At 70.7% G+C, this 56272-nt stretch carries 52 protein-coding genes and 1 riboswitch (1 of these 53 cut by a window edge); of the genes, 21 read left to right on the plus strand and 31 right to left on the minus strand.

Going from position 1 to position 56272, the window contains the following annotated elements:
• The 5 genes from ADK36_RS31135 to ADK36_RS31155 all read right to left on the minus strand — a co-directional run.
• Nucleotides 1-1092: lipoprotein (locus ADK36_RS31135; protein WP_048585178.1), on the minus strand; the 1092-nt coding region annotated here is incomplete at its 3' end.
• Between the two features lie 54 nt (nt 1093-1146).
• Nucleotides 1147-2160: an NlpC/P60 family protein gene (locus ADK36_RS31140; protein ID WP_048585177.1), complete on the minus strand. Its 1014-nt coding sequence runs from the start codon at nt 2158-2160 to the stop codon at nt 1147-1149.
• A 227-nt stretch (nt 2161-2387) separates the two neighbouring features.
• Nucleotides 2388-3419 (minus strand): NlpC/P60 family protein, encoded by a 1032-nt coding sequence (locus ADK36_RS31145; protein ID WP_048585185.1) that lies wholly within the window; start codon nt 3417-3419, stop codon nt 2388-2390.
• 211 nt (nt 3420-3630) lie between these two features.
• Nucleotides 3631-4974 (minus strand): NYN domain-containing protein, encoded by a 1344-nt coding sequence (locus ADK36_RS31150; RefSeq protein ID WP_048585176.1) that lies wholly within the window; start codon nt 4972-4974, stop codon nt 3631-3633.
• A 36-nt stretch (nt 4975-5010) separates the two neighbouring features.
• Nucleotides 5011-5250: a hypothetical protein gene (locus ADK36_RS31155; RefSeq protein ID WP_030047674.1), complete on the minus strand. Its 240-nt coding sequence runs from the start codon at nt 5248-5250 to the stop codon at nt 5011-5013.
• Between the two features lie 166 nt (nt 5251-5416).
• Here ADK36_RS31155 and ADK36_RS31160 point away from each other — a divergent pair, with 166 nt between their 5' ends.
• The 7 genes from ADK36_RS31160 (at nt 5417) to ADK36_RS31190 (ending at nt 11806) form a co-directional block, all read left to right on the plus strand.
• Complete coding sequence (locus tag ADK36_RS31160; protein ID WP_199830285.1) at nt 5417-6175, plus strand: rhomboid family intramembrane serine protease; 759 nt, start codon at nt 5417-5419, stop codon at nt 6173-6175.
• On the plus strand, nt 6172-6453 hold the full coding sequence (locus ADK36_RS31165) for an Lrp/AsnC family transcriptional regulator (protein ID WP_048585175.1): 282 nt from the start codon (nt 6172-6174) through the stop codon (nt 6451-6453). Before ADK36_RS31160 ends, ADK36_RS31165 begins: the two co-directional genes overlap by 4 nt.
• A 77-nt stretch (nt 6454-6530) precedes the next feature.
• Nucleotides 6531-6824 carry a hypothetical protein gene (locus ADK36_RS31170; RefSeq protein ID WP_048585174.1) on the plus strand — a complete coding sequence of 98 codons (294 nt, stop codon included), beginning with the start codon at nt 6531-6533 and terminating at the stop codon, nt 6822-6824.
• Nucleotides 6825-6871: 47 nt separating this feature from the next.
• Nucleotides 6872-8311 (plus strand): sensor histidine kinase, encoded by a 1440-nt coding sequence (locus ADK36_RS31175; protein ID WP_234329944.1) that lies wholly within the window; start codon nt 6872-6874, stop codon nt 8309-8311.
• Nucleotides 8308-8970 carry a response regulator transcription factor gene (locus ADK36_RS31180; RefSeq protein WP_030047679.1) on the plus strand — a complete coding sequence of 221 codons (663 nt, stop codon included), beginning with the start codon at nt 8308-8310 and terminating at the stop codon, nt 8968-8970. The genes ADK36_RS31175 and ADK36_RS31180 overlap by 4 nt, the downstream gene beginning before the upstream one ends.
• Before the next feature lie 81 nt (nt 8971-9051).
• Nucleotides 9052-10461 carry an SLC13 family permease gene (locus tag ADK36_RS31185; protein ID WP_053199896.1) on the plus strand — a complete coding sequence of 470 codons (1410 nt, stop codon included), beginning with the start codon at nt 9052-9054 and terminating at the stop codon, nt 10459-10461.
• 145 nt (nt 10462-10606) lie between these two features.
• Nucleotides 10607-11806, plus strand: a complete 1200-nt coding sequence (locus tag ADK36_RS31190; RefSeq protein WP_053199897.1) for a glycerate kinase — start codon at nt 10607-10609, stop codon at nt 11804-11806.
• Here the strand turns inward: ADK36_RS31190 and ADK36_RS31195 are convergent.
• From ADK36_RS31195 to ADK36_RS31220, 6 genes are all read right to left on the minus strand, one after another.
• Nucleotides 11761-13143 carry an aminotransferase class V-fold PLP-dependent enzyme gene (locus ADK36_RS31195; protein ID WP_053199899.1) on the minus strand — a complete coding sequence of 461 codons (1383 nt, stop codon included), beginning with the start codon at nt 13141-13143 and terminating at the stop codon, nt 11761-11763. The two genes, ADK36_RS31190 and ADK36_RS31195, sit on opposite strands and share 46 nt — an antisense overlap.
• 144 nt (nt 13144-13287) lie before the next feature.
• Nucleotides 13288-13404: riboswitch (SAM riboswitch) on the minus strand.
• A gap of 85 nt (nt 13405-13489) precedes the next feature.
• The gene (gene trpD, locus ADK36_RS31200) at nt 13490-14554 is read right to left on the minus strand and encodes an anthranilate phosphoribosyltransferase (protein ID WP_053199902.1); all 1065 of its coding nucleotides are present in this window, start codon (nt 14552-14554) and stop codon (nt 13490-13492) included.
• Nucleotides 14555-14740: 186 nt separating this feature from the next.
• Complete coding sequence (locus ADK36_RS31205; protein ID WP_048585169.1) at nt 14741-16378, minus strand: cytochrome b; 1638 nt, start codon at nt 16376-16378, stop codon at nt 14741-14743.
• The gene (locus ADK36_RS31210; RefSeq protein ID WP_048585168.1) at nt 16375-17424 is read right to left on the minus strand and encodes a ubiquinol-cytochrome c reductase iron-sulfur subunit; all 1050 of its coding nucleotides are present in this window, start codon (nt 17422-17424) and stop codon (nt 16375-16377) included. The genes ADK36_RS31205 and ADK36_RS31210 overlap by 4 nt, the downstream gene beginning before the upstream one ends.
• Nucleotides 17421-18233, minus strand: a complete 813-nt coding sequence (locus ADK36_RS31215) for a c-type cytochrome (protein WP_048585167.1) — start codon at nt 18231-18233, stop codon at nt 17421-17423. Before ADK36_RS31215 ends, ADK36_RS31210 begins: the two co-directional genes overlap by 4 nt.
• Nucleotides 18234-18312: 79 nt before the next feature.
• A complete protein-coding gene (locus ADK36_RS31220; protein ID WP_048585166.1) occupies nt 18313-18933 on the minus strand; it encodes a cytochrome c oxidase subunit 3 in 621 nt (206 codons plus the stop codon).
• A gap of 145 nt (nt 18934-19078) precedes the next feature.
• Here ADK36_RS31220 and ADK36_RS31225 point away from each other — a divergent pair, with 145 nt between their 5' ends.
• The gene (locus ADK36_RS31225; RefSeq protein WP_048585165.1) at nt 19079-19480 is read left to right on the plus strand and encodes a response regulator transcription factor; all 402 of its coding nucleotides are present in this window, start codon (nt 19079-19081) and stop codon (nt 19478-19480) included.
• A gap of 52 nt (nt 19481-19532) precedes the next feature.
• On the opposite strand, the gene ADK36_RS31230 is transcribed toward ADK36_RS31225, so the two are convergent.
• The 4 genes from ADK36_RS31230 to coxB form a co-directional block, all read right to left on the minus strand.
• On the minus strand, nt 19533-20795 hold the full coding sequence (locus ADK36_RS31230; RefSeq protein WP_048585164.1) for a L,D-transpeptidase: 1263 nt from the start codon (nt 20793-20795) through the stop codon (nt 19533-19535).
• A gap of 130 nt (nt 20796-20925) precedes the next feature.
• Nucleotides 20926-21324, minus strand: a complete 399-nt coding sequence (locus ADK36_RS31235) for a cytochrome c oxidase subunit 4 (protein ID WP_048585163.1) — start codon at nt 21322-21324, stop codon at nt 20926-20928.
• On the minus strand, nt 21321-23057 hold the full coding sequence (ctaD, locus tag ADK36_RS31240; protein WP_048585162.1) for a cytochrome c oxidase subunit I: 1737 nt from the start codon (nt 23055-23057) through the stop codon (nt 21321-21323). Before ctaD ends, ADK36_RS31235 begins: the two co-directional genes overlap by 4 nt.
• A complete protein-coding gene (gene coxB / locus ADK36_RS31245; protein WP_030047698.1) occupies nt 23054-24019 on the minus strand; it encodes a cytochrome c oxidase subunit II in 966 nt (321 codons plus the stop codon). Before coxB ends, ctaD begins: the two co-directional genes overlap by 4 nt.
• 286 nt (nt 24020-24305) lie before the next feature.
• On the opposite strand from coxB, the gene ADK36_RS31250 reads away from it, so the two are divergent.
• Nucleotides 24306-25682 carry a cysteine desulfurase/sulfurtransferase TusA family protein gene (locus tag ADK36_RS31250; protein ID WP_078916562.1) on the plus strand — a complete coding sequence of 459 codons (1377 nt, stop codon included), beginning with the start codon at nt 24306-24308 and terminating at the stop codon, nt 25680-25682.
• A gap of 97 nt (nt 25683-25779) precedes the next feature.
• Here ADK36_RS31250 and ADK36_RS31255 read toward each other — a convergent pair whose 3' ends face one another.
• Nucleotides 25780-26754 (minus strand): carbohydrate kinase family protein, encoded by a 975-nt coding sequence (locus tag ADK36_RS31255; RefSeq protein WP_048585161.1) that lies wholly within the window; start codon nt 26752-26754, stop codon nt 25780-25782.
• Nucleotides 26755-26886: 132 nt separating this feature from the next.
• Here ADK36_RS31255 and ADK36_RS31260 point away from each other — a divergent pair, with 132 nt between their 5' ends.
• Nucleotides 26887-27096, plus strand: coding sequence for a hypothetical protein (locus ADK36_RS31260; RefSeq protein WP_030047701.1), 210 nt, complete (start codon nt 26887-26889; stop codon nt 27094-27096).
• A 154-nt stretch (nt 27097-27250) separates the two neighbouring features.
• On the plus strand, nt 27251-29017 hold the full coding sequence (locus ADK36_RS31265) for a membrane protein (RefSeq protein ID WP_048585160.1): 1767 nt from the start codon (nt 27251-27253) through the stop codon (nt 29015-29017).
• A gap of 106 nt (nt 29018-29123) precedes the next feature.
• On the opposite strand, the gene ADK36_RS31270 is transcribed toward ADK36_RS31265, so the two are convergent.
• Nucleotides 29124-29480, minus strand: a complete 357-nt coding sequence (locus tag ADK36_RS31270) for an iron-sulfur cluster assembly accessory protein (RefSeq protein WP_031487357.1) — start codon at nt 29478-29480, stop codon at nt 29124-29126.
• A 336-nt stretch (nt 29481-29816) separates the two neighbouring features.
• Between ADK36_RS31270 and nadA the strand changes: the two genes are divergently transcribed.
• Nucleotides 29817-31001 carry a quinolinate synthase NadA gene (gene nadA, locus ADK36_RS31275; RefSeq protein ID WP_048585181.1) on the plus strand — a complete coding sequence of 395 codons (1185 nt, stop codon included), beginning with the start codon at nt 29817-29819 and terminating at the stop codon, nt 30999-31001.
• An 81-nt stretch (nt 31002-31082) separates the two neighbouring features.
• Here nadA and ADK36_RS31280 read toward each other — a convergent pair whose 3' ends face one another.
• A complete protein-coding gene (locus tag ADK36_RS31280) occupies nt 31083-31823 on the minus strand; it encodes a class I SAM-dependent methyltransferase (protein WP_048585159.1) in 741 nt (246 codons plus the stop codon).
• Between the two features lie 263 nt (nt 31824-32086).
• On the opposite strand from ADK36_RS31280, the gene ADK36_RS31285 reads away from it, so the two are divergent.
• Both ADK36_RS31285 and ADK36_RS31290 read left to right on the plus strand, forming a co-directional pair.
• Nucleotides 32087-32500, plus strand: coding sequence for a YciI family protein (locus ADK36_RS31285; RefSeq protein WP_048585158.1), 414 nt, complete (start codon nt 32087-32089; stop codon nt 32498-32500).
• A complete protein-coding gene (locus tag ADK36_RS31290; RefSeq protein WP_048585157.1) occupies nt 32500-33645 on the plus strand; it encodes an RNA polymerase sigma factor in 1146 nt (381 codons plus the stop codon). Before ADK36_RS31285 ends, ADK36_RS31290 begins: the two co-directional genes overlap by 1 nt.
• 103 nt (nt 33646-33748) lie before the next feature.
• On the opposite strand, the gene ADK36_RS31295 is transcribed toward ADK36_RS31290, so the two are convergent.
• The 5 genes from ADK36_RS31295 to ADK36_RS31315 form a co-directional block, all read right to left on the minus strand.
• On the minus strand, nt 33749-36913 hold the full coding sequence (locus ADK36_RS31295; protein ID WP_053199904.1) for an efflux RND transporter permease subunit: 3165 nt from the start codon (nt 36911-36913) through the stop codon (nt 33749-33751).
• Nucleotides 36914-37056: 143 nt separating this feature from the next.
• Complete coding sequence (locus tag ADK36_RS31300; RefSeq protein WP_048585155.1) at nt 37057-37740, minus strand: response regulator; 684 nt, start codon at nt 37738-37740, stop codon at nt 37057-37059.
• A gap of 115 nt (nt 37741-37855) precedes the next feature.
• On the minus strand, nt 37856-39028 hold the full coding sequence (locus ADK36_RS31305) for a sensor histidine kinase (protein WP_053199907.1): 1173 nt from the start codon (nt 39026-39028) through the stop codon (nt 37856-37858).
• A 183-nt stretch (nt 39029-39211) separates the two neighbouring features.
• Nucleotides 39212-39490, minus strand: coding sequence for a PspA-associated protein PspAA (pspAA, locus tag ADK36_RS31310; protein WP_048585180.1), 279 nt, complete (start codon nt 39488-39490; stop codon nt 39212-39214).
• A 42-nt stretch (nt 39491-39532) separates the two neighbouring features.
• The gene (locus ADK36_RS31315; RefSeq protein ID WP_053199922.1) at nt 39533-40303 is read right to left on the minus strand and encodes a PspA/IM30 family protein; all 771 of its coding nucleotides are present in this window, start codon (nt 40301-40303) and stop codon (nt 39533-39535) included.
• Between the two features lie 345 nt (nt 40304-40648).
• Here ADK36_RS31315 and ADK36_RS31320 point away from each other — a divergent pair, with 345 nt between their 5' ends.
• From ADK36_RS31320 to ADK36_RS31330, 3 genes are all read left to right on the plus strand, one after another.
• Nucleotides 40649-41278, plus strand: coding sequence for a DUF3043 domain-containing protein (locus tag ADK36_RS31320; protein WP_078916560.1), 630 nt, complete (start codon nt 40649-40651; stop codon nt 41276-41278).
• A gap of 83 nt (nt 41279-41361) precedes the next feature.
• A complete protein-coding gene (locus tag ADK36_RS31325; RefSeq protein WP_048585152.1) occupies nt 41362-42063 on the plus strand; it encodes a class I SAM-dependent methyltransferase in 702 nt (233 codons plus the stop codon).
• Between the two features lie 823 nt (nt 42064-42886).
• Nucleotides 42887-43966, plus strand: a complete 1080-nt coding sequence (locus ADK36_RS31330; protein ID WP_053199909.1) for a S1C family serine protease — start codon at nt 42887-42889, stop codon at nt 43964-43966.
• A 52-nt stretch (nt 43967-44018) separates the two neighbouring features.
• Here ADK36_RS31330 and ADK36_RS31335 read toward each other — a convergent pair whose 3' ends face one another.
• Nucleotides 44019-44228 carry a hypothetical protein gene (locus ADK36_RS31335; protein ID WP_030047716.1) on the minus strand — a complete coding sequence of 70 codons (210 nt, stop codon included), beginning with the start codon at nt 44226-44228 and terminating at the stop codon, nt 44019-44021.
• 112 nt (nt 44229-44340) lie between these two features.
• On the opposite strand from ADK36_RS31335, the gene ADK36_RS31340 reads away from it, so the two are divergent.
• Nucleotides 44341-45543: a bifunctional adenosylcobinamide kinase/adenosylcobinamide-phosphate guanylyltransferase gene (locus tag ADK36_RS31340; RefSeq protein ID WP_053199911.1), complete on the plus strand. Its 1203-nt coding sequence runs from the start codon at nt 44341-44343 to the stop codon at nt 45541-45543.
• A 142-nt stretch (nt 45544-45685) separates the two neighbouring features.
• Here the strand turns inward: ADK36_RS31340 and ADK36_RS31345 are convergent, their stop codons facing one another.
• Entirely contained in the window at nt 45686-46492 is an 807-nt protein-coding gene (locus ADK36_RS31345; protein ID WP_048585149.1) for a class I SAM-dependent methyltransferase, read from the minus strand.
• 227 nt (nt 46493-46719) lie between these two features.
• Between ADK36_RS31345 and cobT the strand changes: the two genes are divergently transcribed.
• Both cobT and ADK36_RS49120 read left to right on the plus strand, forming a co-directional pair.
• Nucleotides 46720-47853, plus strand: coding sequence for a nicotinate-nucleotide--dimethylbenzimidazole phosphoribosyltransferase (gene cobT / locus ADK36_RS31350; protein ID WP_048585148.1), 1134 nt, complete (start codon nt 46720-46722; stop codon nt 47851-47853).
• A gap of 115 nt (nt 47854-47968) precedes the next feature.
• Nucleotides 47969-48676, plus strand: coding sequence for a hypothetical protein (locus ADK36_RS49120; RefSeq protein WP_053199913.1), 708 nt, complete (start codon nt 47969-47971; stop codon nt 48674-48676).
• Here the strand turns inward: ADK36_RS49120 and ADK36_RS31360 are convergent.
• Nucleotides 48616-49380, minus strand: coding sequence for a hypothetical protein (locus tag ADK36_RS31360; RefSeq protein ID WP_048585146.1), 765 nt, complete (start codon nt 49378-49380; stop codon nt 48616-48618). The genes ADK36_RS49120 and ADK36_RS31360 overlap by 61 nt on opposite strands.
• A 73-nt stretch (nt 49381-49453) precedes the next feature.
• Between ADK36_RS31360 and ADK36_RS31365 the strand changes: the two genes are divergently transcribed.
• The gene (locus ADK36_RS31365) at nt 49454-50263 is read left to right on the plus strand and encodes an adenosylcobinamide-GDP ribazoletransferase (RefSeq protein WP_048585145.1); all 810 of its coding nucleotides are present in this window, start codon (nt 49454-49456) and stop codon (nt 50261-50263) included.
• A 13-nt stretch (nt 50264-50276) separates the two neighbouring features.
• Here ADK36_RS31365 and ADK36_RS31370 read toward each other — a convergent pair whose 3' ends face one another.
• The 5 genes from ADK36_RS31370 to ADK36_RS31390 form a co-directional block, all read right to left on the minus strand.
• A complete protein-coding gene (locus ADK36_RS31370) occupies nt 50277-51074 on the minus strand; it encodes an endo alpha-1,4 polygalactosaminidase (protein ID WP_048585144.1) in 798 nt (265 codons plus the stop codon).
• On the minus strand, nt 51071-51748 hold the full coding sequence (locus ADK36_RS31375; RefSeq protein WP_048585143.1) for a spherulation-specific family 4 protein: 678 nt from the start codon (nt 51746-51748) through the stop codon (nt 51071-51073). Before ADK36_RS31375 ends, ADK36_RS31370 begins: the two co-directional genes overlap by 4 nt.
• Nucleotides 51745-53265 carry a hypothetical protein gene (locus ADK36_RS31380; protein WP_048585142.1) on the minus strand — a complete coding sequence of 507 codons (1521 nt, stop codon included), beginning with the start codon at nt 53263-53265 and terminating at the stop codon, nt 51745-51747. Before ADK36_RS31380 ends, ADK36_RS31375 begins: the two co-directional genes overlap by 4 nt.
• Complete coding sequence (gene pelF, locus ADK36_RS31385) at nt 53262-54785, minus strand: GT4 family glycosyltransferase PelF (protein WP_048585141.1); 1524 nt, start codon at nt 54783-54785, stop codon at nt 53262-53264. The genes ADK36_RS31380 and pelF overlap by 4 nt, the downstream gene beginning before the upstream one ends.
• Nucleotides 54786-54893: 108 nt before the next feature.
• Nucleotides 54894-56272, minus strand: partial view of a hypothetical protein gene (locus ADK36_RS31390; protein ID WP_048585140.1) — the 3' portion only. It continues 658 nt past the right edge of the window; 1379 of the gene's 2037 nt are visible here — the last part of the coding sequence; its start codon lies beyond the right edge, outside the window; the stop codon is at nt 54894-54896.

The raw sequence follows: 56272 nt of genomic DNA on the forward strand, positions 1-56272 counted from the left end.
CCCCTCATGCGCCCCCACGGCCCGATAGAACTCGGCGAGTCTCACCTCACCCCACCGGTCCGCGATCATCCGGCACGCCATCCACCCGCTCTCGTAGGCCCGCGCCAGATCACCCCCGTCCCCGGTGAAACCGAACTCCGCGTCGCCCGGAAGCTCCTCGGGCACCCGCCCCTCGGCCACCGCGCGATACAGCTCGGGCGCGGCCTGGGACGGGGAGCGGCCGGTGCCGAGGTAGCCGATCCAGTCGGCGTAGCCCTCGGAGAGCCACAGCGGGGTGGCGGCGCCGGTGTGGGCGCGGGTGGCGACATGGGTGGTCTCGTGGGTGAGGACGACCTGCTTGCCGGTGCCCCCGAGGACGCCGTACGCGTCGGGATTGACGATGATCCGGTCCGCGGGCGCGCTCGCCGGCGCACCGGTCTCCCCGGTGGTGACCGCGGCGATCCCCCGGTAGGAGGACGCGGGCGCGCCCAGCAGCCCGGCCATCCCGGTCAGCGACTTCGGTACGAGGACGACGACGCGCCGCGGCCAGTCCGTGCCCCACGCCCGGGACACGGCCGGCACCGCGTGGTCCGCCAGCTCGGCGTACGAGCGCAGCCTCGCGTCGGACTGCCCGACGCCCAGGACGAGGCTGTCCTCACCCCGTACCACGCTGACCTCGCCCTGGTCCCACAGCTGCTGGGCGGAGCCCTTCGCGGGCCGCTCGGCCTCGACGTACCACCGGCCCTCCAGGTCCAGGCTCAGACTCAGGGTGCGGCCGACGCTGACGGGGGCCCGGTCGTAGCCCTGGACGCGATAGCGGAGCTCGGCCTCGGCGAGCGCGGTGTCGCCGGTGCGCCGCACGCTGGTCAGGCGGTACGACCAGGCAGCGAGGGGCATCGCGCGCAGGTTGCCGTACCGGTCCCGCGCGCCCGTGCGCAGATACGCCGCCTCGTCCCGGTCGAGGATCGCGCCCGCCCGCCGGTCGAGGACGCGCTGCACCTCGGCCTTGGTGCTGTCGGTGGCGGGCCGCCCGCCGCAGCCCACCAGCGAGACGAGCAGCAGACAGAGCGCGATGACGACTCGCGTTCCCGACGCCCGCCTTCGACCAGCCATTTCCCGATCGTACGGCGGGGTGGGCGCGGAGGTCAGACCCGCGTCCGACCCGGCTCAGACCCTCGTGACCGTCGCGCCCGGCATCATGCCCACCGGGTCGTAGCGCACCGGGGCGCCCGGGTAGGGCGCGTGGATCACCTGGCCGTTGCCGGCGTACATCCCGACATGGCTGGCGTCGGAGCGGTAGGTGACGACGTCGCCGGGCTGGGCCTCGGAGAGCGGGACCTGTCGGCCGGCGTACCGCTGGCCCTGCGAGGTGCGCGGCAGGGCGACGCCGGCCTGGGCGTACGACCACTGGATCAGGCCCGAACAGTCGAACCCGGAGGGGCCGTTGGCGCCCCAGACGTACGGCTTGCCCAGGGCGGAGTGGGCGGCGGCGATGGCGGCCCCCGCACGGCCCGAGGGCGCGGGGAGGTCGCCGAAGTCGGGCATGACGTCACGGCCGGAGCGGGAGGCGCGGTCGTAGGCGGCGCGGTCGGCCGCCGTGAGGGAGTTGAGAAGCCTGCGGGCCTGGGCGAGCTTGCGCTCGACGGTCCGCTTGTGGGCGGCGACGGTCTTGCGGCTCTTCTCCAGTTGAACGAGCTTTCCGGCCGCCTCGGCGCGCTCCTGGGCGAGTTCGCGCATGGCGTCCTGGAGGTCCTTGAGCTCGTCGGCCTGGTGGGCGCTGATCCGGGCGATCCGGGCGGCCCGGTCGAGGTAGTCCTCCGGGTCGTCGGAGAGCAGCAGGGCGAGGGAAGGGTCGAGGCCGCCGGAGCGGTACTGGGCGCCCGCCAGCGAACCGAGGGTGTCCCGCATGGAGTTGATGTGCTCCTGCTGGCGGGCGATCCGGTCCTGGGCGTCGCTCACCTGCTCCCGGAGCTTGTCGGCGCGCTCGTCGGCCTTGTTGTAGAGCTCGGTGGCCTTCTCAGCCTCCTCGTAGAGGTGGTCCACCTTGGCCCGGGTGTCGTCGTGCGGCGCGGCCGTGGCCGGTACGACCCCGAGGGCCGCGGCGGCGGCCGACATGACGCAGAGGGCTGCGTTTGCGCCCCGGTCGAACCCGGGCGATACAAGGCGGCGATGGGACCCCACGGGAAGCCGCTCTCCTTCCGCTGACGACAAGGACCTTCCCCGGCGAGGGGGAAACGCGGCAGACAGTAGCTCCGTGCCGGGGTGTCGACCAACGACCGCGGCGGGCACACAAAGTGACGCCCCGCCTATGACGCAGGTCATGGGCGGGGCGCGGGGTCAGCGAGAGTTGTCGTGATTCGCCCGTTCGGGCGGCACGCCGTGTTGATCTTGCGGAAGTTCGGCCGGGATCAGATCCGGACGCCGAACATGAACGGCATGTTGTTGATCGACTCGTAGCGGACGACCGTGCCGCTGCGCGGGGCGTGCAGCACCTGGCCGTTGCCCGCGTAGAGGCCGACGTGGTGCAGGTCGTCGTAGAAGATGACGAGGTCGCCGACCTTGAGCTCACCCATGGACAGGTGCCTGCCGTAACTGGCCTGGGCCTGCGAGGTGCGCGGGATGGAGACGCCGGCCTGGGCGTAGGCCCAGGAGGTCAGGCCCGAGCAGTCGTAGGAGGCGGTGCCGGTGGCGCCGTAGACGTACGGCTTGCCGATCTGGGTCTGGGCGGCCTGGAAGGCGGCCTGGGCCCGGCCGGAGGCGGAGCCGACGTTGCCCAGGTCCACGCGGTCGGCGGCGGAGCGGCTGGCGCGCTGCTCCTCGGCGGCGAGGGCGGCCTTCTCCGCGGCCGTCAGGGTGTTGAGCAGCTTCTGGGCCTCGGCGAGCTTGGCCTGGACCTGCTTCTTCTTCTTGCCCAGTTCGGTGCGGGTGGAGGCGAGGTCCTTGAGCTTGTCGGACGCCTCGGCGCGCTGCTGGGAGAGCTCGCGCTGCTTGCCCTGGATCTTCTTCAGCGAGTCGACCTGCTGGGCGCTCAGCTGGTCCATCGTGGACGCCTTGTCCAGGTAGTCGTCCGGGTCGGACGACAGGAACAGCTGGACGGAGGAGTCGATGCTGCCCGTGCGGTACTGGGCGGCGGCCGCGAGGCCCATCGAGTCGCGCAGCTCGTTGAGCTCTTCCTGGCCGCGCGCCACGTTGTCCTGGATCGTGGAGATCTCCTTCTGGAGCTTCTCCTGCTTCTCCTTGGCCCCGTTGTACTTCTCGGTGGCCTGCTCGGCCTCCTCGTAGAGCTTGTCGACCTTGGCCTTTACCTCGTCCTTGCTCGGCTTCTCGCTGGGCGCCGCGTTGGCGGCCTGCGAACTGATGGCCACGGCAGCAGCGGCGGCGGTGGTCAGCACGGTCACACGTGCTCGGCTCGGCTGCTTGGGTCGACGGTGGGACGCCACGGAGGTGAACTCCTTCTTCTGAGTGATCACCCGCTCGGAGGTTCGAGGCCAGACCCTAGTGACCTAGTTGTGATCAGATCAAATCCTCACACGAATTTTCTCGCCACACCCGTCATTCTTTACACACAACTCACATCGTGTGACACGGGCTTGACACTACGTTGTCCATGGTTGACGCCAATTCGGGCATTGCGCCGGTACATTGGCGTTTTCAGGACAGGCGCTTGAGAAGCACCGCAGAAGCCACCGGGCGGGCTCCGGCCCGGGCGACCCCGTCCGCGACCTCGCGGTCGGTCGAGGCGACGATGACCGGACGGCCCGGCGGCTCGGCGCGCACCAGCTGGCGGATCAGCTCGTCGGCGGTCACGCCCGGCTTGGAGAACAGCACCCGCACCCCGCGCGGCGGCGCGAGCAGGACGGGCGCGGCCAGTTCGGCCCCGTCGAAGACACAGGTCACCTCGGCGCCGGTCTGCGCGGCGAGCTGCGAGAGCTGGCCGAGCAGCCGCAGGCGCTGTTTCTCCAGCGGCATCTGGGGATAGCCGGTCTTGGTGACGTTGTAGCCGTCGACCACCAGATGCGCCTGCGGCAGCGCGAGGAGTTGGTCGAGGATCGCGGGGTCGTTCTCGGACAACGCCCGTGCGGCGATGTCCTTCGGGGTCATTCGTCCCGGTTCGACCGCGTCCACGGTCTCGGCGGGCCGTACGGAGACCGGCGGCAACGCCAGCTCCCGGCGCAGCCCTTGGGCGGCGTCCAGCATGGTGTCCAGGAGCAGCCGGACGCGCATGTCCTCGACGCTGCGCCCCTCGCGTGCCGCCTTGCGTGTGGCCTCCAGGGCGGCCTCGGCCTCCCCGAGCCGCGCCCTGAGCCGCCGGGTCTCGCTCTCGGCCGCGGAGACCTGGGCGTGGCCCTCGGCGCGTACGGTCTCCATCTCGCCCTGGACCTTGCGCAGGGCGGCCTCGCCGCGCTTGACGTCACTGACCGCCGACCGCAGCTTCCGGTGCAGCGACTCGGCTTCCTTCTTCGCCGCGTCCAGCTCGGTGCGCAGCCGCTCGGTCTCGTGCCGGGTGTGCTCACGGGCGTGCGCGAGCTCCTCGCGCAGCCGCTCCAGCTCGGCCCGGTTCTCCTCGTCGGCGCGCTCGGCGTCGGCCCGCTGGGCCTCCTCGCCGGCCGCGGTGACCAGCTTGACCCACCCGGTGGGCCGCAGAACATAGGCCGCGGCCGCCACGTCGAGCGGGTCCGCGGCCGGGGGCGCCGAGCCGGAGTCGAGGGCGCCGGAGAGTTCCGGCTGGGCCTCTCTGAACTTCTCCCCGATGCGCTGGCGGAACAGCGGATCGGTCTCCAGCGCGGCCGCCATCGCGTTGCCGGCGAACTTGGCCCGGCGGTTCGGGGCGAACCGGGCGTACTGCCGAAGTTGTGCGGGCAGTTCGCCGACGGTCAGCCCGCCGAACCCGTCGGACACGATCTGTACGACCCTGCGCCGTACCCCGTCGGGCAGCGGACGGTCGAGCACCTCGGCGGCGCCGTCGCCCGGCCCCCCGCCTTGTGTCTCCACCATCCGTCACACCCCAATGCTGTGCGGGGCCGGCTCCTGTCAGGAGCCGGCGCCCGGCCTGTCCACGAGTTCCACCTTGTCCACGGCGTTGCACCAGCGGCAGCGCACCGACTCGATGGTCTCACTGAGCACCTCGCGCTCCTCGACCTTGGGCTCGCCGGCCAGATCGAGGTGCATGTACTCCACGACCTTGGACGAGCGCGTCACGTCGAAGCGCGTGAGGTTGCCGCAGAGGGTGCAGCGCCACCGCGTCGTGTCGGTCGGCAGGGGAACCGTCATCGTGACTGTGCTCTTTCCTTCTAGGCCTTCTATTGTCCGCGACGCCCCGGGCTCCCCGGTGCGTGTGGCTCGTTACCCTACGGCCTGGCGGGTACCCGCCGCCCGTCCGTCCACGGCGGCGAGGCGGTCTGCGCGGGTGCGTCCGGTTACGTCATGCTCTGTGTTCATGATCGGCAACTGGCGCGTGGCGCGTTTCGGTGCTCGGTTCGCCAAGGCGGGCCGATCGGCCTTCCGGGCGCCGGCTCCGGTGACGTACGCCCTGATCGCCCTGTGCTGCCTGCTCTTCCTGATCGGTCCGGCGGCGGGGCTGAATCCGGCGTACGGCTCCGGCGACGGGCTGCTCGCCGCGCAACGGGCCTACTTCCACCGCTGGGGTGTGGTGCCCGCGGAGCTGTTCGAGGGCGCGCCCCGGGCCGCCCTCACGCCCGCCACGGCCCTCTTCGTGCACGGCAGCTGGGTGCACCTGCTCGGCAACATGCTCTTCCTCTACGTCTTCGGCGTGATGACCGAGGAACGGATGGGTCACGTCCAGTTCACGCTCTTCTATCTGGGCTGCGGCTATCTGGCCCTGCTGGGCTACGCCGCCGCCAACGACGACTCCACCCAGTCCCTGGTCGGCGCGTCCGGGGCGATCTCGGCGATCCTCGGCGCGTTCCTGTTCCTCTTCCCCGGGGCGCGCGTGACAAGCCTGCTGCCGTTCCTGCTCTTCCTGCCGCTGCGCTTCCCGGCGTGGGTCGTGCTGCCCTTCTGGGCGGGCCTGCAGTGGGTGGCGGCGGGGCGGGCCGCCCAGGGGCCGGGGGTGGCGTATCTGGCGCACCTGGTGGGCTTCGGGCTGGGCTTCGGCTACGCGTCGGCGCGATTCGGGCGGGCGACTAGAGTGAAGGCCGCCCCAGCTCCGGCCTCCGAGGGAGAGAACCAGCCGTGATCACCGCGATCGTCCTCATCAAGACCAGCGTGGACCGGATTCCCGAGATCGCGGAGCGCATCGCTTCGCTGGAGAGCGTCACCGAGGTCTTCTCGGTCACCGGGACGTACGACCTGATCGCCATGGTGCGGGTGAAGCAGCACGAGGATCTCGCCGAGGTCATCCCGGGCCGGATCAGCAAGATCCCCGGTGTCGAGGGGACGGACACGCACGTGGCGTTCCGTACGTACTCGCAGCACGACATCGAGGCCGCGTTCGCCATCGGCCTGGACAGCTGACCCGCGCGGCCCGAGATGAAGAGTTCTTCATCCTGGACTCATCCTCTCCGCCGGGTGCCGGGGGCAGGCTCGGTCGCATGGTCTTCTCGCACCGGATCGCGGCCCTGGCCGCCGTAGTGGCTATTCCGCTCGGTATCGCCGCGACCAGCTTCGCGCTCACCGACGCCCCGGAGTCCCCCAAGGTCCCGGCCAAGGTGGAGCTGGACAGCAGCTCTCCCACCCCGACGCCCACCCGGCCCACGCCGACACCGAGCGACGAGGTCGTCTCCCGGCCCCCGGTGACCGACAGCCCCACGAGCGACGACGATGACGACGCCCCCGACCGGGAGACCGGGGACGACGACCGGGGTGAGCCCGGGGACGACGGCTGAGCGCTCCGCCGGCTGTGTCGGTACGCGGCGGTGAGGAAGGGTGCCTTATGGCGACACCCCCCAGTCCGGTGCGCCGCAGGATCTCCGCCCGGGTCCGGATCCTGCTCTGGCTGCTGTTCGTCATGGCCGTGGGACTCGTGTCCGTGGCGACGACCACGCGGTCCATCCTGTTGCGGGACGTCGACCACCGGGCGAACGGGCTGCTCGCCCAGGAGGCCGGTGAGTTCGCCAACTTCGAGGAGCGGGGTGTCGACCCGGAGACCGGGCGTCCGTTCACCGACCCGTCACGGCTGCTGGTCGAGTTCCTGGTACGGCAGTACGCCGACCCGGACGAGGAACTGATAGGTCTGGTGGGCCGGCCGGGCACGACCCCGGCGCAGTACCGCCAGCCGCGTGACATCCCCGTCGCCGTTCCCCTGTACAAGGACGCCGACGCCCGCCGCCGCATCTTCGACTCGCCCGACGCCACGGGCACGCTGCACCGGGCGTCCGGCGAGATCCGCTGGGCCAAGGTCACGGTCGCCCGGGCGGGAGGCGAGGCGGAGGCCGCGTTCGTCGTCGCCTTCCACCCCGGGCGCGAACAGGCCGCGGTGAACGACCAGTTCCGCATCCTGCTCGCCATCTCCGGTGTCGCCCTGCTGATGACGACCGGCATCGGCTGGGCGGTCGCGGGGCGGATCCTCAAACCCGTACGGCTGGTGCGCACGGCGGCGGCGCAGCTCACCGAGCAGGACCTCACCCGCCGTATCCCGGTGCACGGGCGGGACGACATCGCCGCGCTCGCGGAGACCTTCAACGACATGCTCGACCGCCTTGAGCGCGCCTTCGCCGCCCAGCGGGAGTTCGTCGACGACGCCGGTCACGAGCTGCGCACACCGATCACCATCGTGCGCGGTCATCTGGAGCTGATGGGCGACGACCCGGCCGAGCGCGAGGAGACGATCCGGCTGGTCACCGACGAGCTGGACCGGATGAGCCGCATCGTCGAGGACCTGCTGCTGCTCGCCAAGGCCGAGCGCCCCGACTTCGTCACCCCCGAGCCGGTCCAGCTCGCCGAGCTCACCGCCGACGTCTACGTCAAGGCCCGCACCCTGGGCGAGCGGGACTGGCAGCTCGCCGAGGTGGCCGACGTCGAGGCCGAGCTGGACCCGCAGCGCATCACCCAGGCGATGGTCCAGCTCGCCCAGAACGCCGTACAGCACACCGCGACCGGCCAGGCCGTGCGGATCGGCTCCCGCGTCGACGGTCCGGGCGTCGAGCTGTACGTCGCCGACTCGGGGTGCGGTGTGCAGCCGCAGGACGGCGAGGTGATCTTCGAACGGTTCCGGCGCGGTACGTCCCGGCGCGGCGCCCGGGGCTCCGGAGCCGGGCTCGGCCTCTCGATCGTCCGGGCGATCGCGGAGGCACACGGCGGCCGGGTACGGCTGCGCGACACAGAGGGCGGCGGCGCCACCTTCGTCCTGCTCCTGGGAGAGGCACACACGTGAACCGCATTCTCATCGTCGAGGACGAGGACAGGATCGCCTCCTTCGTCGAGAAGGGCCTGCGCTCCAACGGCTTCACCACGACCGTCGTCGGCGACGGCGACGCCGCCTACGAGTACGCGCTGACCGGCGGCTTCGACCTGGTCGTCCTGGACATCGGCCTGCCCGGCCGGGACGGCTTCACGGTGCTGCGCGAACTGCGCGAGGCCCGGGTGACGGTCCCGGTGATCGTGTTGACCGCGCGGGACTCCGTACGGGACACGGTGGCCGGTCTGGAGGGCGGCGCCGACGACTGGATGACCAAGCCGTTCCGCTTCGAGGAACTGCTCGCCCGGGTGCGCCTGCGGCTGCGTACGGCGGCCAGGGCGCCCGAGGTGACGGTGCTGCGGTCGGGCTCGCTGACGCTGGACCTGCGCACCCGGCGGGCGCGGGCCGACGAGCGCACCGTGGATCTGACGGCCCGTGAATTCGTGCTCCTGGAGCTGTTCCTGAGGCATCCGGGGCAGGTACTGTCCCGCGAGCAGATCCTGTCGCACGTGTGGGGCTACGACTTCGACCCCGGCTCCAACATCGTGGACGTGTACGTTCGGGCGCTGCGCAAGAAGCTCGGGGCCGAGCGGGTCGAGACGGTGCGCGGCGTGGGGTACCGCCTGTCAGCGTGACGTGTCCCCGCCGCGTGAAGTCTCCTTCATGTGCGGCTCATCGAGGGCTCACGGCCGAGGTGAACCCTCGATGACGTGACCATGAACCTCCGACTGGGCGCGGCCCTGTGCGTGGCACTCTCCCTGTGCGCGCTGCTCGCCGTGCCCGGCAACTTCCCGGGGCTCGGCGCCGACGCCCGCCTCACCCTCGCCGTGTTCGCCCTGGCCACCTGCGCCTGGATCGCCACCCCGGTCGACGACACCTACATCGCGCTGGGCGCCGGACTCGCCCTGACGGTGACCGGGGTGATCAGCAGCGACACGCTCTTCGGCACCCTCGGCGACTCGACGGTGTGGCTGCTGATCTGCGCCTTCGTGCTGGCGGCGGCGGTGACCCGGACCGGGCTCGCGGGACGGGCGGCGGCGTTTCTGGTCGGCGGGGCGCGGACCGTACGGCAGCTCGTGCACCTCAGCACAGCCGCCCTGGTCGTGACGGCGTTCGCGGTGCCGGCCACGTCGGGGCGGGCCGCCCTCGCGCTGCCGGTGTTCCTGGCGCTCGCCAAGGTGCTGGCCGACCGGAGGCGACTGGTGGTGATGCTGGCACTGCTGTTCCCGACCGTGATCCTGCTGTCGGCGGTGGCGACGCTGATCGGGGCGGGCGCCCATCTGATCACCGTGTCGGTGCTGTGGCAGGCGACGGGTGACCGGATCGGCTTCACGGAATGGCTGCTGCTGGGCCTGCCCCTCGCCGTGGCCTCGTCCCACCTGGCCGCCGAGGCCGTACTCCTGACGACGACCCGGCGCGCGGACCGCAAGGGCGCCGTGCACATCACGCCCGAACAGATCCAGGAGCACAGCGACGCCCCGGTCACCGGCCCCTGGTCGCAGGCCGAGAAGCGGTGCGCGCTGCTGCTCGGCACGGTCGTCGTGCTGTGGTGCAGCGAGCCGCTGCACCGGGTGCCCCCGGCGGTCGTCGCGCTGATCGGCGCGGTGGTGGCGGCCTCGCCGGCCCTCGGCACCGTACATCTCAAGGACGCGCTGAAGACGGTGCCCTGGGCGTTGCTGCTGTTCATGGCCGCGACGATGGCGATGGGTGTGGCGCTCGCCGACTCCGGGGCGGCGAAGTGGCTTGTGGACGGGCTTCCCGGTGGAGTCGGCCCGGTGTTGTTCCTGATCGTGGTGATCGCGATCAGTACGGCGGCCCATCTGGTCCTGCAGTCCCGGTCGGCCCGTTCGTCGGTGCTGGTGCCGCTGGTGGTCGCGGCGGCGGTGGGGGCGGGGGTGAATCCGGTCGCGGCGGCGCTTGCGTCCACTGCGGCGGCTGGGTTCTGTCATACGTTGCCGGCTTCTGCCAAGCCGGTGACTCTCTTTTCCGACCTTCCCGGGACCCCTACCTACACGCCGCGCGACCTGTTGCGCCTGTCCGCCGTCCTGGCTCCGCTGACTGCCGTGCTCGTTCTGCTGTTTGCCGTGGCGGTGTGGCCGGCGCTCGGTGTGCCGGTGACGCGATGACGGTGCCGCGCATGTGTCGTCCTTCATCTGCCGCGCCGTCGTGGCTGGTCGCGCCCGCGCGGCGGAGCCGCACATGTCACAGCCCCGCGCCCCTGAGGGCGTTGCCGCAGCGCAGTGAGTTCACCCGACCTGCTGAGGAGATCTGATGCTGACCCGAGTCGTCGTAGCCCCCAGCGGCTTCAAGGAGTCCCTGTCCGCCCAGGCCGCCGCCGAGGCCATCGCGGACGGTGTCCGGCGGGTCTTGCCGGAAGCCGTGCTCGACCTGATCCCCCTGGTGGACGGCGGTGAGGGGACCGCCGCCACCCTGGCCGCCGCGACCGGCGGCCGACTCGTCGCGCTGCCCGCGACCGGCCCCGTCGGTGAGCCGGTCGGCACGCACTTCGCGCTGCTCGGCCCCGGCGAGCGGGACACGGCGGTGGTGGAGATGGCCGCGGTGGCCGGGCTGTCCCTCGTCCCCCGCGCCCTGCGCGACCCGGGCGCCACGACGACGTACGGCGTCGGCGAGCTGATCCGGGCCGCGCTCGACACCGGCGTACGGCGGATCCTGGTCGGCTGCGGCGACTCGGGTACGTCCGACGGAGGCGCCGGTGCGCTCCGGGCGCTCGGCGCCCGGCTACTGGACGCCGACGGCTTCGAACTCACGCCTGGCGGACGGGAGTTGAGGCGACTGGCGCGGATCGACCCGTCCGGCCTGGACCCGAGGCTGCGGGACGTCGAGCTGCTCGTCGCCTGCAACCCGTACAACGTGCTGTGCGGCGAGCGCGGCGTGGCCCGTGTCTTCGGCCCGCAGAAGGGGGCGACGCCCGCCCAAGTGGAGGAGTTGTCGGCGGGGCTGGAGAACTGGGCGGACGTCCTCACCCGTGACCTGGGGGCCGTGGGCACCGACCTGCGTCTCGGCCCCGGCACCGGCGCGTCCGGCGGTCTGGGCGCCGGCCTCGCCGCGCTGGGCGCCCGCCTCCTCCCCCGCTTCGACGTGCTCCTGGACCACCTGGACCTGGACGCCCGCCTCGCCCGCGCCGGCCTCGTCGTCACCGCCGAGGGCGCCCTGGACCACCAGACGCCCCGGGGCAAGGTCCCGGCCGAGGTGGCCCGCCGGGCCAAGCTGTACGGCCGCCCGGTGCTCGTGCTGGCGGGCACGCTCGGCGAGGGCGCGCGCGAAGTGCCGGGCGTGGACGCGTTCAGCGGGATCCTGCCGGGGCCGATGGCCCTGGCGGAGGCCCTCGTCCGGGCCTCCGAGCTCCTCACGGACGCCACCGAACGCGCCCTGCGGATGATCCTGCTGGGCGCCCGGCTACCGGCTCACGCGGAGGTGTCCGGCACGCAACGCCCGTCCTCGGTGCGGTAGTTCCACCGGGCGCCGTCCGTCACGAGTTCCTTCACGGCGTTCACGAACCGCTCGACGTGCTCGTCCGGCGTACCGGCCCCGAAGCTCACCCGGATCGCGTTGAGGGACTTCTCGCCGGGCGCCGCCTCCGGGGCACCGCACTCGCCCTGAGTCTGCGGGTCGCTGCCCAACAGCGTCCGGACCAGCGGGTGGGCGCAGAACAGGCCGTCGCGCACGCCGATGCCGTACTCGGCGGAGAGCGCGGCGGCGAAGTGGGAGCTGTTCCAGCCGTCGACGACGAAGGAGATGACCCCGACGCGCGGGGCGTCGTCACCGAAGAGGGAGAGGATCCGGACCTCGGGGACCTCGGCGAGGCCCTCCCGCACCTTCTCGATCAGGTACTGCTCGCGTGCGACCAGGTTGTCGAACCCGGCCTCGGTGAGGGCCTTGCAGGCCGAGGCGATGGAGTAGGCGCCGATGACGTTCGGGGAGCCGGCCTCGTGGCGGGCGGCGTTCTCGTGCCACTCGACGTCCACTCCCCCGTCCTCGCGCCGGGAGACCTTGCGGCTGGCGCCGCCGCCCGCGAGGTAGGGCTCGGCCTCGCGCAGCCAGTCGGCGCGGCCGGCCAGGACGCCGGAGCCGAAGGGGGCGTACAGCTTGTGTCCGGAGAAGGCGACCCAGTCGACATCGAGGTCCTGGACGCTCACCGGGTGGTGCGGGGCCAGTTGGGCGGCGTCGAGCACGATCCGGGCGCCGTGAGCGTGGGCGGCGGCCGCGAGCTCCCGTACGGGCCACAGTTCACCGGTGACGTTCGAGGCACCGGTGACGCAGACCAGGGCCGGGCCGTAGCCCCCTTCATTCGACACAGTACGGTCGGCGAGGGCGCGCTCCAGGGTCTCGACGGCCTGACGCGGGGTGCGGGGGGCGTTGAGGTAGGTGACGCGGGCGTCACGCCAGGGCAGCAGGGAGGCGTGGTGCTCGGTCTCGAAGACGAAGACCTGGCAGTCGGCCGGGAGGGCGGCGGCGAGCAGGTTGAGGGAGTCGGTGGTGGACCGGGTGAACACGACCTGGTCGCCGTCCCGGCAGTCCAGGAACTCGGCGACCGTCCTGCGGGCGTTCTCGAACAGGTCGGTGGACAGCTGCGAGAGGTACCCGGCACCGCGGTGGACGCTGCCGTAGTACGGCGCGTAGGCGGCGACGTCGTCCCAGACCCGCTGGAGGGCCGGGGCGCTGGCGGCGTAGTCGAGCGCGGCGTAGGTGACCTCGCCACCGGTGACGAGCGGGACGGTGACATCACTACCCAGAACGGGCAGCTGGGCACAAAGGGTCTGGGCGGTGGCAGCGGTGAAGACGGACATGGCGAACTCCCGTGAGGGGCATGCGAGTTGAAGGCATGCGGAGAAGAGAAAAAGGGTGCGCGGAGGCGGGGCTCGGCAGCCCTATCGCATTCGCTTGCTCACGGAAGACTCCCTCGAACGACCAGGACCCCTGGTTTCGAGAGGGGCCCGCGCTTGCCGTAGACCTCGCTGCCTACGGCCTGGTCTTCACCCGGGGCACCCCGCCACGGACGGAGGGTTGCCGGACAGTCGGCCGGGGCCTCATGACTGTCACTCATGACCTGGTCCAACATCCTGCCATACGATCTTCGATGCGCAAGGGCGCAGTCCGGATGCTGGACTGCGCCCTGCGTCACATGCTGCCGGATCAGGCGTTGCTGGCAGCCACCCACCGGTCGAGGGTCCGCTTCGCCGCGCCCGAGTCGATCGACTCCGCCGCCCTCGCCATGCCGAGCCGGATCTGCTCCGTGAGCGGGGCGTCCGTCGGCTCCAACGCCACCAGCGCCGCCGCCGAGTTGAGCAGTACGGCGTCCCGCACCGGCCCCGGGGCGCCGTCCAGCAGGCGCCGGGCGACCTCCGCGTTGTACGACGCGTCCGCACCGCGCAGCGCCTCCACGGGCACCAGCTCAATGCCGACTTCGCGCGGGTCGAAGGACTCCTCGGTCACCTTGCCGTCGCGGACCACCCACACCCGGGAGGTGGCCGTCGTCGTCAGCTCGTCGAGGCCGTCGTCGCCGCGGAACACCAGCGCGGACGAGCCGCGCTCGGCCAGTACGCCGGCGATGAGCCCCGCCATCCGGGTGTCGAAGCAGCCGACGGCCGAGGCGGTGACGCGGGCGGGGTTGGTCAGCGGGCCGAGGAGGTTGAAGGAGGTCGGGATGCCCAGGTCCCGCCGTACGCCACCGACGAACCGCATCGAGGGGTGGAACTTGGCGGCGAAGCAGAAGGTGATGCCGGCCTCGTCCACCACCCGCGCCACGCCCTGCGGCGACAGGTCCAGGTTGATGCCGAGCTTCTCCAGCACGTCGGACGAGCCGCTCGCGGAGGACGAAGCGCGGTTGCCGTGCTTGACGACCTTCGCCCCGGCGCCCGCGATCACGATGGCGGACATCGTCGAGATGTTGACCGTCTTGGCCCGGTCGCCGCCCGTGCCGACGATGTCGACGGCCGGTCCTGGAATGTCCAGCGGCTGCGCGTGGGCGTACATCGCCTCGACGAGGCCGTTGATCTCCTCGACCGTCTCGCCCTTGGCCCGCAGGGCCACCATGAAGCCGGCGATCTGGGCGTCCGAGGCCTCGCCGCTCATGAAGCGGTCCATCGCCCATGCCGTGTCACCGGCGCTCAGGTCCTGGCCACCGAGCAGCGCACTCAGCACCTCGGGCCAGGAACGGCCCGCCGCGGTGTCGCCTCCAGCGGGGGTCACAGCGCTCATAAGCCGCTCCTGGGTCAGTTGTGGTGTCCCGCACTACGGGACGCGAGTCTCAACGGGGTCCACCCTATCCAGCCACGGGGTATGGCGAAGGGCCCCGTCCGAACACCGGACGGGGCCGGCGCACGGCCGAGGGCCCCGTCCGTGTGTCCGGACGGGGCCCCCAACCGTGGCGTAGCTGGCGCAGCCTCAGTGATGACCGTGGCCGCTCGTGATCTCCTTGTACTCCTCGACGGTCGGCTTCGGGATCTGGCCGTCCTCGTCGAAGTACGCCTTGCTGAGCTTGGCGCGCAGCTTCTCGGAGCCCTTCACCTTGCGCTCGACGCCGTTCTCGTCGACCGTCGGGCCGATCTCGAGCGGCTTGTACTGCTCGTGCGCGGTGAGGGTGTGCAGCGCGTCCTGGCTGAGCGGCTCGTGGATCTCGATGAACTCACCGTGCGGCAGGCGCTTGATGATGCCCGACTCGCGGCCGTGCAGCACCTTGTCCTTGTCCCGGCGCTGGAGGCCGAGGCAGATCCGCTTGGTGATGATGAACGCGAGGACCGGTCCGACGAAGAAGCCGATCCGGACGAACCACGTGACCGCGTTGATCGACAGGTGGAAGTGGGTGGCCCACAGGTCGTTGCCACCGCCGACCAGACCGATCATGTAGACCGTGACCCAGGCGACGCCGAACGCGGTACGCGTCGGGGCGTTGCGCGGGCGGTCCAGGATGTGGTGCTCGCGCTTGTCGCCGGTGACCCAGGACTCGATGAACGGGTAGACCGCGATGGCCATCAGTACCAGGCCGAAGAGGACCAGCGGGATGAACACACCCAGGACGAGCGTGTGACCCCAGAAGTTGATCTCCCAGCCCGGCATGTACCGGACCAGACCCTCGGCGAAGCCCATGTACCAGTCGGGCTGGGCGCCCGTGGACACCTGGTCCGGACGGTAGGGGCCCATGGCCCAGATCGGGTTGATCTGCGCGACCGCCGCGATGATCGCGATGACACCGAAGACCAGGAAGAAGAAGCCTCCGGCCTTGGCCATGTAGACCGGCAGCAGCGGCATGCCGACGACGTTCTTGTTGTTCTTTCCGGGGCCCGCGAACTGCGTGTGCTTGTGGTAGAAGACCAGGATCAGGTGGCCGACCACCAGGCCGAGCATGATGCCCGGGAGCAGCAGGATGTGGACCGAGTAGAAGCGGGCCACGAAGTCGACGCCCGGGAACTCGCCGCCGAAGAGGAAGAACGAGATGTACGTGCCGACGACCGGCATGGACAGGATCGCGCCCTGGGTGAAGCGGACACCGGTGCCGGAGAGCAGGTCGTCCGGGAGCGAGTAGCCGGTGAAACCGGTGAACATGCCCAGGACGAACAGCAGGAAGCCGAACAGCCAGTTGATCTCACGCGGCTTGCGGAACGCGCCCGTGAAGAACACGCGCATCATGTGCACGAACATGCCGGCGAGGAAGATCAGCGCCGCCCAGTGGTGGATCTGCCGGATCAGCAGACCACCGCGCACGTCGAAGGAGATGTGCAGCGTCGAGCTGAACGCCTCCGACATGAGCTGTCCCTGGAGCGGGACGTAGGAGCCGTGGTACTCCACCTCGTTCATCGACGGGTGGAAGAACAGCGTCAGGTACACACCCGTGAGGATGATGATGATGAAGCTGTAGAGGCAGACCTCGCCCAACATGAACGACCAGTGGTCGGGGAAGATCTTGCGCATGTTGGCCTTGGCCAGGGAGTAGATCCCGAGCCGGCCGTCGGCCCAGTCGGCGACGCGCTCGCCGGCCGGTGCCTTCCCGCGAGAGCGGGACTCGGTGGTCTCTGTAGTGCTCATCCGCGCTCCCAGAATGCAGGACCGACGGGCTCTTCGAAGTCGCCGAGCGCCTCGAGGTAGCCCTCGTCGTTCACGCCGATGCGCAGCTGCGGCAGGGCGTGACCGGCCGGGCCGAAGATCACTCGGGCACCGTCGGAGAGGTCGAAGGTGGACTGGTGGCAGGGGCAGAGCACGTGGTGCGTCTGCTGCTCGTACAGGGAGATCGGGCAACCGACGTGGGTGCAGATCTTCGAGTACGCGACGATGCCCTCGTGCGACCACTCGAGCTCGCGCTTGTCCTTGATGTCGTCGGGCTGGAGCCGGACGATCATCAGGGCGGCCTTGGCGATCTCGTTCTGGAAGTCGTGGTCGTGCTCCTCCAGGTCCTCCGGCTTGGCGAAGGTGAGGGAGCCGACCGCGACGTCCGAGGGACGCAGCGGCTCGTTGGTGTTCATGTTGACGAGCAGCTTGCCCTTGGACCACAGGGTGTGGCGCAGCTTGGTCCCGGGCAGCGGGCCGAGGTCACGCAGCAGGACCACGCCGGAGAGCGGGAACAGGGCCAGCGCGCCGAACATCGTGTTGCGGATCAGCTTGCGGCGCCCCAGCGCGGACTCCTTGGCGCCCTGCTTGAAGTCGGCCATGACCTTGGCCTTGACCTCGGGCTCCGCCGCGATGGCGTGTCGCTCGTCCGCGACCTCCACGTCGGACATCAGCGTGCGGGCCCAGTGGACCGCGCCCGCGCCGATGCAGAACAGCGCCATACCGAGAGTCAGACCCAGCGCGAAGTTCAGCGCGTTGAGGTGACCGATCGGGAAGACGAAGACCGACTTGTCGTGCGGGATCGCGACGTACGCGGCGATGAAGGCGACGGTGGCCAGCATCGACACCGTGAACAGCAGGGCGACCGTGCGCTCGGACCGCCTGGCGGCCCGCTCGTCGATGTCCTGGATCCGGTGCTCGTGGGGCGGCAGGCCGGGGTCGGCGAAGGGGTTCTTCTCGTCCGCTACCGCGACGGTGGTGTCCTGCTCAGCGGGCAGGTTCTCTTCTGGAATGTCTTGGCTACTCATGACTTCTTGGCCTTTGCGGTCCGAGCGGCGACCCAGACGGCGACCGCGATCAGTGCACCGAGCCCGAAGATCCAGGCGAAGAGGCCCTCACTGACCGGCCCGAGGCCGCCCAGCTCCAGACCACCCGGGTTGACCGTCTCGTCGCTGTTGACCGCGTGCAGGTACGCGATGATGTCCTTCTTGTTCTGCTCCGACAGCGTGGTGTCGGGGAACGACGGCATGTTCTGCGGGCCGGTCTGCATGGCCTCGTAGATGTGCTTGGGGTCGACACCCTCGAGGGTCGGTGCGAACTTGCCCTTCGTCAGCGCGCCGCCCTTGCCGGTGAAGTTGTGGCACTGGGCGCAGTTGTTGCGGAAGAGCTCGCCGCCCTTGGCGATGTCCGCGCCCTCGGGGCCGTACTGCTCCTCGGTCGGGACGGACGGACCGGCACCCAGCGAGGCGATGAACGCCGCGAGCTGGTCGATCTCGGCCTGCGAGTAGATGTTCTTCTTCTTCGGGACCTGGGCGCCCTGGGAGGTGGCGGCCGGCATACGGCCCGTCGAGACCTGGAAGTCCACGGAGGCGGCGCCGACGCCCACCAGGCTCGGCCCGTCGGAGGTGCCCTGACCATCGGTTCCGTGGCAGCTGGCGCAGCCGACGGTGTAGAGCTTCTTGCCCTCCTCGATGGTGAGGGACTGGGCGGTTTCCTCGGCCTGCGCCTTGTCCGCGGGAGCGAACACGGCGTACAGCCCCCCCGTGCACGCCAGCGCGAGGAGTAGGACGACGACCGCCGCCAGCGGATGGCGTCGTCGTGCGGAGAGCTTTTTCACGGATTACCCCGGTGTCAGGATCTTCTGCGTCGATGCTTCGGTATGTGCGTTTGTGGAACGCGCGCGGGATCGGGCCCAGCTACTTGATCATGTAGATCGTGGCGAAGAGGCCGATCCAGACGACATCGACGAAGTGCCAGTAGTAGGACACGACGATCGCGGCGGTCGCCTGCTCGTGCGTGAACCTCTTCGCCGCGTAGGTGCGGCCGAGGACGAACAGGAAGGCGATGAGGCCACCCGTCACGTGCAGGCCGTGGAAGCCGGTCGTCAGGTAGAAGACCGAGCCGTACGGGTCGGACGAGAGCGAGAGGCCCTCGTGCTTGACCAGCTCGGTGTACTCGTACACCTGACCGCCGATGAAGATCGCACCCATGATGAAGGTGACGATGAACCAGCCCCGGAGCTTCTTCACGTCACCGCGCTCGGCGGCGAAGACGCCGAGCTGGCAGGTGAGGGAGGAGAGCACCAGGATCGTGGTGTTCGTCGCCGAGAACGGGAAGTTCAGGGCGTCGGCCTTCTCATGCCAGAAGTCCGGACCGGTCACCGATCGCAGGGTGAAGTACATCGCGAAGAGGGCCGCGAAGAACATCAGCTCGGAACTCAACCAGATGATGGTTCCGACGCTGGTGAGGTTCGGTCGGTTGACCGACGGGTGCGCGTGACCCTTGTCTACTGTCGTTGCTGTCGCCACGACCGACATTATGTCGGTCGCTTATCCCGCCCTCACTCCGGGGGGTGCCGTTCGGAGTGTCTTCCCCGTTCATACCGGTGTTGACGTGGTGTTCAAGGGAGTAGCATCCGGCTCAACGGGCCTGTCCTTACGACGCAGACGTCACGGAGGAACAATGCAGCCGACCGCCACGGTGCTGGTCTACAGCGACGACTCCAACACCCGCGAGCAGGTGAGGTTGGCTACCGGGCGCCGGCCCGCGCCGGATGTGCCTGTCGTGCAGTTCGTGGAGTGCGCGACGCCGGCCGCCGTCGTCAAGGAGCTGGACAAGGGGGGCATCGACGTCTGTGTGCTGGACGGTGAGGCCGTGCCCATGGGGGGCATGGGGGTCTGCCGGCAGATCAAGGACGAGGTGTTCAACTGCCCGCCGGTGCTGCTGCTGATCGGGCGGCCGCAGGATGCGTGGCTGGCCACGTGGAGCCGGGCTGAGGCGGCGGTGACGCTGCCGGTGGAGCCGGTGGAGTTCGCGGCGGCGTTGGCTTCTCTGCTGCGTACGAAGAATCTTCAGAGCGCCTGAGAGCCCGGTTCAGCAGGTGGTCCGGCGGCTGCGGGCCGGCCCCAGGGGGGGGTCAGACCGCTGTCGGCCTGAGACGTGCCGCGTCTTCAGGTCGCGGCCCCTCCGGCGTGCCGCCCACCAGGGCGCTGCCGTTGCGCCAGTTCTTCCACTCCATGTTCCAGTCGCCGAAGCCGTTGCCGAACGGCTCCATCGTGTTGCCGTACGAGTTGATGACCTTGACGATGTCGCCCTCGCGGACGTTCTCGAAGAACCACGCGGCGTTGGCGGTGCTCATGCCGGTGCAGCCGTGGCTGACGTTGGCGTAGCCCTGGGAGCCGACCGACCAGGGGGCGGCGTGGACGTATTCGCCGCTCCAGGTCACGCGGGTGGCGTAGTAGACCGGTAGGTCGTACGAGTCCGCGGAGCCCTCCGCTATGCCGATGCTCGTGCCGCGCATGCGTACGAAGTACTCCTTGCCCAGCACGACCTTGACGCCGTTACGGGTCTCGAAGCCGGGCTTGCCGGTCGTGACGGGGATCGACCTGACCTCCTCGCCGTTGCGGTAGAGCGTCAGCTGGTGGGTCGCGGCGTCCGTGACGGCTATGACCTGGTCGCCGATGGTGATGCGCAGGGGCTTGGCCTTGCCGCCCCAGAGGCGGTCGCTGATCTTGATGCCGTCGAGGTTGCTGCGGGCCTGGATGGTGGCGCCGGCGGGCCAGTACTCCTGGGGGCGGTAGTGGAGCTTCTTGTCGTCCACCCAGTGCCAGTTGCCGTCGACGGCGGGGGCGGACTCGACCTTGAGGGCCCGCTCGACTATCGCCCGCTGGTTCTTGTCCTTGACGGGGTGGCTCAGTTCGGCCGTGACGGGCTGGCCGACGCCGTATGTGCCCGCCTTGGGGCCGAACGTCACCGTCAGGTGCTGCTTGCTGGTCGGCCTGCTGGTGTCGAAGGTGAGGACCTTGCGGCCGGGGGCGCCGTCCTCGTCCTCGGTGCTCACGCGGAGCGTGTAGCGGGCGTTGGCGGCGAGCGGGGAGGTGCTGTGCCAGCGGGTGCCGTCGACGGAGAGTTCGCCCGCGACGTAGCGTCCTGCGGCGTCCCTGGCGGTGACGTCCGTGATACGGCCGTCGGAGTCCTCGGCGGTGATCTCCAGGGGCTTGTCGGGGTCGGCCTTCCTGCCGTCGCCCGTGGGGCCGTTGAAGGCGATCTGGTCGGCCGCGTCGTAGGGCTCGGCGGACAGCGGGTTGCCGTCGCTGCTGCACCCGGCGGCGCTCGCGCCGAGCCCTATCAGCAGGAGCGTGCAGCCTATGACGGTGCTCTTGCTCGGTGTTTTGCTCATGGCCTCACGCTAGGAAGCGTGGTCACCCTCGGCGCGCCGGATAGCGCGTACGGGTGACGTCCGTTGCTGCAAAAGCATGAGCCCGGACACTCCTGACGGAGTGTCCGGGCTCATGTGAGCTCAGCTCGTGTTACTGGGTGCGGTTCTCACCGCGGTAGTACTCGAAGACCCAGCCCCAGAGGCCGATCAGCAGCATCGGGAACGAGAAGTACAGCAGCCACCAGCCGACCGCGATCGCCAGGAAGGCGAGCGCGCCACCGATCGCGAGGGAGAGCGGCTGCCAGCTGTGCGGGCTGAAGAACCCGACCTCGCCGGCGTCGTCCGCCACGTCCGCTTCCTTGTTGTCCTGGGCGCCCGTGTCGACCCGCCGGGCCGTGAAGCCCAGGTAGAAGCCGATCATGATGGACAGACCGAAGGACAGGAAGAGGGCCGTCGTACCGGCCGGCTCCTTCGACCACACGCCATAGACGATCGCCATGGCGAGGATGAAGACGCTCAGCCAGATGAACATCTTGCCCTGGATCTTCACTTGCCGGCCTCCTTGCCACCAGCGAGGGCCTTCTCACCGTGAGGTGCGTTCTCGAGCTGGTCGAGGGCGGCGATCTCAGGGTGGTGCAGGTCGAACGCCGGGGATTCGGAACGGATCCGCGGCAGGGTGAGGAAGTTGTGCCGCGGCGGCGGGCAGGACGTGGCCCACTCGAGCGAGCGGCCGTAGCCCCACGGGTCGTCGACCTCGACCTTCTTGCCGTACTTGGCGGTCTTCCACACGTTGTAGAAGAACGGCAGGATCGAGGCGCCGAGCACGAACGAGCTGATCGTCGAGATCGTGTTCAGAGCGGTGAAGCCGTCGGCCGCGAGGTAGTCGGCGTAACGACGCGGCATGCCCTCGGCACCCAGCCAGTGCTGGACCAGGAAGGTGCCGTGGAAGCCGACGAACAGCGTCCAGAAGGTGATCTTGCCGAGGCGCTCGTCGAGCATCTTGCCGGTCATCTTCGGCCACCAGAAGTGGAAGCCGGAGAACATCGCGAAGACGACGGTGCCGAAGACGACGTAGTGGAAGTGGGCCACCACGAAGTACGAGTCGGACACGTGGAAGTCCATCGGCGGCGAGGCGAGGATGACACCCGTCAGACCACCGAAGGTGAAGGTGATGAGGAAGCCGGTCGCCCAGAGCATCGGTGTCTCGAAGGACAACGAGCCCTTCCACATCGTGCCGATCCAGTTGAAGAACTTCACGCCGGTCGGCACGGCGATGAGGAACGTCATGAAGGAGAAGAACGGCAGGAGGACGCCTCCGGTGACGTACATGTGGTGCGCCCACACCGTCACGGACAGGCCCGCGATCGCGATGGTCGCCGCGATCAGACCCATGTAGCCGAACATCGGCTTGCGGGAGAAGACCGGGATGACCTCACTGATGATGCCGAAGAACGGCAGCGCGATGATGTACACCTCTGGATGGCCGAAGAACCAGAAGAGGTGTTGCCACAGCAGCGCTCCGCCGTTGGCCGAGTCGAAGACATGCGCTCCGAACTTGCGGTCCGCCTCCAGGGCGAACAGCGCGGCCGCGAGGACCGGGAAGGCGAGCAGGACCAGGACCGCGGTCAGCAGCACGTTCCACACGAAGATCGGCATGCGGAACATCGTCATGCCGGGGGCGCGCATGCAGATGATCGTGGTGATGAAGTTGACCGCGCCGAGGATGGTGCCGAAGCCGGAGAAGGCCAGACCCATGATCCACAGGTCGGCGCCGATGCCCGGGCTGCGGACCGCGTCCGACAGCGGGGAGTAGGCGAACCAGCCGAAGTCGGCGGCGCCGTTCGGGGTGAGGAAGCCGCCCACCGCGATCGTCGAGCCGAACAGGTACAGCCAGTAGGCGAACATGTTCAGCCGCGGGAACGCCACGTCCGGCGCGCCGATCTGCAGCGGCATGATCCAGTTCGTGAAGCCGGCGAACAGCGGCGTCGCGAACATCAGCAGCATGATCGTGCCGTGCATCGTGAACGCCTGGTTGAACTGCTCGTTCGACATGATCTGCAGACCAGGCCGGGCGAGCTCGGCGCGCATGAAGAGCGCCATCACGCCACCGATCACGAAGAACGCGAACGACGTGACGAGGTACAGCGTTCCGATCGTCTTGTGGTCGGTGGTGGTGAGCCACTTGACCACGACGTTGCCGGGCTGCTTGCGCCTGACCGGCAGCTCGTTCTCGTACGAGTCCTCAGCTGCCGCGGCACCCTGGGGTTCGTTGAGGATGCTCACAGGTTTGTCGTCTCCCGGTTCTTCTCGTGACCCGTCTGCGCGATGCCGGCGGGAACGTAACCGGTCTGCCCCTTCTTGGCGAGGTCCTTGAGGTGCTGCTCGTAGCGCTCGGGGGAGACGACCTTCACGTTGAACAGCATCCGGGAGTGGTCGACGCCGCACAGCTCGGCGCACTTGCCCAGGAAGGTGCCCTCCTTGTTGGGGGTCACCTCGAAGGCGTTGGTGTGGCCCGGGATGACGTCCTGCTTCATGAGGAACGGCACCACCCAGAAGGAGTGGATGACGTCACGCGAGGTGAGGACGAAGCGGACCGTCTTACCCTTGGGCAGCCACAGGGTGGGGCCCGGGTTGCCCGTCTGGGGGTTCCGGCTGGCGGGAGTGCCGGCGTCGTAGACACCGCCCGCGTTCGCGGGGAAGTCCTCCTTGAACCGGTCCGGAATGGCGGCCAGGTTCTTGTCGGTCTTCGCGTCACCGGTGGAACCGTCGACGGGCTGTACGTAGTTGAAGGCCCAGCTCCACTGGTAGCCCACGACGTTGACGGTCAGGTCGGGCTTGTCCTTGAGGCTGAGCAGCTTCGTCTCGTCGCGGGCCGTGAAGTAGAAGAGCACCGAGACGATGATGAGCGGGACCACCGTGTACAGCGCCTCGATCGGCATGTTGTACCGGGTCTGCGGAGGAACCTCGACCTTGGTGCGGCTGCGCCGGTGGAAGACGGTGCTCCACAGGATCAGGCCCCAGACCAGGACGCCCGTGGCGAGCGCGGCCGCCCACGAGCCCTGCCACAGGGAGAGGATCCGCGGAGCCTCTTCCGTGGTCGGGGTGGGCATACCAAGGCGGGGGAAGTCTTCCCAGTTGTACGAGCAACCGGTGGCTGTCGCCAGGACCAGGCCCGCGGTCATTGCCTGCAGCAGCTTCCGCCGCATCGGGCGCCGCGGCGAGCGGTCGGAGCCGTTGGGACTCACGTAGCGCCTTCCCGAGAGTCTCGCCCGCGCGGTATGGCTGCGGCCTGCCTTCTCGCTGGTCGGTCGCCGCCCTGCGACGGGCAGGGGTTTGGATGTTTATGCGGACCAAACCCTAGCCGACGCCCTCCGGGGGTTCGCGGGGAGGGGTGCCTATGGGGTGGGGTGGTTCGCTTGTTTGGCGGGTGCGGGTGATTTGTGGCTGGTCGCGCCCCGCGGCGGAGCCGCTGATGTCACAGCCCCGCGCCCCTTTGGGGCGCTCCTTTGCCGGACGTTCTAGCGTTGCTGTGTGAGTTACTTCGACGCTGCTTCCAGTGCTCCTCTTCATTCCGTCGCCCGGCAGGCGCTCGTGGCCTCCCTTGATGAGGGGTGGGCCGATCCGGCCCGTCTGTACAAGGAAGGGCGGCGGGCGCGGCTGTTGCTGGACGCGGCTCGGGAGGCTGCTGCCGAGGCTGTGGGGTGCCGTGCCGATGAGTTGGTGTTCACCTCATCGGGGACGAAAGCCGTCCACTCGGGTGTCGCCGGAGTGTTGGCGGGGCGGCGGCGGGTCGGGCGTCACCTGATCGTGTCCGCCGTCGAACACTCCTCTGTGCTCCATGCGGCTGACGCGCACGAGGCCGGCGGCGGGGCGGTCACGCGGGTCGCGGTGGACCGTGCGGGGGCGGTGAGCGTGCGGGGGTACGCGGAGGCCCTGCGTCCGGACACCGCCCTCGCCTGCCTCCAGTCGGCCAACCACGAGGTGGGCACCGAGCAGCCGGTGGCGGAGGTGGCCGGGGTGTGCCGGGAGGAGGGGGTGCCGTTGTTGGTGGACGCGGCGCAGTCGCTCGGGTGGGGGCGGGTCGAGGGTGACTGGTCGGTGCTGACCGGGAGTGCCCACAAGTGGGGCGGGCCGTCGGGGGTCGGGCTGCTCGTCGTACGCAAAGGGGTGCGGTTCGCCGCGCAAGGGCCCGCGGACGAACGGGAGTCGGGGCGGGCGCCCGGGTTCGAGAACATCCCGGCGATCGTCGCTGCGGCGGCCTCGCTGCGGGCCGTGCAGGCCGAGGCGGCCCAAGAGGCGGTACGGCTGCGGGAGCTGACGGAGCGGATCCGGGCGCGGGTGCCGGGGCTGGTGCCGGATGTGGAGGTGGTCGGCGACGCGGTGCGGCGGCTCCCCGGCATCGTCACGTTCTCGTGTCTCTATGTCGACGGGGAGGCGTTGCTGCACGAGCTGGACCGTGCCGGGTTCTCGGTCTCCTCCGGTTCGTCCTGCACGAGCAGCACGCTGACGCCCAGCCATGTGCTGAAGGCGATGGGGGTGCTGAGCGAGGGGAATGTGCGGGTGTCGTTGCCGTTCGGGGCGGCGGCGGAGGACGTCGAACGGTTCCTGGAGGTGCTGCCGGGGGCGGTCGCGGGGGTGCGGGAGAAGCTGGGGGCACCGGTCGCCGAGACGGTCGTACGGGACGACGTCCTGGTCGTGGACTCCCTCGGCAAGCTGTGCCCGATCCCCGTCATCGAGCTGGCCAAGGTCATCGGCGAGGTGCCGGTGGGCGGACTGGTCCGCGTCCTCGCCGACGACGAGGCGGCCCGGCTGGACATCCCGGCGTGGTGCGAGATGCGGGGGCAGGAGTACGTGGGCGAGGAGCCGGCTGAGAAGGGGACGGCGTACGTGGTCCGCCGGGTGACCTGAACGCCGCCCTTCCTGGGGGCGCGGGGCTGTGCCGATACGCGGCTTCCGCCGCGTGTGCGCGACCAGCCCCCACGCGCCCGCCCCCGACAACGAGAGATCAGCCCAGGTGGGCCCGAACCTCCTCGCCGGCGTCATGCCCGTACGCCTTGGCGAACCGGTCCATGAAGTGCGCCCGCCGCAGCTGGTACTCCTGCGTGCCGACGGTCTCGATGACGAGCGTCGCCAGCATGCAGCCGACCTGAGCGGCCCGCTCCAGGGACACACCCCACGCCAGTCCCGACAGGAACCCCGCGCGGAAGGCGTCGCCGACACCCGTGGGGTCGGCCTTGCGGTCCTCCTCGGGGCAGCCGACCTCGATCGGGTCCTCCCCCTCGCGCTCGACGCGGACGCCGCGCGAACCGAGGGTCGTGACGCGGTGGCCGACCTTGCCGAGGATCTCCTCGTCCGTCCAGCCGGTCTTGGACTCGATGAGGCCCTTCTCGTACTCGTTGGAGAAGAGGTACGTCGCCCCGTCCAGCAGTATCCGGATCTCGTCGCCGTTCATACGGGCGATCTGCTGGGAGAAGTCCGCGGCGAAGGGGATCCCGCGGGAGCGGCACTCCTCCGTGTGGCGGAGCATCCCCTCGGGGTCGTCGGCGCCGATGAGGACCAGGTCGAGGCCGCCGACCCGGTCCGCGACGGTCTTCAGCTCGATGAGGCGGGCCTCGCTCATCGCACCGGTGTAGAAGGAGCCGATCTGGTTGTGGTCGGCGTCGGTGGTGCAGACGAAGCGGGCGGTGTGCAGGGTCTCGGAGATGCGGACCGAGCCGGTGTCGACGCCGTGCCGGTCCAGCCAGGCCCGGTACTCGTCGAAGTCGGAGCCCGCGGCGCCGACCAGGATCGGCTGTGTGCCCAGCTGTCCCATGCCGAAGGCGATGTTCGCGCCTACGCCGCCCCGGCGTACGTCCAGGTTGTCGACCAGGAACGAGAGCGAGACCGTGTGCAGTTGGTCCGCGACGAACTGGTCGGCGAAGCGGCCGGGGAAGGTCATGAGGTGGTCGGTGGCGATGGAGCCGGTGACTGCGATGCGCACGGCGAGGAGTCTCCTGCGGGGGAGGTTGGGTTGACAGTCCACGCTACCGTTCGTGACCGGGACTCTGAAGCGGCCAAAACTACCCGATAGTAGATCTTTCTTCGCGGGCTTCGGCGTGTCTACGGTGCCGCTATGACGAAATTCGAGGTCCGCGCCCCCGCTCCGGCCGACCTGGAGGTCGACCTGGCGTCACTGCTCGGTGACTGCGCGCGGATGGCTCCTCACTGGGCCGCTCCCGATCGTGTTCTTTCCCGTCCCGTCTCCCCGTCACGCATCCATGGAGTGACCGTTCCGCCGAAGTCGGCGCGACTGCTGGACGCGATGTCGGACTACGGCGACTGAGCCGTCCGCGCCGTTCGGGGAACCGTGCGCTCCCCCGCTGCGTCCCATCGGCGTCCCCCGTAGAGGGGATGCGGGATACGACCCGACGGACCCACCCTTTTGACAGGGTCGGGTCAGGGTCATGGGACATGTGCGCAGCCGAAGGAGCGATGCGGTGAACACCGAGCGACCCGAGAACGACGACACGGGCGCCGACGGCTCCGCCGAGGAGCAGGACGCCGGGCAGGAGAAGGGCGCGGACGTCGCTGGTGCCGAGGCTTCCGGCGGCGGCGTGGAGGACGGTACGTCCGTTCCCGACGCCACGGACGCCGCCGAGGACGCCGCCGAGGTCGACGCCAAGGGCGGGACCCAGGGCGAGCAGGTCGGCGTGGCCGGTGATGCCGAGGGGCCGGATCCGGCCGGCGTTCCCGATGCCGCCGCTGACGACGCCGACGTCTCCGATGTGCCCCGGCGTCGCTCCCCCGCGATCATCGCCTCCGTCGCCGCCGCCGTACTGCTCGTCGGGGGCGGTGGGGCCTACCTGGCCGCGAACGCGTCCGGGGGCTCGGACGGCGGTACGACGTCCGGGGCGGCCGACGGTGACACTCCCCCGCCGCTCCGTCTCGACGGCTATTCCGAGGGCGGCACCGAGGGCGGTACGAACGGCATCGCGCCCGGGGAGCCCAACCCGTACGGCGTCACCTACAAGGCCGACGGGGAGCTGTCGGACGGGCCCGGGTCGGCGCCCGTGTACCGGGCGGGGGGCGAGGTCGGCGCGGACGAGGTGGCCCGGCTGGCCGAGGCGCTCGGTGTGGACGGGACACCGGTGGCGCAGGGGCAGACCTGGCGGGTCGGCGCGAAGGACGGGGCGGGGCCGAGTCTCCAGGTGACCAAGCAGGCGCCGGGGACCTGGACGTTCTCCCGGTACGCCCCCGGCACGGACAACTGCGAGAGCACCACCGTCTGCGCGAAGGCGCCCGCCGAACCGACGGGCGACCCGGTGAGCGAGGCCGCCGCGAAGAAGGCGGCCGCGCCGGTGCTCAAGGCGGTGGGTCAGGACGACGCGAAGCTCGACGCGAGCCAGCTCATGGGCGCCCAGCGGGTGGTGAACGCGAACCCGGTGGTCGGCGGACTGCCCACGTACGGCTGGACGACCGGGGTGACCGTGAGCGCCCAGGGCGAAGTGGTCGGCGGCAGCGGTCAGTTGAAGGCGCCGGTGAAGGGGGACACGTACCCCGTACTGAGCGCCGAGAAGACGCTCGGGCTGATGAACGCGGCGCCGGGGGCCGGCCACCGCATGGGCATCGGCGGCTGCGCCAGCCCCGTACCGCTGAAGGACCGCCTTGAGGCGCCCTGCGGTGCGCAGGCGTCGACGGGGGCGCCGGCCAAGGACACCGTGACGGTCGAGAAGGCGGTGTTCGGGCTGGCCGCGCACCAGGTGGACGCGCGGCAGGCGCTGGTGCCGTCCTGGCTGTTCGAGGTGCGGACGCCGGACGCGCGGGACAGCTTCACGGTGACGTATCCGGCGATCGACCCGGAGTACCTGGCCTCGTCCACGCCGTCCGAGGAGCCGTCCGGGCAGCCGACCCCGCGGCCGAGCGGGCCGAAGGACGACCCGAGTTCGTCGCCGGTCATCCGGAACGTCGGGGTGGACGGCTACACGGCCGACGGCAGGGAGCTCACCGTGGCCTTCACGGGCGGCGTGTGCGCCGACTACAAGGTGACGGCGAGCGAGAGCGGTGGCGAGGTGACGGTCCGGGTGACCGAGACGTCGCAGCCGGACAAGGTGTGCATCCTGATCGCCAAGGTGTTCCACGAGACCGTGCGGCTGGACGAGCCGCTCGGGGACCGGAAGGTCGTGGGCACGGACGGACAGGCGGTCCCGCTGGAGAAGCCGGGACAGAAGTTGCCGAACGCTCCGGAGACGTCCGGGGCCCGGTAGAAGCCTGTCCACGGGCCCCTACCGGGCCCGTGGACATGGGAAGGCGGCGGCCCCGTCGGAGGGGGTCGCCGCCTTTCCGCGCGTCAGCCGGGCTCGGCCGGGCTGCTCAGTTGAAGGAGTCGCCGCAGGCGCAGGAGCCCGTCGCGTTCGGGTTGTCGATCGTGAAGCCCTGCTTCTCGATCGTGTCCACGAAGTCGATGGACGCGCCACCCAGGTACGGGGCGCTCATGCGGTCGGTGACGACCTTGACCCCGCCGAAGTCCTTGACGACGTCGCCGTCGAGCGAGCGCTCGTCGAAGAAGAGCTGGTAGCGCAGGCCGGAGCAGCCACCGGGCTGAACGGCGACACGCAGCGCGAGGTCGTCGCGGCCTTCCTGGTCGAGCAGGGCCTTGACCTTGGCCGCGGCGGCGTCACTCAGGATGATGCCGTCGGTGGCGGTGCTGGTCTCGTCCGATACGGACATCTACATCTCTCCCGGGTTGTACGGAGACTGCTTGCCGACGAGTGCAACCGGCGGGGCCGCTGATTCATTCCAGGGCCGGGCGCTTGTCTTTCGGTCTTTCGGTCTTTCTTCATGCTCGCACACGGCGTGCGAAGCGGAAAACGCCTCTTTGGGGAATACGCGGACCCGTCACCGGGATTCACGTCACATCGACATGATGGCCATCGTCAAAGTGACGTGAACCGGTTATGATAGATAGCGTCAAATCGACGAGAAGGTCGATAAGGTGTCCCGCTTGACCCGCCGGCACAGGATTCTCCGGTGCCGGCGAGCCGCAGAACAGAAAGGGTGCGTGTCGTGACCACCGCCCAGACCCAGGAGCTCGACGTACAGCCGACGCCCCTCGCCCTGCTGCTCCTCGGCCGTGAGGCCGACCCCAGGAGCGAGCGCGGCGTCGAGTGTCCCGGCGACCTTCCCTCGCCGTCCGACCCCGACCTGGTCGAGCGCGCCCGCGCGGCCAAGGCCAAGCTCGGGAACAAGGTCTTCGTGCTCGGCCACCACTACCAGCGCGACGAGGTCATCCAGTTCGCGGATGTGACCGGTGACTCGTTCAAGCTGGCCCGGGACGCGGCCGCCCGCCCGGAGGCCGAGTACATCGTGTTCTGCGGCGTGCACTTCATGGCGGAGTCGGCGGACATCCTGACGTCCGACGACCAGAAGGTCGTCCTGCCCGACCTCGCCGCCGGCTGCTCGATGGCCGACATGGCGACGGCCGAGCAGGTCGCCGAGTGCTGGGACGTGCTGACCGAGGCCGGCATAGCCGAGCAGGTCGTGCCGGTGTCGTACATGAACTCGTCCGCGGACATCAAGGCGTTCACGGGCAAGCACGGCGGCACGATCTGCACCTCGTCCAACGCGAAACGGGCCCTGGACTGGGCCTTCGAGCAGGGCGAGAAGGTGCTCTTCCTGCCCGACCAGCACCTCGGCCGCAACACCGCCGTCCGGGACATGGGCATGTCCCTGGAGGACTGTGTCGTCTACAACCCGCACAAGCCGAACGGCGGGCTGACGGCCGACGAGCTGCGCGCCGCGAAGATGATCCTGTGGCGCGGCCACTGCTCGGTGCACGGCCGCTTCAGCCTGGACTCGGTGAACGACGTGCGCGAGCGGATCCCGGGCGTGAACGTCCTGGTCCACCCCGAGTGCAAGCACGAGGTCGTGGCCGCGGCGGACTACGTCGGCTCGACCGAGTACATCATCAAGGCCCTGGAGGCCGCCCCGGCCGGCTCCAAGTGGGCCATCGGGACCGAGCTGAATCTGGTACGCCGCCTGGCGAACCGTTTCGCGCCCGAGGGCAAGGAGATCGTCTTCCTCGACAAGACGGTCTGCTTCTGCTCGACCATGAACCGCATCGACCTCCCCCACCTGGTGTGGGCCCTGGAGTCGCTGGCCGAGGGCAACCTGGTCAACCGCATCGAGGTCGACAAGGAGACGGAGGCGTTCGCGAAGCTGGCGCTGGAGCGGATGCTGGCGCTGCCGTAGCCCGGAGCGGATTCCGAGCGCCGTACGCGTGAGGGCGGGGCCCGACCATCCCGGTCGGGCCCCGCCCTTGTTCGTTCCCCCTCAGGCGCGGCAGCGCAGCATCTCCAGCGGGGGCCTGGCGAGGAAGTCGGCCCAGAAGTCCGCGCCGAACTCGCCCAGACCGGCCTCGGACACCTCCAGGGGCACCCAGGTCAGCTCGCTGAATCCGGCCGCCCGCAGAGACGCCTCGTAGAGTTCGCGGCTCGGCACGGCGCCGATGATCGAGATCGGCGGGTCGAGCAGCGCCGTGACCCGGAAGCGCGCCCCGGTCTCGATCTCCTCGCCGGTCGGCTCGCAGAGAAAGCCGTACTTGGCCAGGGCCTGCTCGCCGCCGCGGTAGTCGGGTGACTGGGCGAGCACGAAGAACTCGCCGCCGGGCACCAGGCCGCGGTGCACGTTGCGGCACATCGACTCCAGCTCGGCGATGCTCTGCGCGTAGTTGAGCAGCTGGACCCCGAGGGCGATGTCGAAGCGCCGCTCCAGGGGCCGCAGTTCGGCCACATCGCCGACCTCGTAGCGCACGCCCAGCGGATCGCCCTCCTCCAACCGCTGTGCGGCGGCGATCATTTCACCGGAGATGTCGATGCCGAGTACGTCCGTGGCGCCGCGCCGCCTGAACTCCCTGCTGTAGAAGCCGGTGCCGCAGGCCAGGTCTAGAACCGACTTGCCGCGCACGTCCCCGACCAGGCCCAGAAAGCTGGGCACCTCTCCGTACCGCGTCAGCGGCAGGGACTTGAAGCCCTCGAACGCCTCGCCGATCTCGTCATACTGCTGCACGCTCATCGTGGTGTCCTCCCCTGTGCTTCGTCTGTGCTTCGTCGTTGCCGGGCAGTCTTCCGGCACCCCGAGACAGGGCCGTACTGGCAGAAGCCACAAAGATCCGGAGGTCGTTCCGTCGGTCTGTTCGCCGGGCCCGGCCCAGCCCGGCCCGGCCGGTGTGCGGTGGCCCAAAAGATTTTCTGCGGGGATGTCGAGAACCCGTGATCGGCTCCGTCCCTGCTATGAACGCGACCAGAATGGGTCGCACAGCATCGAGGAGAAGCATCATGGCGAAGTACCTGCTGCTCAAGCACTACCGTGGCGCCCCGGCTGCGGTGAACGACGTGCCGATGGACCAGTGGACGCCGGAGGAGATCTCGGCGCACGTGCAGTACATGAACGACTTCGCGGCCCGACTCGAGAAGACCGGGGAGTTCGTCGACGGTCAGGCGCTCGCGCCCGAGGGGTCGTGGGTCCGGTACGACGGCGAGGGGCGGCCGCCGGTCACCGACGGGCCGTTCGCCGAGACCAAGGACCTCATCGCCGGCTGGATGGTGATCGACGTCGACAGCCACGAGCGGGCCGTCGAGCTGGCCGGAGAGCTGTCCGCCGCCCCGGGCGCGGGCGGGAAGCCGATCCACGAGTGGCTGGAGGTGCGGCCGTTCCTGACCGCGGCGCCCAACGTCACCGAGTGCCATTGATGAACGAGGCCCTGCTGAGGAGCCTCACGCCGAGCGTTCTCACGATCCTCGTCCGCCGCGGAGCAGACTTCGCGGCGGCCGAGGACGCCGTGCAGGACGCGCTGGTCGAGGCCGTGCGGGTGTGGCCGGCCGATCCGCCGCGCGATGCGAAGGGCTGGCTGGTCACCGTGGCCTGGCGCAAGTTCCTCGACTCGGCACGGTCGGACGCCTCCCGCCGCCGGCGTGAGGACCTGGCCGGCGAGGAGCCCGCGCCCGGGCCCACGCCCGCCGCGGACGACACGCTTCAGCTCTACTTCCTGTGCGCCCACCCGTCGCTGACGCCGTCGTCCGCGGTCGCGCTCACGCTGCGTGCCGTCGGCGGGCTCACCACCCGCCAGATCGCCCAGGCCTACCTGGTGCCCGAGGCGACCATGGCGCAGCGCATCAGCCGGGCCAAGCGCACCGTCTCCGGCATACGGTTCGACCAGCCCGGCGATGTCGCCACCGTGCTGCGCGTCCTCTACCTGGTCTTCAACGAGGGCTACTCCGGCGACGTCGACCTCGCCGCCGAGGCCATCCGGCTCACCCGGCAGCTCGCGGCCGCGATCGACCACCCCGAGGTGGCGGGGCTGCTCGCCCTGATGCTGCTCCACCACGCCCGGCGCGCGTCCCGGACCGCGCCCGACGGGAGCCTGGTGTCGCTCGCGGAGCAGGACCGTGGCCGGTGGGACACCGCGTCGATCGCCGAGGGTATCGGGATCCTCCAGGCGGCGCTGGCGCGTGACCGGCTGGGTGAGTTCCAGGCTCAGGCCGCCATCGCGGCGCTGCACGCCGACGCGCCCACCGCCGGGGAGACCGACTGGGTGCAGATCGTCGAGTGGTACGACGAACTGGCGCGCCTCACCGACAGCCCGGTCGTCCGGCTCAACCGGGCCGTGGCGGTCGGTGAGGCGGACGGACCGCGCGCCGGGCTGGCCGCGCTCGCGGAGCTGGACGACTCGCTGCCCCGGCATGCCGCGGTGGCGGCGTATCTCCACGAGCGCGACGGTGACCTGGTGACGGCGGCGCGGTTGTACGCCCAGGCGGCCGAGAAGGCGTCCAACCTCGCCGAGCGCGACTACCTGACCCGCCAGGCCGCCCGGCTCAACGCCCGCACGCGTCACTGACGTACCGGTCCGGGAACGGCTCGGCCCGCCCCAGGATTTCTCCTGGGACGGGCTGCCTCTGCTCGGCTGGCCCGCACGGTCGGATCGACCATCGGACCGACCGTCAGACCCCGGCCGGCTCCGGCTCGTCCGAAGCCGTACCCGACTCCGATTCCGACGTCGGCTCGGTCGGGCCCCCCGCCTTCTTCGCCCTCTTCGCCGCCCGCTTCTTCGCCCGGCGCTCCTTGCGGAGCTCCACCATCGCGTACAGCGTCGGGACGAGGAGCAGGGTCAGCATGGTCGAGGTGATCAGACCGCCGATGACGACCACGGCCAGTGGCTGGGCGATGAAGCCGCCCTCACCGGTGACGCCCAGGGCCATGGGCAGCAGCGCGAAGATCGTCGCGAGCGCGGTCATCAGGATGGGCCGCAGACGGTGCCGGCCACCCTCGATCACCGCCTCCACGACGCCGTATCCCTGCCGCCTGTACTGGTTGATCAGGTCGATCAGCACGATCGCGTTCGTCACCACGATGCCGATCAGCATCAGCATGCCGATCATCGCGGGGACGCCCATCGGGGTGCCGGTGGCGACCAGGAGGCCGATCGCGCCGGTCGCCGCGAACGGGATCGACACGAGCAGGATCAGCGGCTGGACGAGCGAGCGGAAGGTCGCGACCAGCAGCATGAAGACGATCGCGATCGCCGCCAGCATCGCCAGGCCCAGGTTGGCGAACGCCTCGTCCTGGTCCTCGGAGACACCGCCGATCTCGGCCGTCGCGCCCGCCGGGAGCGTCAGCCCGTCGATCTCGGACTGGAGCTTCGTGCTCACCGCACCCGTGTTGTCGCCGGTCGGCTTCGCGGTGATCGTGGCGGCGCGCTGACCGTCGATACGGGTCATCGAGACCGGCCCGTCCACCAGCTTCACATCGGCGATGTCGCCCAGCTTCACCGGCCCCAGGGGCAGGTCCTGAAGCTGCTTCAGGGTCCTCGCCGGCTTGGCCGACTTGATGACGATGTCCCGCTCGGTGTCGTCGAGGGTCGCCTGGGCGGCCGTGTTGCCGCGCACCGCCTGGGCGACGGCCATCCCGAGGGTCTGGTCGCTGAAGCCCGCCGCGGCCGCCTTGTCGTTGGCCTTCACCGAGATGCGCGGCACGCTCTGCGCCAGGTCGCTGGTCACGTCCGTGACGTCGTCCAGGCCGGCCACCGCCTCGCGGACCTGCTCGGCCGCCGTGCGCAGGACGTTCCCGTCGGCCGCCTTCACGACGACGCTCAGGTCCTGGGCGCCGAAGCCGTCACCGGCCGCGATGGTGGTCGTGCCGATGCCGTCGAGCTTCTTCAGGCCCGCCTCGATACGGTCCTGTACGTCCTCGTACGACGCCGAGTCCTCCAGCATCACCTGGTACGACGCCTGGTTGGTGTCGGTGCCACCGCCGAAGGCCGCCATGAAGCCGGACGAACCGATCGTGACCTGGTAGTCCCTCACGCCCTTGGTGCCGGCGAGCAGCTTCTCGACCCTCGTCGCCTGCTCGTCGGTCGCCGCCAGGCTGGTGCCCGGCTTCAACTCCTGCTTGACGGTGAGGACTTCCTGCTCGCCCTGGTCGAAGAAGTTCGTCTTCAGCAGCGGCGCCATGCCGAACGTGCCGATGAGGACGACGATCGCGAGCAGCACACTGGTGAGACGGCGGCGGGTCGCGAACCGCAGGACGGGGACGTACAGGCGCTGGAGCCTGCTCCTCGCCTCCTTCTCCTCTGCCTTGCGGCGCGCCTCATCGGCGTCCGCCGGGGTGCCCTTCGGGGCGCGCAGGAACCAGTACGACAGCACCGGTACGACCGTCAGCGAGACGAGCAGCGACGCCAGCAGGGCCGCCGTCACCGTCAGGCTGAACGAGCCGAACAGCTCGCCCACCATGCCGCCGGTCAGGCCGATCGGCAGGAAGACGGCGACCGTGGTGAGGGTGGAGGAGGTGACCGCCCCGGCGACCTCGCGGACCGCCTTGAGGATGGCCTCCTCGCGCTCCTCGCCGTAGCCGAGGTGCCGCTTGATGTTCTCCAGGACCACGATCGAGTCGTCGACGACACGGCCGATGGCGATGGTCAGCGCGCCGAGCGTCAGCATGTTCAGGGAGAGGTCCCTGGTCCACAGCACGATCAGGGCCAGGACCACCGACAGCGGGATGGAGACCGCGGTCACCAGCGTGGAGCGGATCGACGCCAGGAAGACCAGGATGATGAGGACCGCGAAGAGCAGGCCGAGGGCGCCTTCCGTGGTCAGGCCGTCGATGGACTTCTTGACCGCCGGGCCCTGGTCGCTGACGACCGTGACCGTGGCGCCCGTACCGAGGTCCTTGCGCATCTCCGCGAGCTTGTCCCGCACCGCGTCCGAGATCGCGACCGCGCTGCCGTCGCGGTCCATGGTGACCGCGACCGCGAGGGACGGCTTGCCGTCCGTGCGCGTGATGGAGTCGGCCGCGGCCTGCTCCTGCTTGACGGTGGCGACGTCACCGAGGCGGACCGGCTTCTTGGCGGAAGCGGAGGCGGACGCGCCCTCGCCGGTGACCATCAGGTCCTTGATCTGCTCCAGCGAGGTGAAGCCACCGCCCACCTGGACCGTGCGGTTGCTGCCGTCCTCGTCGAAGGAGCCGGCCGGGACGGTGGCGCCGCCGGCCTGGAGGGCCTGGGAGAGGGCCGCCGAGGTCAGGCCGGCCTTCGCCAGCTTCGCGTCGTTCGGCGTCACGGTGACCTGGAGGTCGCGTACGCCGTCGACGGTGACCTGGCCGACGCCGTCGATGTCCTCGAGGTCCGGGACGACCGTCCGGTCGAGCTCGTCGGCCAGGGCCTGCTGGTCCTTGTCGGAGGTGACGGAGAGGACGACGGTCGGGATGTCGTCCGTGGAACCGGCGATGACCTGCGGGTCCACATCGTCCGGGAGCTGCACGCGGGCGCGGTTGACGGCCTGCTGGACGTCGGCGACCAGCTGCTGGGTGTCGGGGCCGTAGTCGAAGGACGCCATGATCACGGCGTTGCCCTCGCTCGCGGTGGAGGTGACGCCGGTGATGCCGTCGACGGCTTCGAGGCTGTCCTCGATCGGCTCGACGACCTGCTTCTCGACCACGTCCGGTGACGCGCCCTGGTACGGCGCCAGCACGGACACCATGGGCAGTTCGATGGAGGGCAGCAGTTGCTGCTTGAGCTGAGGTATCGCGATCGCGCCGAAGGCGATGGCGATGATCGACATCAGGCCGATCAGGGCACGTTGGGCGAGGCTGAATCTCGACAGCCAGGACATGGGTCAGGGTCTCTCTTCTGTGAGCGGCAGAAGCGGGAAGCGCCCGCCCTAACACCCTGAGCCATCGGGGAGCCCGGTTTCGTAGACCCCAGGTCCATTTCCTTATACGGCGCATACTCCGGCCGCAGTACGCCCGCTCCGGGTCACTCCACCCTTGGACGTACCAGGCCGGACTCGTACGCGATCACCACGAGCTGGGCCCGGTCGCGGGCACCCAGCTTGGACATGGCCCGGTTGACGTGCGTCTTCACGGTCAACGGGCTGACTTCCAGCCGCTCGGCTATCTCGTCGTTGGAGTGCCCGCCGGCGACCTGGACCAGGACCTCGCGCTCCCGGCCGGTGAGCGCGTCGAGCCGCTCGGCGCGGGCGGGGTCGCGGTCGTCGTCCGCGCCGTCGCCCTGGGCGAGGAAACGGGCGATCAGGCCCTTGGTGGCAGCCGGGGAGAGCAGGGCCTCACCGCCGGACGCGACACGGATGGCGCTGAGGAGTTCGTCGGGTTCGGACCCCTTGCCGAGGAAGCCGGAGGCGCCGGCGCGCAGCGACTGCACGACGTAGTCGTCGACCTCGAACGTGGTCAGGATGACGACGCGGACATGTGCCAGGGCCGGGTCGGCACTGATCATGCGGGTCGCGGCGAGGCCGTCGGTGCCGGGCATCCGGATGTCCATCAGGACGACGTCCGCCCGTTCCTCCTTGGCCAGCCGCACCGCCTCGGCCCCGTCGGAGGCCTCGCCGACGACCTCCATGTCGGGCTCGGAGTCGACCAGCACGCGGAAGGCGCTGCGGAGGAGGGCCTGGTCGTCGGCGAGCAGGACACGGATGGTCATGCGGGGGTCCTCGTCTGTCCTGGGGCGTAGGCATCTTCGGTCGTCGTTCCGACGGCCGTCTCGGCAGTCGTTCCGACGGCCGTCTCGCTGGCCGTCTCGCTGGCCGTCTCGCTGGTCATACGGCGTCTTCCGCGGCGCGGGTGCGGCTCTTGAGCGGCAGGATCGCATGGACGCGGAAGCCGCCTCCGTAGCGGGGGCCGGTGGTGAGGGTGCCGCGCAGGGCGGTGACGCGTTCGCGCATACCGAGCAGTCCGTGGCCGCCGCCCTCGCCGGTCTCGTCGTCGCCGGCTCCGTCGTCGAGGATGGTGATCTCGACGTTCGGGCCCACGCGGACGACGCTGACCTCGGCCTTCGCCTCCGGGCCGGCGTGCTTGCGCACATTGGTGAGGGCTTCCTGGATGACGCGGTAGGCGGCGAGGTCCACGGCGGCGGGGAGCGTGGTGCCCTGGTCCGCGCGGGCCACCTCCACCTGGAGGCCCGCGCTGCGGAAGGTGCCGGCGAGTTCGTCGAGGCGGTCGAGGCCGGGGGCGGGCTCGGTGGGGGCCTCGGGGTCGCCGGACTGCCGGAGCAGGCCCACGGTCGCCCGGAGTTCGTTGAGCGCGGACCGGCTGGCCTCGCGTACGTGCGCCAAGGCCTCCTTGGCCTGGTCGGGCCGCTTGTCCATGACGTGGGAGGCGACGCCGGCCTGGACGTTGACGAGGGCGATGTGGTGGGCGACGACGTCGTGCAGGTCCCGGGCGATACGGAGGCGTTCCTCGGCGACGCGGCGGCGGGCCTCCTCCTCACGGGTGCGCTCCGCGCGTTCGGCGCGCTCGCGGATCGCGGCGACGAAGGCGCGGCGGCTGCGGACGGCGTCGCCCGCGGTGGCGCCGATGCCGGTCCAGGCGAAGATGGCGAGGTTCTCCTGGGCGTACCAGGGCAGGGGCCCGGCGAGCATGGCGGAGCCGGTCAGCACGGTCATGGTGAGCAGGCCGACGCGCCAGGTGGTGGGGCGGTCGGTGGTCGAGGCGACGGTGTAGAGAGCGATGACCGCGGACATGGCGACGGGGGCGCGGGGGTCGCCGGTGACGGACTCGACGACGGAGGCGGCGCCGGTGAGGGCGAGGACCGTCATGGGGGCGCGGCGGCGGAAGACCAGGGCCGCGGCGCCGAGGGTGATGAGCAGGAGGCTGAGCGCGTCCGGGGTGCGCAGGACCCAGGTGACCTCGTTCTTCCCGTGCGGGTCCACGAACGATCCGGCGACCATGCAGGCGAGTACGCCGACCGCCAAGGCCGCGTCCAGTGCCATGGGGTGCGCCTTGAGGTGCTGCCGGACACGATTCCCTGCGGGGCTTGGGACGGGGGCCAACTGGAGGTTCCTTGGGTTGTGTGCTGGCGTCGCAGTGGGCGTGGCCTGGGGGCTGCCGCCCTCAGACCCCCGCGTCGGCCCTGAACGGGCCTCGTCCTCAAACGCCGGACGGGCTGGGTGGGCTCACCCCGGGATCAGGCCGTCGTCGCTCAGCAGTTCCCGGACCTCCTCCAGCGTCGCGTCCGGCGACGGGAGGATCAGCTCCGACGGTTCCAGGGAGTCGTCGGGCAGGGGGTCGCCCAGTTCCCGGACCTTGGAGAGGAGGGCGCCGAGGGTGCGGCGGAAGCCGGGGCCGTCGCCGTTCTCCATTTCCGTCAGGAGCTCGTCGTCGAGCTTGTTCAGCTCGGGCAGGTGACTGTCGGACAGCTTCACCTGCCCCTCACCCATGATCCGGACGATCATGTCGCCCATCTCGCCCTCCTCGGCGTGGGCCCCGGCCGTCGGCTACTGCTTGTCGAAGCGCGGGGTGTCCTGCGGCTGCTGCTGGGACTGCGACTGGCCGTTGCCGCCCTCGATCGCCTGCTGGCCAGCCGACGAACCGCCCGCCAGCTCAGCCTTCATGCGCTGCAGTTCCAGCTCTACATCCGTACCACCGGAGAGCCGGTCCAGCTCGGCCTGGATGTCGTCCTTGTGCATGCCGGACTGGTCGTCCAGGGCGCCGGAGGCAAGGAGTTCGTCGATGGCTCCGGCTCGGGCCTGGAGCTGTGCCGTCTTGTCCTCGGCACGCTGGATCGCCAGGCCGACGTCGCCCATCTCCTCCGAGATGCCGGAGAACGCCTCGCCGATCCGCGTCTGCGCCTGGGCGGCCGTGTACGTGGCCTTGATCGTCTCCTTCTTGGTGCGGAAGGCGTCGACCTTCGCCTGGAGGCGCTGGGCCGCGAGGGTGAGCTTCTCCTCCTCGCCCTGGAGGGTGGCGTGCTGCGTCTCCAGGTCCGTCACCTGCTGCTGGAGGGCGGCGCGGCGCGACAGCGCCTCGCGGGCCAGGTCCTCGCGGCCGAGCGCGAGCGCCTTGCGGCCCTGGTCCTCCAGCTTCGACGACTGCTGCTGGAGTTGGTTGAGCTGGAGTTCCAGGCGCTTGCGCGAGGTGGCCACGTCGGCGACGCCGCGGCGGACCTTCTGGAGCAGCTCCAGCTGCTTCTGGTACGAGTAATCGAGGGTCTCGCGCGGGTCCTCGGCCCGGTCAAGGGCCTTGTTCGCCTTCGCGCGGAAGATCATCCCCATACGCTTCATGACACCGCTCATGGGCTTCGCGCGCCCCCTTCTGACGTCCAGCTCCAGCTCTGCGACAGAACCCACAGTACGGGCCCTGCATCCATTGACGCACTGTTCGGGGACGGATGCGCTCATCCCCAAGGACGACTGCTGACGCTCGCGCTCCGGCGTAAGGAGTAGGTGACTCCCGGGTGGCTGACGGGTGGACTCATGGGTGAGCCCACGAGTGTCCACCCGGTGCCGCCCGAGTGCCTCCCCGATGGCCGCCGGACGAACCGTCTGCAACGTCCCCTCTGTCCCCCTACGACGACTGGTGTTGCCGGATCGTTCCCCGCCGGGCTGCCGTCCATGCCCCGCCACCCCGTACCCTTGGGTTTTGTGTTCCGTAGCCGTGCCAAGGATGAGAAGGCCCAGGCCGCCGACAAGGCGCCGGTGACCGACTCCACTCAGACCCGCCACCCCGAGGCCCCGAAGGGCCGCCCCACGCCCAAGCGCAGTGAGGCCCAGACCCAGCGCCGCAGCGTCGCCAACACGCCGACGACGCGCAAGGAGGCCGCCAAGCGCCAGCGCGAGGACCGCCGGGCCGCCCTGGAGAAGCAGCGCCAGGCGCTGGCCGGGGGCGACGAGCGGTATCTGCCGGCCCGTGACAAGGGTCCGGTCCGCAAGTTCGCGCGTGACTTCATCGACTCGCGCTTCAACGTCGCGGAGTTCTTCCTCCCGATGGCCGTGGTCATCCTCGTGCTGAGCATGGTGCGCGTGGGCGCCCTGCAGAACATCGCGCTGCTGCTGTGGCTGGTCGTGATCGTGCTGATCGTGCTCGACTCGTTCGTCACCGGCTTCCGTTTGAAGAAGCGCCTCGCCGAGCGCTTCCCGGACGACAACCGGCGCGGCGCCGTCGCCTACGCGCTGATGCGCTCGCTCCAGATGCGTCGGCTCCGGCTGCCGAAGCCACAGGTCAAGCGCGGAGAGCGGCCCTGAGCGCAACTGCTTTTTCCGGGGGTGCGGCGGACGCTTGGCTCAGCAAGCTGGGTGGGTTGCGTGATGTCGTACGGCAGGAGCTGGTGGGCCGACAGCTCGACGAGCAGATAGCCGGGCGGTTCCCCGTCGGGCAGCGGCTGCGCGTGCTCGACGTGGGGATGGGCCAGGGCACGCAGGCACTGCGGTTGGCTCGCGCCGGGCACCAGGTGACCGGTGTCGAGCAGGACCCGAAGATGATCGCGACGGCCCGCGAGGAGCTCGCCGGTGAGCCGGAGGGGATCCGGGAGCGGGTGCGTATCGTCCAGGGCGACGGGCGCGACACCGGCGTCCACTTCCTGCCGGGCAGCTTCGACGTCGTGCTGTGCCACGGCGTGCTGATGTACATCGAGGAGCCCGACCCGCTGCTGGCCGGACTGGCCCGGATGCTCGCCCCGGGCGGACTGCTGTCGCTGCTCGTGCGCAACGGCGACGCGCTGGCCATGCGGCCGGGACTGTCCGGGGACTGGGCCGGGACGCTGGCCGCCTTCGACACCACCGCGTACCGGAACCGCCTGGGCCTCGACGTACGGGCCGACCGGCTGTCCGACCTGACGGCGACACTCGCGGGGATCGCGGCGCCGCTGCACGCCTGGTACGGGGTGCGGGTCTTCACCGACACGGCGGCCGACGGGACGGAGTTCCCGGCCGACATGGAGGCGTTGCTGGCGGTCGAGGAACGGGCCGGCAAGACGGACCCCTATCGGAGCGTCGCGGCGTTGCTGCATCTGTGCGGGGTGCGCGGCTGAGGTCGTGGTCCGTGCGCGGTGCGCGGCTGAGGTCGTGATCCGTGCGCGGTGCGCGGCTGAGGTCGTGATCCGTGCGCGGTGCGCGGCTGAGGTCGTGATCCGTGCGCGGTGCGCGGCTTGGTCGTGGTCCGCGCGGAGTGCGCGGGCTGAGGTCGTGAACCGTGCGGAGTGCGCGGCTGGGTCGTGGTCCGTGCGGAGTGCGCGGGCTGAGGTCGTGAACCGTGCGCGGAGCGCGGGCTGAGCCCGATGCAGTGCGAAGGTCGAGCCCGAAGCCCGTCCGAGCCACGCGGGCAGCCCGAAGCCCATGCAGAGTGCGCAGGCCGAGGCGAATGCAGTGCGGAGGCCGAGCCCGAAGGCCGTCCGAGGCACACGGGCCGCGCCCGAAGCCCATGCAGAGTGCGCAGGCCCGAGCCCACTGCCCACCCGAAACACACGGGCCAAGACCGACACACAGCGCAAGCCGAACCCGAAACCCATCCGGAACCACACAACCCCAACCCAAAAACCCGCCAAGTACGCAGGCCCAAGCCCCCTGCCCACGCGCAGTCTGAGCCCGACGCCCGTCCGGGAGTACGCAGGCCAAGCCCGAAGTCCCCGCAAAGTGCAGCCGTCCGAAGCACACGGGCCCAGGCGACGCCGGTCCGAAACACACGGGCCGAGCCCGACGCCCGTCCGAAGCACACGGGCCCAACCGACGCCCATCCGAAGTGCGCGGCGCGGGCCCAGCCCGATGCTCATTCGACGCCCATCCGAAGTGCGCAGGCGCGGCTCGTTCGGGTGAGCAGGGCGGGCCGGATCGTGGATCCGCGGTGAGACTCGGGGCATGGATGCTCGCCGTTCCCGTGCTCTGCGGCCCGCTCTTCCGATCGTCGCTCTCCTCTGCTGCCTCGGGCTCGTCGCCGGGTGTTCCGGCTCCTCGTCCTCGCGGGAGCGGGAGGACTCGACGAGCCAGGCCGCCGTTCCGAAGACGGTCGGGGCCGTCGACGATCTGCAGGACGGCTATCTGAAGGTGATCAGGGACGTGCTGCCCTCGGTCGTGCAGATCCGGGCCAGGAACGACCTGGGATCGGGCGTGGTCTACGACGGTCAGGGACACATCGTCACCAACGCGCATGTCGTCGGGGACGAGCACACGTTCCGGGTGACGACCGCCAACAGCGAGGACGAACTCACCGCGCGGCTCGTCTCCTCGTACCCGGAACAGGACCTCGCCGTCGTGAAACTGGAGCGGGTGCCGGAGGGGCTGAAGGCGGCGAGGCTCGGGGACTCCTCGAAGGTGGAGGTCGGCCAGATCGTGCTGGCCATGGGCTCGCCCCTCGGGCTGGCGTCCAGCGTGACGCAGGGCATCGTCTCGGCGACCGGACGCACCGTCACCGAGGGCAGCGGCAACGGCGGTACGGGCGCGACGATCGCCAACATGGTGCAGACGTCGGCCGCCATCAACCCCGGCAACAGCGGCGGCGCCCTGGTGAACCTCGACGGCCGGGTCATCGGTATCCCGACCCTGGCCGCCACCGACCCCAGCCTCGGGGAGGGCGCGGCGCCCGGCATCGGGTTCGCGATCCCGGCGTCGACGGTGAAGTCGATCGCGGACCAGATCATCCAGGACGGCAGGGTCACCGACTCGGGCCGGGCGGCGCTCGGCATCACGGCCCGTACGGTCGTGAACGACGACTACCAGGCGGCGGGCGTGGCCGTCGTCGAGGTGCTGGCGGGCGGGGCGGCCGACAAGGCCGGTCTGGAGCCCGGGGACATCATCACCCGGCTGGGTGACGAGGACATCACCACCATCACGTCCCTGTCCGAGGCGCTGGCCGGCGACAAGCCGGGTGAGCGGACGACGGTGACGTTCACCCGCGACGGCAGTGAGAAGAAGGTGGATGTGACGTTGGGCGAGCAGTGACGCTGGTGAGCAGTGACGTGGGGCGAGGGCGGACCGCCCTCGCCCCGGCGGCTCATGCCTCGGCGTGCAGGCTCATCGGCCCGTAGATCTCGCCGGAGTCCTCGAACAGCCGCACCTGGTCCGCGCCGCCCTCCTGAAGTGCCTTCCAGTGCTCGCCGATCCATGACTCGGCGTCCCCTTGGGTGGTGAACTCCTCGGGCTGCACCGCGGGCTGGACCTCCGCCCCGTCGGCCTTCTCGAACCGCCACGTCCATGCCGCCATGTACGCCTCCAAGGTGTCAGCACGTGCAGACTGCGAGCCGGATCGAGGTCCGGCTCCTGCCCTGAGCCTAGTCGGATGCGCGAGACCTGCGTGGACAGGCGAAAATCAGTCCGTGGAACTGACTCTCCTCGGCACCGGTGCCCCCGCGGGACTCCCCCGCCCCGACTGCCCGTGCGCGGCCTGCGCGACCGCGCTCGGGGGTGACGCGCGGGCGGCGACCGCCTTGCTCGTGGACGGGGCGCTGCTGCTGGATCTGACGCCCGGGGCGGCGTTCGCGGCGGCCCGCGCCGGGCGTTCGCTGGGGAACGTACGGCAGGTGCTGCTGTCGCATCCGCACAACGGGCCCGCCGTCGAGGTGCCGGCCGGGGTGCCGCAGCCCGGGCGGGTGCCGGACGGGCGGGAGTTGGCGTTGCTGACGGGGCATCGGGTGCGGGCGGTGGCGATGGACTCGCCGGGCACGGGGTACGCGGTGACCGGGCCGGACGGGCAGCGGCTGCTGTATCTGCCGCCGGGGGGTGCGCCGGCCGGGCTGGAGAACGGGTCCGTCGGGATGTACGACATGGTGGTCGCCGACGTCGTGGGACGGCCGGACGCGCTGGCCAGGCTGCGGGCGGTGGGGGCGCTCGGGCCGACGACGGACGTCGTCGCCGTACATCTGGATCATGACGCTCCGCCGGGCACCGAACTGCGGCGGCGGCTGGCCGCGGCGGGGGCTCGGGCGGTGCCGGACGGGACGACGCTGACGGTGGGGGCGTACGAGGACGTGCCGGACGTGCCGCGCCGGACCCTGGTGCTGGGCGGGGCCCGGTCCGGGAAGTCGGTGGAGGCGGAGCGGCGGCTGGAGGCGTTCCCGGACGTGCTGTACGTGGCGACGGGCGGCACCCGGGGCGGGGACGAGGAGTGGGCGGCGCGGGTCGCCCTGCACCGGGAGCGGCGGCCGGGGTCGTGGCGTACGGCCGAGACGTGCGATCTGCTGCCGCTGCTGGCCGAGGAGGGGGCGCCGTTGCTGATCGACTGTCTGTCCCTGTGGCTGACGGACGCGATGGACTCCGTGGGGGCGTGGGATGACGCGGTGTGGGCGGATGGCGGGGAGCGTGCCCTGCGGGGGCGGGTGCGCGAGCTTGCGGAGGCGGTGCGTCGGACGCGGCGGACTGTTGTCGCCGTGTCGAACGAGGTGGGCTCGGGGATTGTGCCGGCTACTGCTTCGGGGCGGCGGTATCGGGACGAGTTGGGGCGGCTGAATGCTGCGTTCGCCTCGGAGTGCGAGCAGGTGGTGCTGGTGGTGGCGGGGCAGGCGGTCGTGCTTCGTGGCTGAGTTCGCCTATGAGAGTGCCGCGGATCGTCGTTGTGCGTCTGCGGTTTCGTTGTGACCGGTCGCGCCCGCGCGACGGCAGCCGCACATCGGATACAGCCCCGCGCCCCTTCGGGGCGCGCCCCGGTCACCGGCGCTCCAAGGCTCAGGTCGGCTCCTTGCGGGCGATGACTCTGTACGCGTTCGAGAAGCGGGTGGCGCGTAGGAACGGGGCCAGAAGGTGGTCCAAAGCCCAGGCCACGGCTACCAGGGGTGCGCAGGCCCGGGACAGGAGTGAGGGCAGCAGGCGGGTCAGGGCCAGTGAGGTGGTGGCCGCGATGTCGTACGGGATGTGCGGGGCGCGGTGGTCCGCCGAGATGACCGTGCAGCCCTGGAGTTCCAGTTCCTCGCAGAGGGTGTCCAGGGGCATCAGGTGCAGATGGCCGGGGCGGCTGTGCGGGATCCACAACCTGCCGAGCAGTACGGCGAACACACTGCGTGGGTTGGGGAGTTCGAGGAGGAGATGGCCGCCCGGGCGGAGGACCGTGAGGGCGGCGCGGAGTTCCTCGCGGGGGTCCGGGGCGTGTTCCAGGTGGCGGAACATGCTGACGACGTCGTAGCGGGCGCGGAGCCGGGCCGTGATGCGGGGGTCCGTGAGGTGGCCGACGTGGGCTTCCTCCACCCGTTCGGCCACGCGGGCGTCCAGGACACGGTGGGTCAGGTCCAGGCCGTCGAACGCCGTGTACGGGAAGAGTTCCTTCGCCGCCTCCGGGAAGCGGGCGAAGCCCGTGCCGACGTCCAGCCAGCTCTCCGGCTCGGGGAACGGGAGCGCCGCGCGGGCCGCGGCTCTCAGCCGGCGGTACGGCAGCCGGCTGAGCCGCAGGTGCCGGGGGACGAAGCGCAGGTCCCGGCATCTGGCGAGAGTGAACGCGCAGTCGGCGCGGTGTCGTTCGGAGGGTGCGGTCGCGGTCATGAGCGGCTCCCGGGCGCGAGGGCGTACGGCGGGGGCGTACGCCCGGGGGGTACGGCGGGTGGTGCGAGCATGCCCGGACCATGCCCCGACAATCCACTGCAAAACGGAACGTATGGGATGCCGATCTTGGGTGCAACGACGTCGGGCGGACGTGGCGGTGATGTGGCGGGGTCCCTGGTGGCCAGGTGGCGCCGTTCTGTTCGACCGGTGCCGGTACTGTTCGGCGAATGAGCTCGCTTAATCTCGACGACTTCACTGATCTGATCGAGCGCCCCGACGGAGGGGTACGCCGTGACGCAGAGGCGCGCCGTGAGCGTCAGATCGTGCCGCCCGGGGCGCTGGGCCGCCTCGACGACCTGGGTGAGTGGCTGGCGGCCGCGCAGTCCGCCGTGCCGGTACGGCCGATCGAACGGCCGCGGGTGGTTCTGTTCGCCGGTGACCACGGTGTCGCCGAGCTGGGCGTGTCGGCGCGGGAGGCGGGCAGCGCCGCGGAGTTGGTGCGGGAGATCCTGGAGGGCGGCCGGCCGGTGTCCGTGCTCGCGCGGCGGCTCGGGGTTCCGGTGCGGGTCGTGGACATGGCGCTGGACTGCGACCCGGAGTCGCTGCCGGAGGCTGTCGTACGGCATCGGGTGCGGCGCGGCAGCGGCCGTATCGACGTCGAGGACGCGCTCACGCCGGAGGAGGCCGAGGCGGCCTTCCGGGCCGGGGTCGCGGTGGCCGACGAGGAGGCCGACTCCGGTACGGATCTGGTGGTGCTCGGCGATGTGAGTGTCGGCGGGACCACGGCGGCGGGAGTGCTGGTGGCCGCGCTGTGCGGGACCGACGCGTCGGTCGTCACCGGGCGGGGCGGGCTGGCCATCGACGACCTGGCCTGGATGCGCAAGTGCGCGGCGATCCGGGACGCATTGCGCCGGGCGCGGCCCGTGCTCGGGGACCAACTGCAGCTGCTCGCGACGGTGGGCGGTGCCGACCTCGCCGCGATCACCGGGTTCCTGCTCCAGAGCGCGGCACGGAAGATGCCGGTCGTGCTGGACGGGGTGGTCGTCGCCGCCTGCGCCCTGGTGGGGCAGCGGATCGCCTTCCGGGCGCCGGACTGGTGGCTGGCCGCGCACAACAGCGGGGAGCCCGGGCAGGCGAAGGCGCTGGACCGCATGGCCCTGGAGCCCCTGCTCGACCCGGGCGTGAAGGTCGGCGAGGGCGCCGGAGGGCTGCTGGCCCTGCCGATGGTCCAGTCCGCCGCCGCGCTGGCCGCGGAACTCCCGGAGAAGCCCGAGAAGCCCGAGGACTCGGAGGACTCGGAGGACTCGGAGATGATGCCGGGTGCCGAGGAGCCTGAGGCGGGACGGCCTGCGACCGAGTAATCGGTAATCGCCGCGGGCAGGGTGCCGGCGTCCGGCCGGGCAGCGCGTCCCCACCGAGGGATGAAAGGTACGAAAGGGGCGATTGCCGGTAACTGTCGGCATAGGATCCCCACTCGTGAGAGCTGACACCCTCGGTCGCCGGGCCCGTGCCGAGTGGGGTGCCTTGTACCTCGCCGTACGGAGGGCGTCGGCCGAGCGGCGGTGGTGGGCGGCTGTGCCGATGACCGTGGGGGCCGTCTGTCTGACGGGGCTCGTGCAGGTCGTGCAGAACCAGTCCTGGGGCTATCAGGTAGTCCAGAACCTCGGGGCCGTGAAGGCCGAGGATCCGCTGTGGCTGGCGCTCCTGCGGACGCCGCTGTCCCTCTTCGTGCCCGCCCTCGACCTGCCGGTGTGGGGTGCGCTCGCGCAGATCCTGCTCGTGTTCGGGCTCGCCGAGCTCTGCCTCGGCTGGTGGCGGACCCTCGTCGTCGCCTACGTCGCGACCCTCGCCGGAACCCTGTACGCGCGCGTGGGCATCGCGCTCGGCCCGGACAACCCGATCGGGCTGCCCGCCTCGGACGCGCGGGTCGTGGACACGGGACCGTCGGCGGCCGTGGTGGGCCTGGCGGTCTTCCTCGGGTGGCGCTACGGCGCGTATGCCACGGCCGGTGCGGTGATCGCGGCGATGGTCGTCGAGGTCGCGCTGAAGGAGAACCTCGCCGGCAAGGAGCACCTGGCCGCCGTCGCGGCGGTGCTGGTGCTGTGCGCGGTGGGGGCGGTGCGTCAGCGGCGTTCCAGGGCGCGGGCCGAGTCGACGTCGGGTGCGCCGCCGATCCAGTCCTGAAGCTTGCGGCTGGGTCCCGCCCAGCGCTTGTCGTGGTGGTAGGCGCGCAGCTGGGCCCTGGCGCGGGCGCGCGGCCTGCGGCGGTAGAAGCGTTTCGCCCAGGGGGACGTGGGGCGGGCCAGGCGGACGGCACCGAACAGGGCGATGAAGGGGATGACCACCCCGAAGATCGCGATCCGGGCCTTGCCCTTGGCCAGGGCGATCAGGGCCAGGAGGAAGTTCCCGAAGATCGTACTGAGCACCGACCCCCGGTTCTGCAGCTCTTCGTCGCTGAGGTCGTTGACCCCGAAGGGTGCGTAGCCGAGGAGGAACAGGCCCACCACGGCGGCGGTGAGCACGACCACCTCGACGCTCTTGCGGCCCGCCTCGGTCCAGTAGACGTCGTCCAGATGCAGGATCAGGGCGAACTCGTCCATCACCAGCCCCGCGCCCATCCCGAAGACCACCGCGGCGGCGGCCGAGCCGAAGCCGCGCTGCCCGCTGGCCACCGCGCAGAAGCCGCCGATGACCGTGAGGACGACGCCGGGGACGACATGGTGGATGTGGACGGCGCCGGTCTCGATGTTGCGGAAGGGCCCCTTTCCCGCGCGGATGAGGCGGGTGATGACGCGGGTGACGAGGAAGGTGACCACGAAGGCGGTCAGGGCCAGGAGCAGCGGAAGCTTCCCCGGCTCGATGATGTTGCGCTGCCACCAGTCACCCATGTTTTCAGTGTGTGCGCGTCAGGGGTGGGCTGCCTGGCGGGTACGGCGTCCGGGCTAGTCTGCGGGCGTGTCCATGACCCCGCCACCGCTGCCCGGCCTCCGTCTGCGCGGCCTCCTCGCGCACGGCCTCCGCTTCGCCTTCGGCACCCTGAGCGTGCTCCCCGTCAAGGTGAGCCGCTGGGACCGGGAGGCGGCGCGCGGGGGGATGCTGTGCGCCCCGCTGGTCGGGGTGGTCCTGGGCTGCGGTGCCGCCTTCGCCGCGCTGACGCTGCTGTTCCTCGGCGCCGCTCCCCTCCTCGCCGCCGTCGCGGGCGCCGCCGTCCCCGCCGTACTGACCCGTGGACTGCACCTGGACGGCCTCGCCGACACCGCCGACGGGCTGGGCAGCGGCAAGCCCGCCGAGGACGCACTGCGGATCATGAAGCAGTCGGACATCGGGCCCTTCGGCGTCATCACGCTCGTGTTCGTGCTGGTCGCGCAGGTGGCCGCGCTGTCCCGGCTGTACGACGACTCATGGGCCCGGGGCGCCCTCGCCACCGTCGTGTCGGCCGCCGCCGCCCGGCTCGCACTCACCGTCGCCGCGCGGACCGGCGTACCCGCCGCCCGCCCGGAGGGGCTGGGGGCCGCGGTGGCCGGCGTCGTGCCCGTACGGGGTGCGGTGGCCGTCGCCCTGGCCGTGACGGGCGTCGCCGCCGCGGCGGGAGCGCTGCTCGGGACGGACGACATCGCCCGCGCCGCCCTCGCGGCCCTCGCCGCGCTCGCCGCCGCCGAGCTGCTGCTGCGGCACTGCGTCCGCCGCTTCGGGGGCGTCACCGGTGACGTCTTCGGCGGGATCGCGGAGACGGCGGCGACGACCGCGCTCGTGGTGCTGTCACTGGGCTGAGCCTCGGCACCCGTCAGCAGGCCCGGCGCCATACCCCCAGCTCGTACCTCTTCAGCATCGAACTCAGCTTCAGGCGACGCGACTCGGCGCAGAAGCTGCGCGTCGGGACCTCGTACTCGACGTGGAACACCGCCTTGCCCGCCTTCACGAAGGGGCTCAGGGCCGCGCATTCCCCGTACTGGGCGCACTGTTCGTTGACCGCGAAGTCGAAGTCGCCGACCAGCTCGGGGATCTGGTCCAGGTCGTTCTTCAGGCCGACCGCCATACCCCGCTCGTGGGCCAGCTCGGCGATCAGACGGTTGTAGCGGAGCTGGTCGGATGCCTTCAGCGGGAAGCCGGTGCGGTTCTGGTAGCCGTCCATGTTGTCCGGCTCCACCGCGTCGAAGCCCTTCTCGCGGCACATGTCGACACGGGCCGCCATCAAGGGCTCCAGCACGTCCGTGCGGCGGATGTCGAGCCAGCGCTCGCCCTCCCAGCCGTTGCCCTTGCCGAGCACCGACTTGGGGAACTTCCCGGCGTCGGGGCGCCAGTCCTCCCACGCGCCGGTGGAGAGGTAGCAGATGACCTTGCGGCCCTGGTCGTGCAGTGCGGCGACGGTCTTCCCGGACTGGTCGAAGCCGTCGATGTCGTAGACCGGCACGTCGACGGTGGTGTCGATACGGCCGCGGAGCTGCCACTGCCAGGCCACGCCGGGACGCGGCTGCCAGCGCGAGCCGCTCGGGCCGTCCTCGCCGTCGTCGGCGTTGTCGGATGCCGTCGTGCAACCCGCGAGCAGGAGAAGCAGAACGGCCAGCGGAATGAGGCGTCTCACCGAGCGGGCTCCAGGGTGTGCGGCAACGTACCCCAAGGATGATCGCCCATCCCCGGCACCGCGCAGTACACGGAGGCACCGCGGGCACGCGCCAGGTCCCCCGGCACCGCCGGATCGACGTCCGCCGGGACGCCGTACACCAGATGGCACAGGCGCACTCCCCCGCCGCCCCGCCACTGCTGCGGGCCGAGCCGGGTGTACGACGCCCAGGTGCCCTCGAAGGTGACGAGGAGGTCGGCGATCCTGGCGTACGAGGGGTGTGGTGCCGTGCCGTGGTTCAGGGCGAGCGTGCCGCAGCCGACGCCCCAGGCCGCCGTCGCGAGTCGTTGGTAATGGGTGAACTCGGCCCGGCTCACGGCGACTTGGTCGAGGAAGACGCCGTCCGTGCCGTACCAGTCGCGGTGCCGGGTGATGTCGCGTACGACGTCGGCGTGCGGTCGGCGGCCGTAGTCGGTGTCGGCGTAGCCGAGCACCCGCGCTCCCCCGGAGGGGGTACCCCCGGCTGTTCGCAGGCGGGCCGCGACCTCGGCGAACGCCGGGTCGGGCTGCTCGCCGGGGCCGCTGGCCGGGTTCAGCACGACCCCGTAGAGGCGGGGCGCGGCCGCGATGATCGCGTCCCACTCGGCGGGCCGGACGGACGGATGCTCGTAGTAAGGAACCAGCAGATCGTTCATCGGTGGGCGGTCGCCCTCCCCAACAGGGCGCAGACCAGGACGACCTGGGCCACCGCCGCCGTTCCGTGGACAATCAGACCGGCCCAGTGCGGGCTGCCCGTGTGCGTCAGCAGGGCCGCCGTCTGCGCGAGGGCGGCCAGGCAGCAGATCGTCGCCGCGCCGAGCACCGCGCCGAAGGACTGGAGCAGCAATCCCGTCCACAGGACCACGCCCAGCAGGAACAGACCGGCGAGGCGGACGCCCGCGATGCCCGCGGCGTGCGGGGCGTGCGGCCACAGGGCCGCGGTGGCGAGGCTGAGCGCGAGCAGGGTGACCAGGTAGGCGGCGAGGCATTCGACGACCGTGAACACCGTGGTGCGCCGGAACGCCCTCGGTGTGCTGCTGGAGCGCAGGCCCGCGAGGCCGCTGCTGCGGAAGCGGTACAGCAGCCATTCGGCGGGGCCCATGCTCAGGGTGAGGGCGACTGCGGCGGGGGCCGCCACCGCGCTGTGCTGCTCGCCGGTGAGGGCATCTCCCAGGGCCGCGTGGAGGACCAGGACGCCTGTGGCCAGGCCGAAGCAGGCGTATGGAAGGGAGCCCAGGACAGGGGGGCCCGTTGTCGGTTGGCGGCTGCGGGTGTGTTGTGGCTGGTCGCGCTCATGCGGCGGCGGCCGCATATCCGATACGGCCCCGCGCCCCTTGGGGGGTGCCACCTCGCGCAGGCCCAGAAGTACCACCACGGCGAGCGAACCCAGGAGGAGGACTAGACGCGCGGCGTCCGGTACCGGGTGGACCAGCGCAGTCACCGCTCCCGCCGCCATCGGCAACAGCGCGGCCAGCAGAGCCCGTTCGCGGCCCATGACCAGCAGTACCGTCGCCGCGCCCAGGTAGACCGACTGGCCGGCCGCGAAAGCCACGGCGGCCGGGTGGGCGACGCCCGCTACGGCCAGCGCGGCCAGGGCACCGAGCAGCGCGCCGGCCGGGGCGCCCAGGAGCAGCGCGCGGCGGGCGGCACCGCGGTCGCCCAACCCCAGCCACGAGTACGCCCGATGGGCGAGCCCCTGGTTCCAGGTCCACCCGACCAGGGCGCCGGCCAGTAGTGGGACCGTGCCCGCGGGGAGGCCGACGTCGTCCCGCGGCCCCGCGAGCAGGGGGGCGCCGAGGACGTAGCCGAAGCCGGGGAGGGCGAAGACCACGCCTCTGAGCAGGCAGCCGAGCAGGCCGATCCGCCACGGGTCGTGGACCGGGCTCTCGGGCTCCGGGTATCGGCGCTCGACCCGCTCGTAGAGCTCCTCGGCCAGGGCGAAGGAGTTCTTCACGCCGTAGCGCTCGCGTATCTGGTCGTCGGACAGGCCGTCGGACTCCAGCAGCGCGGCGATCTCGTCCGGGTGGACGGCGGCGGCTATGAAGTCGTCGAGGCGTTCGGCGAGTTCGTCGAGGGGGTCGGGCTGCGCCCAGCTGGGTGTGGTGCGCTGGCGCGGGATGGCGGGCAGGGTGTCGGGGCGGGAGCCGGGCGGCATCCAGATGCTTCCGCTCACCAGCCGGTTCCGTCCGTCGCGACCTTCTCGTACCAGGGGTCGCGCAGTTCTAGGGTCCAGTCGGCGACGGTTTCGAGCGTGGGCTCGTACACCTCGGTGCTGCCCGCGAGCTCCTGGTAGATCGTCCGGAAATTGTCCACGGAGCGGCGGAGTGTGAAGCGGTCGATCACGCGCTGTCGGGACAACTCGCCCAGTTCACGGCGCCGTTCGTCGTCCCTCAGCAGTGTCAGTGCGGCAGCCGCCATCTTCTCCGGCTCACGCGGCGGGACGACCAGTCCCGTGTCGCCGACGGCCTCGCGCACTCCCCCGACGTCCGTCGAGACCGTCGTACGGCCGCAGGACATGGCCTCGATGATGGAGAACGGGAAGCCCTCGGAGATCGACGACAGCATGACGACGTGGCCGGCTGCGTAGGCGCGCCAGACCTCGCTGATGCGGCCCTCGAAGGTCAGGCCGTCCGTCAGGCCGAGTTCGGCGGCGAGCTTCTCCAGTCTGGTGCGGTAGGCCTCGCCGCCGGGCGGGACCGGGCCGAACAGCCGCAGGCGGGTTTCCGGGAGTTCGGCGCGGACCATGGCGTAGGCGCGCAGCAGGGTCTCCAGGTCCTTGATGGGGTCGACGCGGCCGCACCAGGTGAGCGTGGGGACCTCGGGCTCGGGGCCGGCGTGCGGGAAGGCGTGCGGGTCGACGCCGTTGTAGACCGTGCGGATCTTGTCGGCGTCGGCGCCGCCGCGCTCCTCCCAGCGGCGGTTGTACTGGTTGCAGGGTGTGATCAGGTCGGCCGTGCGGTAACCGTGTGAATTCAGTTCACGGTAGAAGCCGAGCATGAACGCCTTGACGGGCCAGCGCTGGGCGCCGCCGCGGTAACCGATATAGCGCTCGCGCAGATAGATGCCGTGCTCGGTGAGGAGGAAGGGCACGCCGTCCAGCGTGCGGGCGGCGAGCGCGGGGAGGGTGGCGAGGCCGCTGCTCACCGCGTGGGCGACGGAGTCCTCGGGGATGCGGATCCCGAGCGGGCGCAGGGCGTGTTCCAGCAGGTCGGTCGCGGTGAGGGCGTCGTGCACGGTCGGGCGGGCGGCCGCGGTCGGCAGATGCGGCATCGTCCATATCCACATCAGCGAGCGCAGTGCGGATTCCGTGCGCAGGGCCGCCGACAGGCGTCCGTCGCGGGCGAGTCCGGCCAGCTCGTCCAGGGCCTCGCCGAAGTCGCAGTGCGCCTCGGGGTCGAGGAAGGAGAGCAGGAAGCGCTCGTAGGAGTCGGTGAAACGGCGCCTTGCCCTGCCGTACGGCGCTCGTTTGCGCCCCGGACGCGGGCCCCAGGTCGGTACCGAGGTGTGCCGGTAGACGTTGGGCGGCAGCTCCCAGCTGACGGGTTCGCGGCCCGTGCCGGTGAGCGACACGACGTGGAAGTCGACCTCCGGCATGCCCTTGACGAGCTGGTCGCACCAGGTGCTGACGCCACCGTGGACATGCGGATACGTGCCTTCGGTGAGCATGGTGACATGACGGCCCGTGCGCATCATGCGAGTTCCCCCCTGTGGAACAAAAGGTGATGCTGCGGCTCGGAAGCGCACCCCGGCGGGTCGGTCGTGAAGTGTGCCGGGGTGCGCCTGAGATCCGGCCGGGCCGCCCTACGACGGCAGCTTCAGCTTCAGAGCGCTCTGCAGCAGCGCCGGCGTGGTCCAGGCCGACCGCTCCCCCGCATACGGCGTCCCGAACGCGGTCGTGCTGAGCAGGAGTTGCTTGGTGGTCCCCTCCGGGGCGGTCACCGGGATCTGGGTCCCGGACGGTGCGGTGACGGTGACGGTGTTGCCGATGCGGTAGGCCGTGACGGAGCCCTTCGCCAGGGCGGTCTGCCAGGCGGCGCGGCGCTGGAGCTCGGTGCCGATGGCACTCTGGGCGAGGTTCTCCACCGGGGTGTTGTCGGCGAAGAGTGACTGGTAGTCGGCGAGCACCTTGTCCAGGACCGGGTACAGCGTCCGGTCCTCGGCCAGGTTGGACTGATGCGCGTAGTGCGGGCGCGGGTCGTTGCTGATCACGTGTCCGAGGGCGGTGCGGGCCTCCAGCGGGACGATGTACTCGTCGTACCCGGTGGCCGGGTCCAGCGGGTCGGCCAGACAGGTGGAGGCGGGGTTGTTCTCGCAGACGCCGCTGCCGCCGTCGGCCGTGGCGGTGTAGATCCAGTTGTACTCGTCGACCATCTCCTCCTCGGTGCCCACGTTGTAGTACACGTTCATCGGGTGCCGGGGCACGGTCCGGGCCGCGCCGACCGAACGCTGGGCGGGGTCACGGGAGTTGTCCGAGGCGATCCACTTGACGCCGTTGTCGGCGAGGGCGCCGGCCAGGTTGGGGTTGTCGTCGGGCTGCTGCGGCAGGGTCCTCAGACCCGAGTGCTCGCCGGTCACGAGTTCCGTGCGGTCGAGCGGCAGCCCCTTGCCGACACCCCAGTTGTGGTTGTCCCTGATCTGCGCGGAGATGTCCGCACGGCTCATGTACCGGGTGGTGCCGTCGGCGTTCTTGGCGCAGCTCCACGGGACGGTCGAGGTGTCCTGGACGCAGCCGAGGAACGGGTGCGTGTAGGTGTGGTTGATCCAGCGGTACTGCGCCTTGTCGGCGAGCAGCCGGTCGGTGAGCGCGTCGGTGCCGCCGTTCTCGCTCTTCCACTCCTCGCCGGAGCCGGCGTTGTAGACCATGTCCAGCTTGAAGCCGCGCTGGCGCTGCCACTGCGCGGCGTGGACCGCGTCCTCGGCCGTCATCCGGATCGGCGGTGCCTCCCCGCCACCGCCGCCCACGCAGTCGATGTCACCGGGCGTGCAGTTGCGTTCGGTGTCCCAGCGGGCGTCGGGCGCGAAGACGTCGTCGACATGCACCGCGAAGTAGTTGCGTGCCTGCCCCAGGTGCACGCCCTGCGTCAGCCATTCGACGATGCCCCGGGCGAGGACCCGGAACTGCTGCTGGTACTCGTTGTACGCGAAGGTCACCACCAGCTCGCGGCGCCCGTCGTGGCTGT

This window comes from Streptomyces viridochromogenes, from assembly GCF_001270495.1.
In the GTDB taxonomy this organism is placed as follows: Bacteria; Actinomycetota; Actinomycetes; order Streptomycetales; family Streptomycetaceae; genus Streptomyces; species Streptomyces viridochromogenes_A.

Excerpts from the sequence above, each read along its gene's own strand:
- ADK36_RS31150 (WP_048585176.1), bottom strand. The coding sequence starts at position 4,974 with ATGGTGGAGACACAAGGCGGGGGGCCGGGCGACGGCGCCGCCGAGGTG.
- ADK36_RS31155 (WP_030047674.1), bottom strand. The coding sequence starts at position 5,250 with ATGACGGTTCCCCTGCCGACCGACACGACGCGGTGGCGCTGCACCCTC.
- ADK36_RS31160 (WP_199830285.1), top strand. The coding sequence starts at position 5,417 with ATGATCGGCAACTGGCGCGTGGCGCGTTTCGGTGCTCGGTTCGCCAAG.
- ADK36_RS31170 (WP_048585174.1), top strand. The coding sequence starts at position 6,531 with ATGGTCTTCTCGCACCGGATCGCGGCCCTGGCCGCCGTAGTGGCTATT.
- ADK36_RS31175 (WP_234329944.1), top strand. The coding sequence starts at position 6,872 with ATGGCGACACCCCCCAGTCCGGTGCGCCGCAGGATCTCCGCCCGGGTC.
- ADK36_RS31185 (WP_053199896.1), top strand. The coding sequence starts at position 9,052 with ATGAACCTCCGACTGGGCGCGGCCCTGTGCGTGGCACTCTCCCTGTGC.
- ADK36_RS31190 (WP_053199897.1), top strand. The coding sequence starts at position 10,607 with ATGCTGACCCGAGTCGTCGTAGCCCCCAGCGGCTTCAAGGAGTCCCTG.
- ADK36_RS31195 (WP_053199899.1), bottom strand. The coding sequence starts at position 13,143 with ATGTCCGTCTTCACCGCTGCCACCGCCCAGACCCTTTGTGCCCAGCTG.
- trpD (WP_053199902.1), bottom strand. The coding sequence starts at position 14,554 with ATGAGCGCTGTGACCCCCGCTGGAGGCGACACCGCGGCGGGCCGTTCC.
- ADK36_RS31205 (WP_048585169.1), bottom strand. The coding sequence starts at position 16,378 with ATGAGCACTACAGAGACCACCGAGTCCCGCTCTCGCGGGAAGGCACCG.
- ADK36_RS31210 (WP_048585168.1), bottom strand. The coding sequence starts at position 17,424 with ATGAGTAGCCAAGACATTCCAGAAGAGAACCTGCCCGCTGAGCAGGAC.
- ADK36_RS31220 (WP_048585166.1), bottom strand. The coding sequence starts at position 18,933 with ATGTCGGTCGTGGCGACAGCAACGACAGTAGACAAGGGTCACGCGCAC.
- ADK36_RS31225 (WP_048585165.1), top strand. The coding sequence starts at position 19,079 with ATGCAGCCGACCGCCACGGTGCTGGTCTACAGCGACGACTCCAACACC.
- ADK36_RS31230 (WP_048585164.1), bottom strand. The coding sequence starts at position 20,795 with ATGAGCAAAACACCGAGCAAGAGCACCGTCATAGGCTGCACGCTCCTG.
- ADK36_RS31260 (WP_030047701.1), top strand. The coding sequence starts at position 26,887 with ATGACGAAATTCGAGGTCCGCGCCCCCGCTCCGGCCGACCTGGAGGTC.
- ADK36_RS31270 (WP_031487357.1), bottom strand. The coding sequence starts at position 29,480 with ATGTCCGTATCGGACGAGACCAGCACCGCCACCGACGGCATCATCCTG.
- ADK36_RS31280 (WP_048585159.1), bottom strand. The coding sequence starts at position 31,823 with ATGAGCGTGCAGCAGTATGACGAGATCGGCGAGGCGTTCGAGGGCTTC.
- ADK36_RS31285 (WP_048585158.1), top strand. The coding sequence starts at position 32,087 with ATGGCGAAGTACCTGCTGCTCAAGCACTACCGTGGCGCCCCGGCTGCG.
- ADK36_RS31290 (WP_048585157.1), top strand. The coding sequence starts at position 32,500 with ATGAACGAGGCCCTGCTGAGGAGCCTCACGCCGAGCGTTCTCACGATC.
- ADK36_RS31295 (WP_053199904.1), bottom strand. The coding sequence starts at position 36,913 with ATGTCCTGGCTGTCGAGATTCAGCCTCGCCCAACGTGCCCTGATCGGC.
- ADK36_RS31300 (WP_048585155.1), bottom strand. The coding sequence starts at position 37,740 with ATGACCATCCGTGTCCTGCTCGCCGACGACCAGGCCCTCCTCCGCAGC.
- ADK36_RS31305 (WP_053199907.1), bottom strand. The coding sequence starts at position 39,028 with ATGGCACTGGACGCGGCCTTGGCGGTCGGCGTACTCGCCTGCATGGTC.
- pspAA (WP_048585180.1), bottom strand. The coding sequence starts at position 39,490 with ATGATCGTCCGGATCATGGGTGAGGGGCAGGTGAAGCTGTCCGACAGT.
- ADK36_RS31315 (WP_053199922.1), bottom strand. The coding sequence starts at position 40,303 with ATGATCTTCCGCGCGAAGGCGAACAAGGCCCTTGACCGGGCCGAGGAC.
- ADK36_RS31320 (WP_078916560.1), top strand. The coding sequence starts at position 40,649 with ATGCCCCGCCACCCCGTACCCTTGGGTTTTGTGTTCCGTAGCCGTGCC.
- ADK36_RS31330 (WP_053199909.1), top strand. The coding sequence starts at position 42,887 with ATGGATGCTCGCCGTTCCCGTGCTCTGCGGCCCGCTCTTCCGATCGTC.
- ADK36_RS31335 (WP_030047716.1), bottom strand. The coding sequence starts at position 44,228 with ATGGCGGCATGGACGTGGCGGTTCGAGAAGGCCGACGGGGCGGAGGTC.
- ADK36_RS31345 (WP_048585149.1), bottom strand. The coding sequence starts at position 46,492 with ATGACCGCGACCGCACCCTCCGAACGACACCGCGCCGACTGCGCGTTC.
- cobT (WP_048585148.1), top strand. The coding sequence starts at position 46,720 with ATGAGCTCGCTTAATCTCGACGACTTCACTGATCTGATCGAGCGCCCC.
- ADK36_RS31360 (WP_048585146.1), bottom strand. The coding sequence starts at position 49,380 with ATGGGTGACTGGTGGCAGCGCAACATCATCGAGCCGGGGAAGCTTCCG.
- ADK36_RS31365 (WP_048585145.1), top strand. The coding sequence starts at position 49,454 with ATGACCCCGCCACCGCTGCCCGGCCTCCGTCTGCGCGGCCTCCTCGCG.
- ADK36_RS31375 (WP_048585143.1), bottom strand. The coding sequence starts at position 51,748 with ATGAACGATCTGCTGGTTCCTTACTACGAGCATCCGTCCGTCCGGCCC.
- pelF (WP_048585141.1), bottom strand. The coding sequence starts at position 54,785 with ATGATGCGCACGGGCCGTCATGTCACCATGCTCACCGAAGGCACGTAT.